This window comes from Paenibacillus kobensis NBRC 15729 (assembly GCF_004000825.1).
Lineage (GTDB): Bacteria > Bacillota > Bacilli > Paenibacillales > Paenibacillaceae > Paenibacillus_T > Paenibacillus_T kobensis.
The window spans coordinates 173,015-230,685 of the sequence record NZ_BILZ01000003.1 but is presented as its reverse complement, the minus strand read 5'-3'; the positions used below and the strand labels follow the sequence as shown (position 1 = coordinate 230,685).

At 51.2% G+C, this 57,671-nt stretch carries 54 protein-coding genes, 1 tRNA gene and 1 pseudogene (1 of these 56 cut by a window edge); 44 read left to right on the top strand and 12 right to left on the bottom strand.

Annotated features, from left to right (window positions below):
* Nucleotides 1–38 precede the first annotated feature (38 nt).
* The 8 genes from mnmE to PKO01S_RS04145 all read left to right on the top strand — a co-directional run bounded on the left by mnmE (nt 39) and on the right by PKO01S_RS04145 (nt 8,799).
* Nucleotides 39–1,418: a tRNA uridine-5-carboxymethylaminomethyl(34) synthesis GTPase MnmE gene (gene mnmE / locus PKO01S_RS04180; RefSeq protein ID WP_127530067.1), complete on the top strand. Its 1,380-nt coding sequence runs from the start codon at nt 39–41 to the stop codon at nt 1,416–1,418.
* A 76-nt stretch (nt 1,419–1,494) separates the two neighbouring features.
* Nucleotides 1,495–3,396: a tRNA uridine-5-carboxymethylaminomethyl(34) synthesis enzyme MnmG gene (gene mnmG / locus PKO01S_RS04175; RefSeq protein WP_127530036.1), complete on the top strand. Its 1,902-nt coding sequence runs from the start codon at nt 1,495–1,497 to the stop codon at nt 3,394–3,396.
* 8 nt (nt 3,397–3,404) lie between these two features.
* Complete coding sequence (rsmG, locus tag PKO01S_RS04170) at nt 3,405–4,127, top strand: 16S rRNA (guanine(527)-N(7))-methyltransferase RsmG (protein WP_127530035.1); 723 nt, start codon at nt 3,405–3,407, stop codon at nt 4,125–4,127.
* A gap of 193 nt (nt 4,128–4,320) precedes the next feature.
* Nucleotides 4,321–5,145, top strand: coding sequence for a nucleoid occlusion protein (gene noc, locus PKO01S_RS04165; protein ID WP_127530034.1), 825 nt, complete (start codon nt 4,321–4,323; stop codon nt 5,143–5,145).
* A 111-nt stretch (nt 5,146–5,256) separates the two neighbouring features.
* The gene (locus PKO01S_RS04160; protein WP_127530033.1) at nt 5,257–6,030 is read left to right on the top strand and encodes a ParA family protein; all 774 of its coding nucleotides are present in this window, start codon (nt 5,257–5,259) and stop codon (nt 6,028–6,030) included.
* Nucleotides 6,011–6,859, top strand: coding sequence for a ParB/RepB/Spo0J family partition protein (locus PKO01S_RS04155; RefSeq protein ID WP_127530032.1), 849 nt, complete (start codon nt 6,011–6,013; stop codon nt 6,857–6,859). Before PKO01S_RS04160 ends, PKO01S_RS04155 begins: the two co-directional genes overlap by 20 nt.
* 159 nt (nt 6,860–7,018) lie before the next feature.
* Nucleotides 7,019–8,188, top strand: a complete 1,170-nt coding sequence (locus tag PKO01S_RS04150; RefSeq protein ID WP_127530031.1) for an aminotransferase class V-fold PLP-dependent enzyme — start codon at nt 7,019–7,021, stop codon at nt 8,186–8,188.
* Nucleotides 8,189–8,310: 122 nt separating this feature from the next.
* Nucleotides 8,311–8,799 carry a DUF4446 family protein gene (locus PKO01S_RS04145; RefSeq protein ID WP_127530030.1) on the top strand — a complete coding sequence of 163 codons (489 nt, stop codon included), beginning with the start codon at nt 8,311–8,313 and terminating at the stop codon, nt 8,797–8,799.
* Here the strand turns inward: PKO01S_RS04145 and yyaC are convergent.
* Nucleotides 8,774–9,364 (bottom strand): spore protease YyaC, encoded by a 591-nt coding sequence (yyaC, locus tag PKO01S_RS04140; protein ID WP_127530029.1) that lies wholly within the window; start codon nt 9,362–9,364, stop codon nt 8,774–8,776. The genes PKO01S_RS04145 and yyaC overlap by 26 nt on opposite strands.
* A 165-nt stretch (nt 9,365–9,529) precedes the next feature.
* Between yyaC and PKO01S_RS04135 the strand changes: the two genes are divergently transcribed.
* The 4 genes from PKO01S_RS04135 (at nt 9,530) to PKO01S_RS04120 (ending at nt 11,179) form a co-directional block, all read left to right on the top strand.
* Nucleotides 9,530–9,769: a DUF3343 domain-containing protein gene (locus PKO01S_RS04135; protein ID WP_127530028.1), complete on the top strand. Its 240-nt coding sequence runs from the start codon at nt 9,530–9,532 to the stop codon at nt 9,767–9,769.
* A gap of 121 nt (nt 9,770–9,890) precedes the next feature.
* Nucleotides 9,891–10,742, top strand: coding sequence for a mechanosensitive ion channel family protein (locus PKO01S_RS04130; protein WP_127530027.1), 852 nt, complete (start codon nt 9,891–9,893; stop codon nt 10,740–10,742).
* A 16-nt stretch (nt 10,743–10,758) separates the two neighbouring features.
* The gene (locus PKO01S_RS04125) at nt 10,759–10,998 is read left to right on the top strand and encodes a DUF951 domain-containing protein (protein ID WP_127530026.1); all 240 of its coding nucleotides are present in this window, start codon (nt 10,759–10,761) and stop codon (nt 10,996–10,998) included.
* A gap of 90 nt (nt 10,999–11,088) precedes the next feature.
* Nucleotides 11,089–11,179 (top strand) — tRNA-Ser (locus tag PKO01S_RS04120).
* Between the two features lie 882 nt (nt 11,180–12,061).
* Here the strand turns inward: PKO01S_RS04120 and PKO01S_RS04115 are convergent.
* Nucleotides 12,062–12,247 carry a YjzC family protein gene (locus PKO01S_RS04115; RefSeq protein ID WP_127530025.1) on the bottom strand — a complete coding sequence of 62 codons (186 nt, stop codon included), beginning with the start codon at nt 12,245–12,247 and terminating at the stop codon, nt 12,062–12,064.
* Nucleotides 12,248–12,476: 229 nt separating this feature from the next.
* Here PKO01S_RS04115 and rpsF point away from each other — a divergent pair, with 229 nt between their 5' ends.
* The 3 genes from rpsF to rpsR are packed head-to-tail and all read left to right on the top strand — an operon-like array spanning nt 12,477 to nt 13,647.
* Complete coding sequence (gene rpsF, locus PKO01S_RS04110) at nt 12,477–12,764, top strand: 30S ribosomal protein S6 (protein WP_127530024.1); 288 nt, start codon at nt 12,477–12,479, stop codon at nt 12,762–12,764.
* A 38-nt stretch (nt 12,765–12,802) separates the two neighbouring features.
* On the top strand, nt 12,803–13,348 hold the full coding sequence (gene ssb / locus PKO01S_RS04105) for a single-stranded DNA-binding protein (RefSeq protein WP_127530023.1): 546 nt from the start codon (nt 12,803–12,805) through the stop codon (nt 13,346–13,348).
* A 20-nt stretch (nt 13,349–13,368) separates the two neighbouring features.
* Nucleotides 13,369–13,647 carry a 30S ribosomal protein S18 gene (gene rpsR, locus PKO01S_RS04100; RefSeq protein WP_127530022.1) on the top strand — a complete coding sequence of 93 codons (279 nt, stop codon included), beginning with the start codon at nt 13,369–13,371 and terminating at the stop codon, nt 13,645–13,647.
* 95 nt (nt 13,648–13,742) lie between these two features.
* Here the strand turns inward: rpsR and PKO01S_RS04095 are convergent, their stop codons facing one another.
* Nucleotides 13,743–14,096 carry a DUF4870 domain-containing protein gene (locus PKO01S_RS04095; protein ID WP_127530021.1) on the bottom strand — a complete coding sequence of 118 codons (354 nt, stop codon included), beginning with the start codon at nt 14,094–14,096 and terminating at the stop codon, nt 13,743–13,745.
* Between the two features lie 189 nt (nt 14,097–14,285).
* Here PKO01S_RS04095 and PKO01S_RS04090 point away from each other — a divergent pair, with 189 nt between their 5' ends.
* The 14 genes from PKO01S_RS04090 (at nt 14,286) to PKO01S_RS04025 (ending at nt 30,365) form a co-directional block, all read left to right on the top strand.
* A complete protein-coding gene (locus PKO01S_RS04090; protein ID WP_127530020.1) occupies nt 14,286–15,341 on the top strand; it encodes an LCP family protein in 1,056 nt (351 codons plus the stop codon).
* Between the two features lie 46 nt (nt 15,342–15,387).
* Nucleotides 15,388–15,816 (top strand): CBS domain-containing protein, encoded by a 429-nt coding sequence (locus PKO01S_RS04085; protein ID WP_127530019.1) that lies wholly within the window; start codon nt 15,388–15,390, stop codon nt 15,814–15,816.
* 89 nt (nt 15,817–15,905) lie between these two features.
* Nucleotides 15,906–17,957: an amidohydrolase family protein gene (locus PKO01S_RS04080; protein WP_127530018.1), complete on the top strand. Its 2,052-nt coding sequence runs from the start codon at nt 15,906–15,908 to the stop codon at nt 17,955–17,957.
* A 444-nt stretch (nt 17,958–18,401) separates the two neighbouring features.
* The gene (locus tag PKO01S_RS04075) at nt 18,402–20,063 is read left to right on the top strand and encodes a peptide ABC transporter substrate-binding protein (RefSeq protein ID WP_127530017.1); all 1,662 of its coding nucleotides are present in this window, start codon (nt 18,402–18,404) and stop codon (nt 20,061–20,063) included.
* A gap of 130 nt (nt 20,064–20,193) precedes the next feature.
* Nucleotides 20,194–21,126, top strand: coding sequence for an ABC transporter permease (locus tag PKO01S_RS04070; protein ID WP_127530016.1), 933 nt, complete (start codon nt 20,194–20,196; stop codon nt 21,124–21,126).
* A gap of 3 nt (nt 21,127–21,129) precedes the next feature.
* Nucleotides 21,130–22,089 carry an ABC transporter permease gene (locus PKO01S_RS04065; RefSeq protein WP_246070430.1) on the top strand — a complete coding sequence of 320 codons (960 nt, stop codon included), beginning with the start codon at nt 21,130–21,132 and terminating at the stop codon, nt 22,087–22,089.
* A 19-nt stretch (nt 22,090–22,108) separates the two neighbouring features.
* Complete coding sequence (locus PKO01S_RS04060) at nt 22,109–23,107, top strand: ABC transporter ATP-binding protein (protein ID WP_127530015.1); 999 nt, start codon at nt 22,109–22,111, stop codon at nt 23,105–23,107.
* On the top strand, nt 23,104–24,114 hold the full coding sequence (locus tag PKO01S_RS04055) for an ABC transporter ATP-binding protein (protein WP_127530014.1): 1,011 nt from the start codon (nt 23,104–23,106) through the stop codon (nt 24,112–24,114). The genes PKO01S_RS04060 and PKO01S_RS04055 overlap by 4 nt, the downstream gene beginning before the upstream one ends.
* A 264-nt stretch (nt 24,115–24,378) precedes the next feature.
* Nucleotides 24,379–24,666, top strand: a complete 288-nt coding sequence (locus PKO01S_RS04050; protein WP_127530013.1) for a MazG-like family protein — start codon at nt 24,379–24,381, stop codon at nt 24,664–24,666.
* A gap of 5 nt (nt 24,667–24,671) precedes the next feature.
* The gene (locus PKO01S_RS04045; protein WP_127530012.1) at nt 24,672–25,574 is read left to right on the top strand and encodes a DUF2232 domain-containing protein; all 903 of its coding nucleotides are present in this window, start codon (nt 24,672–24,674) and stop codon (nt 25,572–25,574) included.
* Between the two features lie 18 nt (nt 25,575–25,592).
* Complete coding sequence (locus PKO01S_RS04040; protein ID WP_127530011.1) at nt 25,593–27,554, top strand: DHH family phosphoesterase; 1,962 nt, start codon at nt 25,593–25,595, stop codon at nt 27,552–27,554.
* Entirely contained in the window at nt 27,551–27,997 is a 447-nt protein-coding gene (gene rplI / locus PKO01S_RS04035; protein ID WP_127530010.1) for a 50S ribosomal protein L9, read from the top strand. Before PKO01S_RS04040 ends, rplI begins: the two co-directional genes overlap by 4 nt.
* Before the next feature lie 171 nt (nt 27,998–28,168).
* Complete coding sequence (gene dnaB / locus PKO01S_RS04030) at nt 28,169–29,536, top strand: replicative DNA helicase (protein ID WP_127530009.1); 1,368 nt, start codon at nt 28,169–28,171, stop codon at nt 29,534–29,536.
* 142 nt (nt 29,537–29,678) lie between these two features.
* Nucleotides 29,679–30,365, top strand: coding sequence for a hypothetical protein (locus PKO01S_RS04025; protein WP_127530008.1), 687 nt, complete (start codon nt 29,679–29,681; stop codon nt 30,363–30,365).
* Nucleotides 30,366–30,426: 61 nt separating this feature from the next.
* On the opposite strand, the gene PKO01S_RS04020 is transcribed toward PKO01S_RS04025, so the two are convergent.
* Nucleotides 30,427–33,534, bottom strand: coding sequence for a choice-of-anchor A family protein (locus PKO01S_RS04020; protein WP_127530007.1), 3,108 nt, complete (start codon nt 33,532–33,534; stop codon nt 30,427–30,429).
* A gap of 422 nt (nt 33,535–33,956) precedes the next feature.
* On the opposite strand from PKO01S_RS04020, the gene PKO01S_RS04015 reads away from it, so the two are divergent.
* The 9 genes from PKO01S_RS04015 (at nt 33,957) to PKO01S_RS03980 (ending at nt 44,407) form a co-directional block, all read left to right on the top strand.
* Entirely contained in the window at nt 33,957–35,243 is a 1,287-nt protein-coding gene (locus PKO01S_RS04015; protein WP_127530006.1) for an adenylosuccinate synthase, read from the top strand.
* 223 nt (nt 35,244–35,466) lie between these two features.
* The gene (locus tag PKO01S_RS04010; RefSeq protein WP_164779471.1) at nt 35,467–36,336 is read left to right on the top strand and encodes an ICP22 family protein; all 870 of its coding nucleotides are present in this window, start codon (nt 35,467–35,469) and stop codon (nt 36,334–36,336) included.
* Nucleotides 36,337–36,491: 155 nt separating this feature from the next.
* The gene (locus PKO01S_RS04005; RefSeq protein WP_127530004.1) at nt 36,492–38,045 is read left to right on the top strand and encodes a peptidoglycan DD-metalloendopeptidase family protein; all 1,554 of its coding nucleotides are present in this window, start codon (nt 36,492–36,494) and stop codon (nt 38,043–38,045) included.
* 58 nt (nt 38,046–38,103) lie between these two features.
* Complete coding sequence (locus tag PKO01S_RS28660; protein ID WP_164779470.1) at nt 38,104–38,244, top strand: hypothetical protein; 141 nt, start codon at nt 38,104–38,106, stop codon at nt 38,242–38,244.
* 279 nt (nt 38,245–38,523) lie between these two features.
* Entirely contained in the window at nt 38,524–39,300 is a 777-nt protein-coding gene (yycF, locus tag PKO01S_RS04000) for a response regulator YycF (RefSeq protein ID WP_127530065.1), read from the top strand.
* A complete protein-coding gene (gene walK, locus PKO01S_RS03995) occupies nt 39,297–41,120 on the top strand; it encodes a cell wall metabolism sensor histidine kinase WalK (RefSeq protein ID WP_127530003.1) in 1,824 nt (607 codons plus the stop codon). The genes yycF and walK overlap by 4 nt, the downstream gene beginning before the upstream one ends.
* A complete protein-coding gene (locus PKO01S_RS03990) occupies nt 41,113–42,687 on the top strand; it encodes a YycH family regulatory protein (protein WP_127530002.1) in 1,575 nt (524 codons plus the stop codon). The genes walK and PKO01S_RS03990 overlap by 8 nt, the downstream gene beginning before the upstream one ends.
* Nucleotides 42,688–42,734: 47 nt before the next feature.
* Nucleotides 42,735–43,502, top strand: a complete 768-nt coding sequence (gene yycI / locus PKO01S_RS03985) for a two-component system regulatory protein YycI (protein WP_127530001.1) — start codon at nt 42,735–42,737, stop codon at nt 43,500–43,502.
* A gap of 98 nt (nt 43,503–43,600) precedes the next feature.
* Nucleotides 43,601–44,407 (top strand): MBL fold metallo-hydrolase, encoded by an 807-nt coding sequence (locus PKO01S_RS03980; RefSeq protein WP_127530000.1) that lies wholly within the window; start codon nt 43,601–43,603, stop codon nt 44,405–44,407.
* Here PKO01S_RS03980 and PKO01S_RS03975 read toward each other — a convergent pair.
* The gene (locus PKO01S_RS03975) at nt 44,376–44,597 is read right to left on the bottom strand and encodes a hypothetical protein (protein WP_127529999.1); all 222 of its coding nucleotides are present in this window, start codon (nt 44,595–44,597) and stop codon (nt 44,376–44,378) included. The genes PKO01S_RS03980 and PKO01S_RS03975 overlap by 32 nt on opposite strands.
* 134 nt (nt 44,598–44,731) lie before the next feature.
* Between PKO01S_RS03975 and PKO01S_RS03970 the strand changes: the two genes are divergently transcribed.
* Complete coding sequence (locus tag PKO01S_RS03970) at nt 44,732–46,138, top strand: S1C family serine protease (RefSeq protein ID WP_127529998.1); 1,407 nt, start codon at nt 44,732–44,734, stop codon at nt 46,136–46,138.
* A 126-nt stretch (nt 46,139–46,264) separates the two neighbouring features.
* Here PKO01S_RS03970 and PKO01S_RS03965 read toward each other — a convergent pair whose 3' ends face one another.
* Complete coding sequence (locus tag PKO01S_RS03965; protein ID WP_127529997.1) at nt 46,265–47,956, bottom strand: methyl-accepting chemotaxis protein; 1,692 nt, start codon at nt 47,954–47,956, stop codon at nt 46,265–46,267.
* A gap of 254 nt (nt 47,957–48,210) precedes the next feature.
* On the opposite strand from PKO01S_RS03965, the gene PKO01S_RS03960 reads away from it, so the two are divergent.
* The 3 genes from PKO01S_RS03960 to PKO01S_RS03950 all read left to right on the top strand — a co-directional run bounded on the left by PKO01S_RS03960 (nt 48,211) and on the right by PKO01S_RS03950 (nt 52,155).
* Nucleotides 48,211–48,378, top strand: coding sequence for a CxxH/CxxC protein (locus PKO01S_RS03960; RefSeq protein ID WP_127529996.1), 168 nt, complete (start codon nt 48,211–48,213; stop codon nt 48,376–48,378).
* 3 nt (nt 48,379–48,381) lie between these two features.
* On the top strand, nt 48,382–48,861 hold the full coding sequence (gene rlmH / locus PKO01S_RS03955; protein ID WP_127529995.1) for a 23S rRNA (pseudouridine(1915)-N(3))-methyltransferase RlmH: 480 nt from the start codon (nt 48,382–48,384) through the stop codon (nt 48,859–48,861).
* A gap of 273 nt (nt 48,862–49,134) precedes the next feature.
* Complete coding sequence (locus PKO01S_RS03950; RefSeq protein WP_164779469.1) at nt 49,135–52,155, top strand: HD domain-containing protein; 3,021 nt, start codon at nt 49,135–49,137, stop codon at nt 52,153–52,155.
* A 159-nt stretch (nt 52,156–52,314) separates the two neighbouring features.
* Here the strand turns inward: PKO01S_RS03950 and PKO01S_RS29725 are convergent.
* Nucleotides 52,315–52,815, bottom strand: a pseudogene (locus PKO01S_RS29725) (transposase); the annotation flags it as partial.
* A 243-nt stretch (nt 52,816–53,058) separates the two neighbouring features.
* On the opposite strand from PKO01S_RS29725, the gene greA reads away from it, so the two are divergent.
* Nucleotides 53,059–53,535 carry a transcription elongation factor GreA gene (greA, locus tag PKO01S_RS03940; RefSeq protein WP_127529993.1) on the top strand — a complete coding sequence of 159 codons (477 nt, stop codon included), beginning with the start codon at nt 53,059–53,061 and terminating at the stop codon, nt 53,533–53,535.
* Between the two features lie 225 nt (nt 53,536–53,760).
* Here the strand turns inward: greA and PKO01S_RS03935 are convergent, their stop codons facing one another.
* Nucleotides 53,761–54,354: a TetR family transcriptional regulator gene (locus PKO01S_RS03935; RefSeq protein ID WP_127529992.1), complete on the bottom strand. Its 594-nt coding sequence runs from the start codon at nt 54,352–54,354 to the stop codon at nt 53,761–53,763.
* A 199-nt stretch (nt 54,355–54,553) separates the two neighbouring features.
* Between PKO01S_RS03935 and PKO01S_RS03930 the strand changes: the two genes are divergently transcribed.
* A complete protein-coding gene (locus tag PKO01S_RS03930; RefSeq protein WP_127529990.1) occupies nt 54,554–55,420 on the top strand; it encodes an SDR family oxidoreductase in 867 nt (288 codons plus the stop codon).
* A gap of 238 nt (nt 55,421–55,658) precedes the next feature.
* Here PKO01S_RS03930 and PKO01S_RS03925 read toward each other — a convergent pair whose 3' ends face one another.
* The 4 genes in view from PKO01S_RS03925 to PKO01S_RS03910 are tightly spaced (at most 36 nt apart) and all read right to left on the bottom strand, a layout consistent with a single transcriptional unit that may run on beyond the window.
* Nucleotides 55,659–55,955 (bottom strand): spore coat protein, encoded by a 297-nt coding sequence (locus PKO01S_RS03925; RefSeq protein WP_127529989.1) that lies wholly within the window; start codon nt 55,953–55,955, stop codon nt 55,659–55,661.
* Nucleotides 55,956–55,968: 13 nt separating this feature from the next.
* A complete protein-coding gene (locus PKO01S_RS03920) occupies nt 55,969–56,172 on the bottom strand; it encodes a hypothetical protein (RefSeq protein ID WP_127529988.1) in 204 nt (67 codons plus the stop codon).
* A gap of 36 nt (nt 56,173–56,208) precedes the next feature.
* Complete coding sequence (locus PKO01S_RS03915) at nt 56,209–57,345, bottom strand: zinc-dependent alcohol dehydrogenase (RefSeq protein WP_127529987.1); 1,137 nt, start codon at nt 57,343–57,345, stop codon at nt 56,209–56,211.
* Nucleotides 57,342–57,671, bottom strand: partial view of a spore coat protein gene (locus PKO01S_RS03910; RefSeq protein WP_127529986.1) — the 3' portion only. 57 nt of this gene lie beyond the right edge of the window; 330 of the gene's 387 nt are visible here — the last part of the coding sequence; the start codon falls outside the window, past its right edge — the gene reads right to left on this strand; it ends in the stop codon at nt 57,342–57,344. The genes PKO01S_RS03915 and PKO01S_RS03910 overlap by 4 nt, the downstream gene beginning before the upstream one ends.

Genomic DNA, 57,671 nt, shown 5'->3' with positions numbered 1-57,671 from the left:
TCATTGCTGTTTTTTATGAGGAGCGTTTCATCATGGTCATGTCTCATGATACGATAGCGGCAATTGCAACGGCGGTCGGCGAAGGCAGTATCGCCGTCATTCGGTTAAGCGGCCCCGACGCAATTGCTCGAACGGCTGCTGTTCTACGGACGAAGGCGGATTTTGAAGCAGCCGAAACGCATACGGTCCATTATGGCCATATCGTCGATCCGTCAACAGGCGAGAAGGTAGAGGAAGTGCTTGTGACGTTAATGCGCGGTCCGCGCTCGTTCACAGGCGAAGACGTTGTCGAGATTGGTACGCACGGCGGCGTCATTGCGGCCCGCAACGTGCTGCAGCTCGTGCTTCGTCAAGAGGGAATACGGCTAGCGGAGCCAGGCGAGTTCACGAAACGCGCGTTCCTGAACGGACGAATCGATCTGACGCAGGCGGAGGCGGTCATTGATCTGATTCGCTCGAAGTCCGACCGTGCGTTCCAGGTGGCGATGAAGCAATCGGAGGGCTCGTTATCACGGCGCATTATCGAGCTGCGCCAACGTATCCTTGAAGTTATTGCGCATGTAGAGGTTAACATCGACTACCCCGAGCATGACGTCGAGGAGTTGACGAGTGCTTTCATTCGCGAGCATTGCGGAGAAGCGCTCGCAGGCGTAAATTTGCTGTTGAAGACCGCATCGGAAGGGAAAATATTGCGTGAAGGCATTGTAACAGCAATCGTCGGAAGGCCGAACGTTGGCAAGTCGTCGCTGCTGAATGCTCTGTCGCATTCGAATAAAGCGATTGTTACCGACATACCAGGTACGACACGGGACGTTATTGAAGAGTTCGTAACGGTGAATGGGATTCCGCTGCGGCTGCTGGATACGGCGGGCATCCGTGAAACATCGGACGTGGTCGAACGGATCGGGGTGGAGAGATCGCGTTCCGCGCTGGAAGATGCCGATCTTATTCTGTACGTATTGAACCGGAACGAACTACTGCATGACGATGACCGCGAGCTGATGGAGCGATTGGCAGGCCGGCAGGTCGTCGTTATTTTCAACAAAACGGATCTTCCGCAGCTGCTCGATGCGTCTGAGGTGGAGAAGGTGTTCTCAGCCGAGCGGATTGTACCAATGTCGGTGCTGGAGGACGAAGGGATCGACCGGCTGGAGAATGTAATTAGCGATCTGTTCTTCGGCGGTCGGATTGAGTCGAATGATTTGACATACGTCACGAATGTTCGACATATTTCGTTATTAGAGCGGGCGAGGCAGTCGCTGGTCGATGCAATCGAGGCGACGGATATCGGCGTGCCGATTGATATCATTCAGATCGACGTTCAGCAGGCTTGGGAACTCCTCGGCGAAGTGATTGGCGATGCAGCCGGCGAGTCGCTGCTCGATCAGATTTTCTCTCAATTCTGCCTCGGCAAGTAAGATGGTTTTAACGATTTAACGATACTCCGGTCTAATTCCGGACTTCAATATTTTAATTCTGTTAGGAGGATTCACAATGGGTTATCTCGGAGGAAACTACGACGTTGTCGTCGTAGGAGCCGGCCATGCCGGTTGTGAAGCGGCATTGGCCGCCGCCCGGATGGGCTGCGAGACGCTGCTGCTCACGATCAACCTTGACATGGTCGCCTTTATGCCATGCAATCCGTCGATCGGCGGGCCGGCCAAAGGGCATGTCGTTCGCGAGATCGATGCGCTCGGCGGCGAAATGGGCCGCAATATCGATAAAACATTTATCCAAATGCGTATGCTGAATACAGGTAAGGGGCCTGCGGTTCATGCACTCCGCGCGCAAGCCGATAAATTTGATTATCAGCATATGATGAAGAAAACGATCGAAGAAACGGATCATCTTACGCTGCGCCAAGGCATGGTGGATGAGCTGATCGTCGAAGATGGCCGCTGTGTCGGTGTCATTACGAAGACAGGGGCGGAATATCGTTCGAAGTCGGTCGTCATTACAACAGGTACGTATTTGCGCGGCAAAATCATTATGGGCGAACTGATGTATGAGAGCGGTCCGAACAATCAGCAACCGTCGGTGAAGCTGTCGCAATGCTTGAAGGAACTCGGCTTCCAACTCGCGCGCTTCAAGACGGGTACGCCTCCGCGGGTTCACGGCGACACGATTGATTTCAGCAAGACTGAAATTCAGCCGGGTGACGACAATCCGAAGTTTTTCTCTTACGAGACGGAGAGCTCGGATAATGAGCAGTTGCCTTGCTGGCTGACTTACACATCAGAGACAACGCATCAAATTATTAACGATAACCTGCACCGGGCGCCTATGTTCTCAGGGGCGATCGAAGGCACGGGGCCTCGTTATTGCCCATCTATTGAGGACAAAATTGTCCGCTTCGCGGATAAACCGAAGCATCAAATTTTCCTCGAGCCGGAAGGGAAGAATACGTCGGAGTATTACGTTCAAGGTCTGTCGACGAGTATGCCGGAAGATGTACAGTTGAACATTCTTCGTTCCATTCCAGGTCTGGAGCAAGTCGAGATGATGCGGACCGGCTACGCGATTGAGTATGATGCGGTTGTACCGACGCAGCTATGGCCGACGCTTGAGACGAAACTGATCGAGGGTCTGTTCACCGCTGGTCAGATCAACGGCACGAGCGGTTATGAAGAAGCAGGCGGGCAAGGGATTGTTGCGGGTATTAACGCGGCGCGCAAAGCGCAAGGCAGAGAGCCTGTTGTCATCGAACGTTCGCAAGGCTATATTGGCGTTATGATCGACGACTTGGTGACGAAAGGTACTTCTGAGCCGTACCGACTGCTTACTTCGCGTGCTGAGTACCGTCTTCTGCTCCGCCATGACAATGCTGATCTGCGTTTGACGCCGATTGGTTACGAGATCGGACTTATTCCACAAGAACGGTACGACCGTTTTCTGAATAAGAAAGCGCTCGTCGAACAGGAGATCGAGCGTCTTCGCTCGACGAAGATCCGTGCAGATGAGTTGGCACAGTCGCTGCTAGCCGAGATCGGATCCGCACCGATGGCGGGCGGCTCCTCGGCGCTGTTGCTGCTGCTTCGTCCAGAAGTGACCTATGCGCATATTGAACGTTTGACGCCGGCAGCTCCTTACGAATTGACGGAAGAGATGAAGGAACAGGTCGAAATACAAGTGAAATATAGCGGCTACATCGAGAAGCAGCTTCTTCAAGTCGAGCGGATGAACAAAATGGAGAAGAAGCGCATACCAGATGATATCGATTATTTCGACGTACATGGCCTTGCGAACGAAGCGAAAACGAATCTATCGCAAATTCGTCCTCTCTCGATCGGCCAAGCTTCCCGGATTGCCGGCGTAACGCCTGCTGACATTTCCATTCTGCTCGTATACTTGGAGCATTATAATCGAGTAACGGCTGCACGGGCTGCGCGGGGGTAACGGAACGAATGGATCAAACATGGGCATGGTTCAGCGAGAAGCTCGCGGCGAAAGGCATTTCTCTAACCGAGGGGCAACTGAACCAATTCGAAACGTACTACCGGCTGTTAGTCGAGTGGAACGAGAAAATGAACCTAACGGGCATTACGGAACGCGAAGCGGTATATGAGAAACATTTTTACGACTCGGTATCGCTAGCATTCTATACGAATATGAATGAAGCGGGAAGCATCGCCGACATCGGCTCAGGAGCGGGATTTCCGAGTCTGCCGCTCAAGATCTGTTTCCCGCATCTGAAGGTAACAATCGTCGATTCGCTGAACAAGCGAATTTCGTTCCTGCAGCATGTTGTACAGCAGCTCGGACTAACGAACGTTAATTGCGTGCACGGCAGGGCGGAGGACATTGCCCGTCTGCCAGAGCATCGGGACCGTTACGATCTCGTTACCGCGAGAGCAGTAGCCCGTCTCAATGTGCTGAATGAGTTCTGCCTTCCGTTCACGGTCAAAGGCGGAATATTCGCCGCGATGAAGGGCGGCGACCCGGCAGAGGAACTGCAAGAGGCAACGGCAAGCTTGCGTGAATTGAAAGGAAAGCAGCTTCGCGTAGAATCGATGTTGCTCCCGCATGAACAGTCGGAAAGGCATATCGTGTTCATAGCGAAGACAGACAACACGCCGCGCAAGTACCCGCGCAAGGCGGGAACACCATTGAAACAACCTATTATATAAGGCTAAACGTTATTGCCGTGAATGTTTCACGTGAAACATTCACGGCAAACTTTTTGTGACGGAACCGATGTCAAGCAGGAAATAAGATTCCTTGCATCGAATAATATAAGAGCAAGTTAGTATTCGGATGCACAACTAGGAATGATGGAATGAACGGACATCGGCATATTGGAATCGGGTGGTTGTTGACGTTATGAAAGAACAGTTTTCTCGGTTGTTCGGTCTAGCCGATCAACGTAACAATGCGGATTCGGACGAAGTAAAACAAATTCCGATTACCGACATCGATACGAGCCCTTATCAGCCGCGTACGGTATTCGATGATGACCGTATCGACGAGCTTTGCCAGACGATTAAGACACACGGCGTTATTCAGCCGATCGTTGTCCGTCTGCGCAATGGACGTTATGAGATTATCGCGGGGGAACGTCGTTGGCGTGCCGTTACGAAGCTTGGGCTTGAACGGATTCCGGCCATCGTGCGTGAATTCAACGATTCTCAAGCGGCATCGATCGCACTGATCGAGAACCTGCAACGCGAAGGGCTTACGGCACTGGAGGAAGCGGTCGCTTATCAGAAACTGATCGATCTTCACCAACTGACGCAGGAAAGCTTGGCGCAGCGGCTAGGCAAGAGCCAGTCGACGATTGCGAACAAGATTCGTCTGCTCGGATTGAGTGATCCGGTTAAGGGCGCATTAATGGAGCGCAAAATTACGGAACGTCATGCAAGGGCATTGTTGTCGCTCGATACGGATGAACTGCAAGAGAAGGTACTTGGCGATGTTGTTTCCAAGGAACTGAATGTGAAGCAGACAGAAGCTCGTGTTGCATTCTATAAAGAAGCGGCGAAGGTGAAGAAATCGCGTCGAATCTCGTTCACGAAGGATGTTCGTCTAGCTTTGAACACAATCCGTCAATCCATTGACATGGTAACGTCTTCCGGTCTGAAAATCGAAACCAAAGAAAATGATCGCGATGATCATTATGAAATTGTAATTCATATACCTAAGCGTTAAACTGTAATAAGGTAGCTAGTTCGATGTATTGCCTGGCGAAAGCGGCCGACACAGCCGCTTTTTCTGATTTTCGGACATTTTAGATTGCATACTTACAAGAGGTGAACCGGATTGGCTAAAATAATTGCCATCACAAATCAGAAGGGCGGTGTCGGAAAAACGACAACGTCCGTGAATTTAGGTGCTTGCCTGGCTTCGCTCGGCAAACGCGTATTACTCGTGGACATTGATCCTCAGGGTAATACGACGAGTGGTATCGGGATTAATAAAGCGGACGTTGAGAATTGTATCTATGACATATTAATTAATGAGGTTGCTCCGAAGGATGCAGTCGCGGCGACTGCGATTCCGGGGCTTCATGTCATCCCAGCGACAATTCAATTGGCAGGGGCCGAGATCGAGATGGTATCGACGATTTCGCGTGAGGTTCGTCTCAAGCGGGCGCTCCATCAATTGAAGCCGGATTATGATTATATTCTTATCGATTGCCCGCCATCTCTCGGTCTGCTGACAATTAACTCACTAACTGCAGCTGATTCGGTGTTGATTCCGATTCAGTGTGAATATTATGCATTAGAAGGCTTGAGCCAGCTTCTGAACACGGTGCGCCTTGTACAGAAGCACCTGAATACGAACCTTCAAATCGAAGGTGTACTCCTTACTATGTTTGATGCGAGAACCAACCTTGGTATACAAGTGATCGAAGAAGTGAAAAAGTATTTTCAACAGAAAGTTTACCAGACGATTATTCCTCGTAACGTCCGGTTGAGCGAAGCTCCTTCGCACGGACAAGCGATTATCACATATGATCCGCGCTCCAAGGGAGCAGAAGTGTATCTCGAGCTGGCGAAGGAAGTGATTACGTATGAGCAAGCGGCTAGGTAGAGGTCTTGATGCACTGATTCCGTCGTTGTCGGTCAAAGATGACGATAAAGTCATTGAAGTCCCATTAACGCAGCTGCGACCAAATCCTTATCAGCCGCGCAAAACGTTCGACGAAGAGTCGATCAAAGAATTGGCAGAGTCAATCAAGCAGCATGGCGTCATTCAGCCTATTATTGTCCGTACCGTTCTAAAAGGTTACGAAATTATTGCGGGCGAACGCCGTTTCCGGGCTTCCCAACTGTGCGGCAACCCATCGATTCCGGCGGTTGTCCGAACGTTCACTGATCAGCAGGTTATGGAGATTGCGCTGATCGAGAACTTACAGCGCGAGGACCTGAATGCAATTGAAACGGCTATTGCCTATCAAGCCTTGATGGATAAGTTCGAACTGACACAAGAAGAACTGTCGATGAAGGTAGGCAAATCGCGTTCCCATATTGCGAACTTTCTGCGGCTGCTGACCCTTCCGGCTAATATTAAGGAAGATGTTTCACGTGGAACATTGTCTATGGGACATGCGCGTGCTCTTGTCGGTATTAAAGATCCGAAACAGCAGATGGAGCTTGCCCGCCTGACCATTGAACAGGAATGGAGCGTTCGGGAGCTCGAAGCGGTAATCCAGAAGCAACCTGAGAAACAACCGGAGAAAGAGAAGGCACGCCAGAAGAAACGTGATCCTTACTTGGAAAGCGTGGAGGAGTCGCTCCGTGACCGGTTCAAGACGACAGTTCGTGTGAAACAACAGAAGGATAAGGGCCGTATCGAATTGTTGTATTACAACAAGCAAGACCTGGAGCGTTTGTTGGAACTTTTGCAGCAGTTGGCATAACGAGATATATCTATAGCGTTGAACACCAGCGATAGCATGCCTGAAGTTGTAATATTCCGCTAAGGAATCATTGCACGGAGGTATGCTATTGTTGGCGTTTTTGGGGTATGCAGCCGATTAATCAAATGTGAAAAAGATGCGAAAAGAGAGGGAAACCTTATGGAACAGCAACCGGTCATTTATTTGGATCATGCGGCAACATCATGGCCGAAGCCGCCGGCTGTCATTGATGCGGTGAGAGATGCGATGTTGAATGATACGGCTAATCCGGGGAGAGGCAGCCATGCAATGGCCGTTCGATCGAGCCGTCATTTGTTCCAGGCGCGCAAGCAATTGGCGAAGCTGTTCCGGATCGGCAATCCGAACGACATCGCTTTCTCGCTTAATACAACGACTGCGCTTAATTTGGCAATCAAAGGGTTTGTTAAACCCGGTGATCATGTCATTTCGACAGCAGTGGAGCATAATTCTGTTCGGCGTCCATTGGAATATTTGAAACAAGCGATTGGAATCAACGTTACATATATAGAGGCGGACTTAACGGGGCACATCGATCCCAAACAGGTTGAATCGGCCATCGTTCCTGCAACGACACTGGTCATTGTCAATCATAGCTCTAATTTGCTCGGTTCGATTACACCGGTTGCGGACATCGGTGAGATCTGTCGGAAGCATGGGGTTAAGCTGTTGGTCGATGCTGCACAAAGCGCAGGTATCCTGCCGATTGATGTAAATGCAATGGGAATCGATATGCTCGCGTTTCCGGGGCATAAAGGCTTGCTAGGTCCGCAAGGAACAGGAGGGCTGTACATTCATCCGGATCTGGATCTGACGCCGCTGCTGCATGGGGGTACGGGCAGTCAATCCGAAGCTCCGGAGCAACCGAGTGTCCGTCCGGACCGGTATGAAGCCGGAACGCCGAATACGCCGGGCTTGGCAGGCCTGGCTGCAGGAGTAAGCTATATTCTGCATGAGACCGTTGAAACGATCCATACTAAGGAATGGCGTCTGACGCAACTCATGATGGAGGGACTGTCTTCCATACCGGGAGTCGAGCTGCTCGGACCGAAACTTGGTGATCCACGCACTGGAATCGTATCCTTTAACTTATCAGGGGCGGATGCGTCAGAACTGTCGTTTATATTGGACCAGCATTATCGCATTGCTGTGCGTGCCGGATACCATTGTACGCCGTTGGCGCATGCTGCAGCAGGGACGATGGATAAAGGGGCTGTACGGGCAAGCGTAGGCTGCTTCACGACGGAGAATGATGTTCAGGCAATCGTAGACGCGATGCACGAAATTAGAGGGCATTACCCGATCAGCTAATGAGGAATAAAGCTCGGCTATACGAACATATAATGGTCGAGACGGCATGGACACATGATGGAGAGCATTAAGCTAACAAGAATAGGAATACTGCAGTAAAGCAACGGGGGAGCGGAATTGGAATGAACGAAGCATTATCACCATTGGAAATAGCGGTTGTCGCATTAACGGTTATTCTGATCGTTATGATCATATGGATGGCGGTAATTGGATCGCGGCTGAAGAAGCTAAGAAAGCAGTATGAAACGGCAATGGGTGAAACCGGTGTCGCAAATCTGGAGGACGTGCTGGTTGATATGAAACAACAGCTGGCTGATCATAAGGAGCAGTTGGCGCTGCAGAGCAAATCGCATGAAGTGCTTGTCAAAGCATTAAGCGAGACGCGGGGCAAGGTTGCGGTACACCGCTACAACGCATTCTCGGAGCAGGGCAGCGATCTGAGCTTCTCGCTTGCGATCGTTAATGATTCTCAGGATGGAATAGTGTTGAGCGGTCTTCACAGCCGCGAAGATACGTATGTGTACGCGAAGCCGCTCGAGAAAGGCAATTCACCATATCCGCTTACGCCCGAAGAGAAAAAGGCGGTTAGTCTGGCATTGCAGCAGGCCTAGTCGTCGTACGGCAGTTCACAATGGCGGAGAAGAGGCTGTGGGCGATAACGTCAGCCATTCGCATAACGAGATGAAGACGCGTATTTTGCAAAACGAAGTATTCCATGAAACCGCCGACATTCACGATGCCGGTAATGTGTATATCCCCGACAGGTGGAAGCTGCTTATTCACGCCGGCGCCGGGCCGAACAGGTCCGATGCCGACCTGGATATTGCCGACGCTTGCAACTTGTCCAAGGCAGGCATCAATACCGATAACGAACGGATGATGGTTGTGGCGATGAATGACGTTAAGCGTTTCCTCAAGATTCATCGCATGAACGGGTTCTTCCAATGTCCCATACAATTCGAAGTGAGTGCTCCGGTATTTCGCAAGCGCTGTACCGATCAGCGGACCGAGCGAGTCGCCGGTTGAACGGTCGGTGCCTACGCATACGACGATAATTCGCTGATTGCCGGACAGTCCATTCAATAGAACGGTCAGACGATTCGTGAGTATGCCGGATACATTGGGCTCTTGATAGGGCACCTTTAAGGGCGACTCATACAACGACGACAGCTTCATACTATCCCCTCCGCCTCTCGTAATGTAATACTAGTATATGGTTAGGACAACCATTTTATACTTGCGGACTTGGCGAAAATAGGCTTTTGCTTTGGAGTTGGCACACTCGGTTACATGAATAGTAGGACAAACGGGCAATCGCACAATGTACAGGAGTTGTTGGTCATGCTTATCGCATTCGATTCCACGCAGCAAGCGCTGCGGATGGAAATGCTGCTAGAATATATCGAGATAGAGATCGATCTATGTCCGACGCCGAAAGAGATTACGGCGGGATGCGCACTGTCTATCCGTTTCCCGGATGAGGATGAGGTGCGTGTGTGGGAAGTGATTGAAACGGAGAAAGTCGAGATCAGAGGTCTGTTCCGTGAACTGGACGGGGAATTCGAGCAGATCGAACGGTAGCGTACAAGGGGTATAAGCATAAGACAAGAAGAGACAACGGTAACCAAGGGAATAAAGAAGCAGTGTGCATGGAATAAGTTAGGTCATACATAGATAGGCGAAAGTGAAAGGCGGGTATATAATGGACTTACACACCATGTGGAACGACCTCAGCGATTGGATAACGAGCGGGGCGATGTGGCGGACGGTTGGTCTTGCAGTTGTACGCATTGCAGCGATACTGCTAATCGGCAGAATTGTTGAACTCGTTGTTCATAAGTCTATAGACCGCATGATGATCGAGCGGGAGATGAAGCACGCGAGCCATACCAGGCGTGTTCTAACCGTAGGTAAGCTATTGAGAAATATGACGTCCTACCTCATTTATTTCGTAGGCGCATTGCTCATTCTGGCCGAGTTTCACGTGAATCTGGCACCTCTGCTGGCAGGGGCGGGTGTCATCAGCTTAGCGATCGGTTTCGGCGCTCAAAGCTTGGTGAAGGATATTATTACGGGCTTCTTTATCATATTAGAGGACCAGTTCGCCGTAGGAGACGTTATTCAGACGGGCACCTTCAAAGGGACTGTCGAAATGATTGGTTTGCGGACGACACGGGTCAAAAGCTGGACGGGCGAACTGCATATTATTCCGAACGGTATGATTAACGAAGTGACGAACTTCTCGATGAACAATGCCGTCGCGGTTGTCGATATTGCGATCGCATATGAGGAAGACATTGATCGGGCATTAAACATTATGAAGCAGATCGTGTCGCAGGATTCGTTGCAGTTGGAACATGCGACCGCCGCACCGGAAGTGCTCGGCGTTCAGACACTCGGCCCTTCGCAAGTTACGCTGCGCGTGACGGTAGAATGTATGCCGAATACGCAGGCGCCAGTTGCGAGGGCGTTGAATGCAGTCATTAAGAAAGCGTTCGAGGAGCACAAGATCGAACTGCCGTATCCGAAGTTAGTCGCATACCAGCGGCCTTAGAGAGGAGAAGTCCGGGATGGAACGTAAAGTATTCCAGTTGGGTGACGTCGTACAGATGAAGAAGCAGCATCCGTGCGGCACGAACGAGATGGAGATCATTCGGATGGGCATGGATATCCGGATCAAATGCGTAGGCTGCAAGCACAGCGTATTGGTTCCGCGGGCCAAGTTCGAGAAAAACCTGAAAAAAGTGCTCCGCTCGAAGGAGGAAGCTGAACAGCAATTGAACGGCTTGGATGAGCAGACAGACGAGTAAATAATCGGTCAGAATTAATACAATTCTGACAATTTGAAAAGACTTGCATCGAGTTTTGTCGTGTGCTACAATAAGTCTTGTCTTCACCACGGAGAGGTACCCAAGAGGCCCAAGGGGGCTGACTCGAAATCAGCTAGGCGTGTCAAAGCGTGCGTGGGTTCGAATCCCACCTTCTCCGCCATACATAAGCGACTAACGGTTCTCGATTTGATCGAGGGCCGTTTTTATTTGTTCACCCAGATTCCCTATAAGGGATAACCAAAGGGCTGAGCCCTCTGGACACCCGTTCTTACAACCCAAACCCTTAAGGGCATTAATTCACAACCAAACCTTTAAAGGCTTTTTCTACCCACCCAAACCCTCCCTGCAAGGGAGGGCCCCAGAGAGCTCGCGCTCTCTGGACTCCGCTAAGACGCCCCCCCAATCATAACGCTCGTCCGCACGTCCTTGCCGCCTCCGTCGGCAAAACTCCCTGTTTACCGTACTTTGCTTCCCTCAGTCGTCCGCACCCCTAATTCGCTGATCTCCACCTGTCACCGCCCATTGATGAGACATCTGATTAATCGCAACAGTTAGAGTAAGGATGTTATTTAACGTTATAAGTGAGCTGATGGGCAAAGTATGTCTTAGGGCTGAGGAGTGGGGAGGCGTGGTGAGAAGACTGAGCGAAGGTGTGTAGCAAGGGCATGATGCAGGATAGTGGATAGGGTACGAAAAGTAAAAGGAGCCCTTGCGGGCTCCTCTTTGACGGCGATTTGAAGTTTGATGAAACAGACCACTACTCGTCACAGAAACTGCGGATCATCGTTACGAATTCGCGGCAGAATTCGTCGTTTACATCCGGCGCCTTGCGGCGTAATGAAACTACGATGGTGTTACAGACGGTCGTCTTTAGCACAACCCCTCGCTTCTATTCATTCGTGTCGTATTTCTTCACAATTCCCTGTACCAATTGTTCAATGGGTTCAATGGAGCTGCACCTCTCATTTCGCCGTCGATAGTATGATGCGCTGCTCCTGTCCGGTTTATGCATGAGGAGCAAAAGATTACGGAACAGTGTCTGTTACTGTTTCGGCATCTTCTTCCACTTGCGCTCGTGGTTTGACGTTTCCGGGAAACGTTGTCCTTTGTGCATCTTAATCATCTGCGGATTGTTAATGCCCATATGGAACGAGTTCACGCCGTCTTCAATGTAAGTACCGTCGTTAGGCGCTTTGTCTCCCGGCGAGAATAATGTCCATTCACCCATATCGATTCCTCCAGTATGATGATCGAATTCGTCTGAAGCGCAAACGTAATTGAACGCTTCTGCAATAGTGTGCGCCGCCCATGATGAACGCATGTCAGGCAGAATTCGGCTATGGATCCGCGCTTGCCAGAGGCAATCTGTTTTGGTATAGTAATATGGTATGCGAGTTAGCGCTCGCTCCTTGCTCCTTTAAGTAGGGGCCGTTTAGTCCAAGAGGAGGTGAATCAAAATGCGCAAATACGAAGTGATGTACATCCTTCGTTCGGATGTGGAACAAGAAGCTGTTCAAGCCATCGTTGAGAAATTCAACGCAATCATCACGAACGGCGGCGGTGAAGTTGCAAAAACTGACATCATCGGCAAGCGCCGTCTTGCGTATGAGATCAACAAGCAACGTGACGGTATCTTTGTTCTCGTACACTTCTCCGCTCCGGTAGAAGTTATCGTTGAGCTTGATCGTGTCATGAAGATTGCGGATGAAGTTATCCGTACGCTCATCGTTAAAGATGTTGCTTAATTGATTACACGCATGGGATCGATTGGGAGGTATTCACGATGTTGAACCGTGTGATTCTGATTGGCAGACTGACGCGTGATCCAGAATTGCGCTATACGCCTGCAGGTGTCGCAGTAACGCAGTTTACGCTGGCGGTCGACCGGCCATTCACAAGTGGCGGGGGCGAACGCGAAGCTGATTTTATACCGGTCGTGACGTGGCGGCAGCTTGCCGAGACGTGCGCGAATTATCTTCGCAAAGGGCGTCTGGCAGCGGTCGAAGGCCGTATCCAAGTACGCAACTACGAGAACAACGAAGGCAAACGCGTCTATGTAACAGAAGTGATTGCGGATAACGTTCGTTTCCTGGAGTCGAACCGTGAAGGCGGGGCGCAGCGCGAAGAAGGCGGATATAGCGGCGGCAGCGGCGGCGGTTATGGCGGAGGAAATAGCGGCGGTGGTGGCGGTTACGGCGGCGGCAATGCCGGCGGCGGTGGATCGAATGGCGGAGGCCGGTCCGGTCAAAACCAGCGGAACGATAGTCGCGATCCGTTCTCTGATGACGGACGCCCGATTGATATCTCGGAAGATGATTTGCCATTTTAATCGAAAGGATGGGTTCGAACATGAGCTTCAAGCCACGCGAAGAAGGACAAGATCGTCCAGAACGTAAATTCGGCGGTCGTAAAGGCCGTAACAAGCGTCGTAAAGTGTGCTACTTCACAGTTAACAAAATCAAGCACATCGATTATAAAGACACGGATCTGCTCCGTAAATTCATCAGCGAGCGCGGCAAAATTTTGCCACGCCGTGTGACGGGTACGAGCGCGAAGTATCAGCGTCTTCTGACGGTAGCGATCAAACGCTCGCGTCAAATCGCTTTGCTTCCGTACACGACGGAATAGTATCGTATAGAGAGACAGCCGGCTTCCAGCCGGCTGTTTTTTGTGTGTATGCCATTTGTTAAATTTTCCACGAACTATTTGTTCTATTAGATCGTCTAGTATTTATAGGCTTGCTGTTCGGCGAAATCACCGATTATCGGAAGCTTCACCCATTTGCCCTGAAGTGCTAGCAGCATAAGGGCCAGCCATAGAATAAAGGATGCCGGTACGAGAAGCGCTGCGGCAAACCAACCTATTAAAGGTATCATGCCCAGTATTAAATGGATGACAATCAGCGTTGCAGAGACGATAATCGACTGCATGGCATGAAACTTCACGAATCGGCTATTCTTCTCCAGGACAAGAAAGAGAAAGCCAGTTATAAAGCTGCCGAAATAACAGAGCATAGCAGCGATTTTGGCATCGATTCCGGTAGATGAGCGGTCGGGTCCGAAGGATGGAGGCAGCAATGCGGTCAGCTCCTTTCTTTCTTGCAGGGTGATGGAATGAACGGTCAGTGATGGATCTAGTTATGCCCAATATATGAGAGTCGATTGCAGCTTATGACGGATTAAGAATACAAGCTGTTGCTTCATGATGGGCGTTTCATGATGGAGCGAACAGTTTAATGAGTGATAGATGTAGAAGGAGAATCGATAATGAGACGAAAATCAAACCGTAAGGTCAAATGGATTTCCGGTATAATGGCATTCGTATTGGCGTTAGGCTTATTCGGGTATTACAATCGAACGACGCTTGCTTTGTGGGGCTTTGACATGTTTCTGTCGGATAAGGTGAAGAATGAGCTGCAGCAGTCGTATAAGCCGCTTGACGGCAGAGAGCCGCAAAATGTCAGCTACACCGATATGTCGAACAGCAAGCCGTTCTCATTGCTGCTGCTAGGCGTCGATCAACGGGAGAACGAGACGGGACGTTCGGATACGATGATGGTCGCTGTCGTGCGTCCGACGGATAGAGCAGTACTGCTGATCTCGATTCCGCGTGATACGTATACCGAGATTATCGGCAAGGACAAGAGCGACAAGATTACGCATGCTTTCGCATACGGCGGAGCGAAGATGTCGATCGAGACAGTTGAGAATTTGTTCGGCACTACCATTAACCATTACGCTACGATCAACTTTAGCGGGTTCCGTAATTTGATCGATGCTATGGGCGGTGTTGCGCTTCCAATTGGCAAAGATATTGTGAACTCGGGCAAAGACCACGAGAAGTTCGTGGTTAAGGCGAACCAACCGTCCTACAATGGTCAAGATGCGCTGAACTACGTCCGTTACCGCGAGGATGCCGGCGGCGATGTAAGCCGTACGGGACGGCAGCAAGCTTTTCTGGATGCGATCATGAAGAAAGCTTCGGGCGTTGGACAATGGAACAACATTCCGGAGTATGTCGGCATTATGGGCGAAGACTTCAGTACTGACATGACGCCAGAGATGATGGTCGGATTGGCCAAAACGATGCTGCAAAGTGATTCGCGCACGATTTACAGTCATACACTAACAGGCAGCGGTCATCGCCTTACTGCGGGAGGCACCTGGTACTACTTCGCCGATGAAGATGATGTGGCGGCGTCGGCCGATTTGATCGAAAGCTGGCTTAATCCGGCGACACCGCTGAACAGTCTGCCGCTTCCGGCTGAGTATGAACAAGAGAACGACAAATCGGTCGAGACGCTCTCGGCCAGCCATCAGTAAGAGGGATGAAGCAGCATAACTGTGACGTGAAGGAGGGCGAGAGTGCTTGAATATTGCATTTTTCTTATTGCCCAAGCAGGACGTCGTATCTGTACCGCACAATGCTACGCTAAGGCAGACGCTCGAACGTATGGAGCATCACCGGTATACGGCAGTACCGATTCTGAATAATGAGGGATTGTACGTCGGTACGGTTACGGAAGGCGATCTGCTCTGGCATATGAAAGACAAAGATCTGTCATTCGATCAGACGCATAAGATCAGTCTGGCGGACGTACCGCTCCGGATGAGCAATCATCCCGTGCATGTCGATGCCGATATCCGGGACTTGATTTCATTGGTGAAGGTGCAGAACTTCGTGCCGGTCATTGACGACCGAAGCCGCTTTATCGGCATCGTCCGAAGAAGCGATATTATCGACTATTGTGAAAAAAATATATGGGCAGGCCAATCGAAACTGCAGAGCAGCATGTGACGATTTGCGATCCGGCAATAAGAATAGTACGATGGAGCTAGCATTTTCTGGATGATGCGCTATCTTATTGCACGGGAGGCAAATCAATCATGGAGCAAAATAGACACCGCCGCCGATTCCGCACAATGAATGTTGTTGCAGCGGGATTGGCGGCGGTTGTTGTTATAGTCGCCTGGGTGTTGTGGGGAGACCGGGACGGCGGCGGGGATGCGGGATCAGACAGGACGACGAAGAGTGCGCAGACGCAGAACTCGTCCCGCGGCGGAACGGATTCCGCAGCGAATTCCGCGAATGGGAATGGCGCACCGCCGCAATCGGATTCAGAAACAGGTGAGGTTCTGTCAGCGACGGCACTCACAGGTGCAGTATTTGCGGAGTCTCAATTAAGCAAGGCCGATACAAGTCGTACATATGATATCGTCATACGTGGCGGCCGGGTAATCAATCCGGAGACGATGCTCGATGCGGTCATGAACGTCGGTATTATTGGCGGTCAGATCGGAGCCGTAACGGCCAAGCCGCTGAGCGGCAAGCGGACGATCGAAGCGAAGGGGCTCGTCGTCGCACCGGGCTTCATCGACAACTTGTCCTATGATCCGAATCCGCTCGGCGTCTGGAACAAAATCGCGGATGGGGTCACGAGCAACATTGCGATGCACGGAGGCACATCGACACCGGATAAGTGGTATTCGTATTATGAGCGCAACGAGACGCCGCTTCACTTCGGAGCGAGCTTCTTCTACTCCCAGGCGAGAAATCAGTTCAAGATAAGCCGCTATGACGGGGCGAATGAGGAGCAGATCCGCAAGCTGAGGGATCAGGCCGAGAAGGCGTTGAATGACGGGGCGCTTGGCATTTCGTTCAGTCTGGAGTATGTGCCTGGCATCGAAGCGCCTGAGATTGTGCCGCTTATGGAGCTTGCGCATGAGTATAACGTTCCGGTTTATTTCCACGCCCGGTATTCGGATATGGAGGAGCCGGGGACGAATATCGACGCATTAAAAGAATTGATCGGTTACGCCCGTCTGACGGGAGCAGCCGTACATATTGATCATATCAACAGTACGGGCGGGACGTTCTCGATGAAGCAATCGCTCGCGATGGTCGATGCCGCACGGGCGGAAGGACTTGATATAACCGCCTGTATCTATCCTTACGATTATTGGGGAACGTATTTGAACTCGGCAAGATTCGATGAGGGCTGGCAGGAGAGGTTCCGGATTACGTATCATGATCTGCAATTGGCGGGATCGACCGAGCGTCTGACGCAGGAGACGTTCACTCAATATAAGAAGGAAGGCAAGCTAGCCGTTGCCTACGCGATTCCGCCTGAAGACATTGAGGAGTCCATTAAACCGGCCTACGTGATGATCGGGAGCGATGCAATTCTGGAGCCGGGTCTGAACAATCATCCGCGCGCGTCCGGCACCTTCGCTAGAACAATTGGACTGTATGCACGCGATAAGGGCGTCATCAGCTTAATGGATGCGATTGCGAAGACGAGTCTTCTGCCCGCGCAGCGGCTGGAGAAGCAAGCTCCGGCGTTGAAGAAGAAAGGCCGGGTTGAGAAAGGAATGGATGCCGATCTCGTCGTATTCGACTACGATACGATCATTGATAAGTCGACCGTGGAGCACCCCGACCTATATTCAAGCGGAATTCAATATGTGTTTATCGCCGGCAAACCGGTCCTCGACGATGGTAAGCTGAACAAACGGATTCACGTCGGTGAGCCGGTTCGGAGCCGGTTCGAGCGAGTAGGACAAGCGAGTGACGGCGGGCAGCTTCGCTGGAAAGGGGAGACGGCGGAATATTCACTTCTTCTTTATGGCAAGCAGCGTTATATTGATTTGAATGCGCTGGCGTCTCATGGCTATAAATTGAGCTGGGATAAGGTGACCAAGGTCTATACTGTCGCTGAAGGCGTCGCCGATGTACCGGACGACCAGCTGGCACTGGCGATGCACCGGCCGGCTGAAGGCACTCTTCTATTGGAGCGGGGGTATTATGCGAAGGCCGGAGGGAATACCGCTGATGTTCTATCGGCAGGCGACCGTGCGTTCGTACCTGTGGAATGGTTGACAGATCTGGGCATGAAACTAATTAGCGAAGGTGACAAGTGGACGGTAAGACGTGAATAGACGGGAAAACACAAGAAAACCGGTAATTGCAAAAGTCAGGAAACATATTCCTGCGTGCGATTGCCGGTTTTTTTGGCTATATAAGCCGATGGCTACATATCCTAACGTCATGAAAGAAGCCGCGAAGCCGCGCCATACTTGTCGTCGCCGTCTCACCTACACTATCAGTAAATAATTAACAATAAAAAACACGTTGATTATGCTTATTCGTTAATTGTATAGTGTAGGATGCAAGGTTATAAAAGAGTTCCTGTATGATAACGCAGGTAATAATTCCCTATTAATTATTATGCATAAATATTAATAATAATTAATAGCAAATATATCCACAAATATATGGAGTGTTCCTGCACACATCAGGCATTCTCATTCAACATTCGCAGTCCGCAGCATCGCACCATCGAGCAAGGCAACAAGAGATCAATGTGGAGGGTGAAAGAAAGAATGAAATTGAAGTCCACCATGAGCACCATCGCAGCGGTATTGGCGATCATTCTTGTCGTCGTAGGCTGCACGCCGAAGAAAGAAGAGAACGGCACAACGGATACGGGCAATGCAGGAACGGCTACGAGTAAGGTGTTCCGCATGAATCTGTCCACGGAACCGCCAACGCTGGATCCGGCACAATCGCAAGACCAAGTATCGTTCACAGTGTTGAACGGATTGTACGAAGGCTTGACCCGTAAGAACGAAGCGGGCGAAGTGGTTCCGGGCATCGCGGAGAAATGGGACATCAGCGAGGATGGTAAAACGTACACGTTCCATCTGCGCGACGCAAAATGGAGCAACGGTGATCCGGTAACGGCAGGCGATTTCGAATTCTCTTGGAAGCGTGCGCTCGATCCGCAGCTCAAACCTGAGCCATCGGCTTATGCTTATCAGCTGTACTATATCGAGAATGCGGAGTCGTATAACACGGGCGGCGGCGCAACGGTTGACCAAGTCGGCGTTAAAGCGAAGGATGACAAGACGCTTGAAGTGAAGCTGAATTCTGCAACACCTTACTTCCTCAGCCTCATGTCGTTCCAAACGTACTTCCCGGTTCACAAATCGGTGAAGGACAACGAAGCGTGGGCTGCAAGCGCATCGACGATCATCTCGAACGGACCGTTCAAAATGTCCGATTGGCAGAAGAGCACGTCGATCAAGCTCGTACCGAACGACAACTACTACGCGAAAGACGAAGTGAAGCTTGCAGGCGTTCAATTCGTCATGGTTCCGGACTCGCTGACGGAGCTGAACATGTACAAGACGGACGAGCTTGACTGGGCAGGCAAACCGACAGGCGAGATCCCTGCCGATCAGATCGAAGCTCTGCGTGGCAGCAATAAGGATGAGTTTTATCAAAAAGGTATCGCAAGTATGTACTACTACTTGCTGAATACGAAAGAGAAGCCTTTCACGAACGAAAAAATCCGCAAAGCGTTCTCGATGGCGCTGACGCGTAAGGACATTACGGATAAAGTGACAAAAGCGGGCGAAATTCCGGCATACGGTCTGGTGCCTCCGGGTATCAAAGGCGAGACGGAAGAATACCGTACGGAAGTGAAGGACGACTACTTCACGGAAGACCTTGCAGAAGCGAAGAAGCTGCTTGCAGAAGGCATGCAGGAGCTTGGCGTAACGAAGCTTGATCCGATCAAGCTGACGTTCAACACAAGCGACAACCATAAGCGTGTAGCACAAGCAGTTGCAGAGATGTGGCACAAAAACCTCGGCGTCGACGTCGAGATTCAGAACCAAGAGTGGGGCGTGTTCCTCGAGAACCGCAACAAGCTGAACTATCAAGTTGCGCGCGCAGGCTGGGGCGCCGACTACAACGATCCGATGACGTATATCGACCTGTTCACGTCGAAGTCCGGCAACAACAACACGGGCTACGCGAGCAAAGAGTATGACGACCTCGTAGCGAAAGCTTACGCGGAGCAGGATACGAAGAAGCGGATGGAACTGTTCAAGCAAGCCGAGAAGCTGTTCATGGACGCACGCGCAATCGTGCCTCTGTACTACTACAGCGACGTTTATCTGGAGAAGCCGGGCTTCAAAGGCATCTTCATCGACTACAAAGGCGATATCGACTATACGCGCGGCTACTACGAAGGCTAATCACCTCGAAGCATCGCGGTCAGTCAAACGTAATCCGCCGACAAGTTCATGACGAAACGACACGGGATATATGCCACAAGCATATATCCCGTGGTTGTTTGAGGAAACATTTATGGGAGGCATTGCCAACATGATACGTTTTGTGCTGAAAAAGCTGCTCTTCATATTCGTGTCCCTGTTCGTACTGGCCTCGGCAACATTCTTCCTGATGAAGGCGATTCCTGGTAATCCGTTCATGTCGGAGAAGGAAATTCCGAGGGCGATCAAGGAGATGCTGGAAGCGAAATACGGCTTGAACGAGCCGATATGGAAGCAGTATCTCACTTATATGAACAATCTGCTCCATCTCGACTTGGGGATGTCGATGAAGCAGCAGTACACAACTGTTGCCAGCATTATTGGAACCGGTTTCTTGTATTCCCTTCAACTTGGCATCTTCGCCATTATTTTATCGATCGTGGCGGGTGTATTGCTTGGTATAATAGCTGCACTGAATCATCGTAAATTTCTCGACACGTTTACGATTCTTCTCGCGGTGCTCGGTGTATCGATTCCGAACTTCGTCGTCGCTGCGGGATTACAGTACTTCTTAGGCGTAAAGCTGCGCTGGTTCGACGTTGCGGGCTTGAACGATCCTACCGACTATGTGCTGCCGATGATCGCGCTTGCGGTTCTGCCGGCGGCTTTCATCGCCCGTCTGACGCGTTCGAGCATGCTCGAAGTGTTAACGGCCGACTATATCAAGACAGCGCGCGCCAAAGGCTTGAGCGGCCGCGTCATTCTCGTGCGGCATGCGCTGCGCAATGCAATTCTGCCGGTTGTCACTTACATCGGACCGATGACTGCGAATATCATTACCGGCTCGGTCGTTGTAGAGCAAGTATTCGGCATCGGCGGTCTCGGCAAGTTTTTCGTCAACAGCATTACGAACCGGGACTACACGCTCATTATGGGCCTGACGCTGTTCTATGCAGTTATTCTGATGGCGGCACGCTTCTTGACGGATCTCGCTTATGCGTTCATTGATCCGCGCATTAAGCTGAGCAGCAGGAAGGAGGGTTAGCCGATGGCAGGAAATACAGAAACGTCGAATCCGCTGCCCCTGAGCGACGTGAAGCTGACGAAAGCGGATTTCGCGAAGCTGGATAAGTCAGAGAAGAAAGGCGAGCTGGTCGTCCGCGAAAGCATCTCGGCATGGAAAGACGCGTGGCTTCGGCTGCGTTCGAATAAATATGCAATGGTCAGTCTAGTCATTCTGCTGCTGATTGTCCTGATGGCCATTATTGGCCAATCGATTGCCGGCTATGACTATCGTTCGCAGGATCTGATGGGAACGAACCTAAAGCCGAACACGGACCACTGGTTCGGCACGGATGATCTGGGCCGCGACATGTTCGCCAGAACGTGGATGGGCGCGGGCATCTCGCTGCAGGTCGGTCTCTATGCGGCGCTTGTGGACTTGATCATTGGTGTCATTATGGGTGGTATTATGGGTTACTTCGGCGGCAAGGTCGATGAGATCTTGAACCGGTTCTGCGAAATCATGTATTCGATTCCGAACATGCTCATCGTCATTCTGCTTATCGTCGTTATGGAACCAAGCATGTTCACAATCGTTCTGGCGCTTAGTATTACGGGTTGGATCAGTATGGCGTGGATTGTGCGGGGCCAAATTATGCAGCTCAAAAATCAAGAGTACGTGCTCGCGTCCCGCTCGCTCGGAGCAGGCGCAGGACGCATTCTGTTCCGCCATTTGATTCCGAACGCGATGGGTCCGATTATCGTCACACTGACGATGACGGTTCCGAATGCGATTTTTGCCGAGGCGTTCTTAAGCTTCCTTGGCCTTGGCGTACAGTCGCCGGCTGCATCGCTCGGTACGATGATCAACGATGCGCTTAAGGCGATGACGATCTATCCGTGGCGGATGCTGTTCCCGGCGGTGCTGATCAGCTTAACAATGCTTTGCTTCAATATTTTCGGCGACGGTCTGCGCGATGCGCTCGATCCGAAGATGAAAAAATAAGAAATAGGAGGTGGCGGCGATGGAACGTATACTCGAAGTCAAAGATTTGCGCGTTAATTTCAAAGTCCGCGGCGGTATCGTCCAAGCGGTTCGCGGCGTGAACTTCCATGTCAATAAAGGCGAGACGGTCGCCATTGTCGGCGAATCCGGCTGCGGCAAGTCCGTAACGGCACAATCGCTGATGCGGCTCATTCCTTCCCCTCCCGCCGTGACGACCGGTTCGATCCGGTTCAAAGGCGAAGAAATATTAACGAAATCGCTTCGTCAGATGGAGACCATTCGGGGCAAAGAGATGGGGATGATCTTCCAAGATCCGATGACCTCGCTCAATCCGACGCTATCCATCGGCAAGCAAATTACGGAAGGGCTCGTTAAGCATCAAGGCATGAGCTCGGAAGCGGCTAAGACGCGTGCAGTCGAAATGCTGAAGCTCGTCGGCATACCGAACCCGGAATCCCGCGTGAGCCAGTATCCGCACGAGTTCTCCGGCGGCATGCGCCAGCGGGCGATGATCGCGATCGCACTTGCGTGCAATCCGTCGCTGCTTATCGCGGATGAGCCAACGACGGCGCTCGACGTGACGGTGCAAGCTCAAATTATGAGCGTGCTTAAGGATTTGCAGACGAAGCTCGGCACGTCGATCATTCTGATCACGCATGATCTCGGCGTCGTAGCCGACTCGGCGGATCGGGTAATCGTCATGTATGCAGGCAAAGTCGTGGAGTCCGGCAAGACACGCGATATTTTCAAAAATCCGAAGCATCCTTATACCCGCGGTCTGCTGCGTTCGGTGCCGCGTCTCGACCAGAAGAAGGACGAGCCGCTCATCCCGATCTTCGGCACGCCGCCGGATCTCATTAAGCCGCCTGCGGGCTGCGCGTTCTGCGCGCGGTGCGACGAAGCGATGCGAGTATGCGTGAACAACGACCCGGCGCTTGTACCGGTCGAGGGCGAAGGGCATACGGCGGCATGCTGGCTCAATCATCCGCTGGCTGGCGAAGGAGGAGAAAGCGCATGAGCAACTCGAATGCAAGCACGGCGCACTCTATCATAAAGCCGTCGCATGGCGATCCGCTGATCCAGATTCGCGATCTGAACAAGCACTTCAACCTTGGCGGCGGTCAAATCCTGAAAGCCGTGAACGACGTTAATCTGACGATTGGACGCGGCGAGACGCTTGGCGTCGTCGGCGAATCCGGCTGCGGCAAGTCGACGCTCGGCCGAACAGTCATGCGGCTCTATGAGCCGACGAGCGGACAAGTCGTGTTCGACGGCAAGCCCTTGTATGACTTGAAGGGGTCGGCGATGAAGACGATCCGCCGCGACATGCAGATGATTTTCCAAGATCCGTACGCCTCGCTGAACCCGCGGATGACGATCACCGATGTCATTGGGGAAGCGCTCGATATTCATAAGCTGGCGGGAAGCCGGGCGGAGCGGAAGAAGAAGGTGGAATCGCTGCTTGATGTCGTCGGCCTGAACCCGGATCATGCGACGCGTTATCCGCATGAGTTCTCCGGCGGACAACGGCAGCGGATTGGCATTGCCCGTGCGCTCGCGGTCGAGCCGAAGTTTATTATCGCGGATGAGCCGATCTCGGCGCTCGATGTGTCGATTCAAGCGCAGGTCGTCAATCTGATGCAGGATCTGCAGCGTAAAATGGGTCTGACGTATATGTTCATCGCCCATGACCTGTCGATGGTTAAGCATATTAGCGACCGTGTCGCGGTTATGTATCTCGGACGCGTCGTGGAGCTGGCTGACAGCGATGAGCTGTATGCGAACCCTGCGCATCCGTATACGCAAGCCTTGCTGTCCGCGATTCCGATTCCGGATCCGGACGTGGAATTGGAGCGGGAGCGTATTACGCTGAAGGGCGAGCTTCCGAGCCCGATCAACCCGCCGAGCGGCTGTCCTTTCCGGACGCGCTGCCCGCTCGCAACGGAGAAGTGCGCCAAGGATACGCCGGCGCTCGCAGAAGTGAAGAAAGGGCATTTTGCTGCTTGCCATTATGCATCGGTCTAAAACCGAATGATTGAACTAACCCCCGTCTTATTGCTGAATCAGCGTAGGCGGGGGTTTGTTGTCGAGTTGGAGTTGAGGGAACGCAACCCCTTTCACTCCAGTCCCCGCGTTCCCACCACATCCCGTGTGTACGATTTCGGATTTATGCTATAATGAGCTGTAAAGCTTTAGTGAAAGTTTCTTACGAAGCGCGCTGCGCACCAGCCTGCATCCATGAATCTTATGCTTCCGCAGAAGCGTATTATGGTACAAAGGAGGAGCCGTATGCGCGGAGCGGATCGCGAATTCGATGTGGCTAGACGAGTGCAAACGATCGAATGGCTCAAGACGGAAATCGTCGACCACGTATCCCGCTTATTCAAGTCGCTGCTCGAGGGCAGTGATCCGAAGATTGCTGACAGCCTGGCAGGCTTGGCGGCTAGCAGCTATATGCTTGGCCAGCGGCTCGGCGTTTCTTACCGGCAGCTTGATCAGGCAATGATAGAGAAACTGCGCCAGCTGGCTCGGGATGGTCATGCACTGGAAGACGCTTATCAAATTCGCAAGAGGTGAACGGGTTGAACACCGGCAAACAATCGCTAATCTGGAGCGTCGTGCTTCTGCTGCTCATGCTCTCGATGGCAGTGCCCTTACTTAATATTATTACCGTCATATTCATGATGGTCCCTTATGTCATTATGTACGCCACAAGGACGCGTAAGGCGTTCGCACTGCAAGTCGCGATCGTATGGGTCATCGCCTACTTGCTGGTCGGACCGTTAGCGCCGATTATCGGACTATTCTTTCTTGTCCCGTCGATTATTATGGCTCACCTGATCGTCAAGCAGTCGCCGCCAGGCCGCGTGCTTGTATCAGGGATCCTGTCCTTGCTAGGCATTATGCTGCTCGAGTTGTTGTTGTTCAATCTCATCTTCGATTTGTCGTTGATTAATGAACTTGGCAATTCGATTCGAGAAACGACCGATACCTTGATGCAGCAAGGGATGCTGCCGGCGGAATGGTCGGCTGATGTGACCGATTCGCTGGTGAAAGTGATGACGCAGTCCGTACCAGTCGCCATCATGATGATCGCGTTTCTGTACGCTGCCGTTACGCAATATTTCAGCCGCAAGGTGCTCGTCCGCAATGGCGTATTCATGCCGGCTATGCCGAAAGCGCATGAATGGAAGCTTCCGCGTATTATGGTATTCTACTACTTGGTATCGCTCGTACTCGATATGATCCTGCCGGCAGATGATTCGTTCCTGTCGGTCGCACTGCTGAACCTGGTTCCGCTGTTGCAGTCGGCGTTCAAGATTCAGACGATCGGCTTCTTCTACTACATCGCTCATCAACGCGGCTGGTCGAAGGTTGTGCCGATGCTGATCGCGATTGTCGTCGTGGTGCTGCCGCCGCTAAGCTTGATCGGCGTGCTGGATACGGCCTTCCCGATTCGGAAGGCATTCGAGAAGAAACGTTAACACGGGAGCGGAATAGGAATGCCTAAGTTTCTTATCAAGCGATGGCACGGGATGCACCAGTTATGGGCATTCGTGCTGCTGCTATGCTTGTCGGCGGGTCTTGCCTGGTACAATTGGGCGGTCGGTCTGGCCGGGCTGCTTCTGACGATATCGGCCGGCATCTATTCGGTATATGCCGAGCGAGCGTTCAGACGCGATCTTAAAACTTATCTCGGTACGTTATCCTACCGGGTGAAAAAAGCGGGCAGCGAGGTCATTACCGAGCTGCCGTTCGGTATTATTGTCTATGACGACGAGCGTACGGTAGAGTGGAGCAATATCTATGCCGCACGGCTGTTCGGGCAAGAATCGGTCGTCGGCATGCCGCTTAACGAGCTGTTCCCTTCGATGAAGGAAAGCAAGAAGAGCGAAGGCGTCTATGAAGTGACGATTGGTTCGCGGGTGCTGGAGCTTAACTTCAAGAGCAAGGAACGTCTCGTCTACATTCATGACATTACGCTGATGTGGCAGCTCGGCCGCAAGTATGAAGATGAGAAGCCGGCGCTCGGCGTCGTGCTGATGGATAACCTTGAGGAAGTGACGCAGGGGATGGATGACCATCAGCGGACGACGATGCTGTCGAAGGTTACGGCCGAGATTACGGATTGGGCGCAGAAGTATCAAACCTATCTGAAACGGCTTAGTTCGGACCGGTTCCTCATTATGACCGATCAGAAGACGCTGAGGCTTCTGGAGCAGAGCAAGTTCGAGCTGCTGGACGAAGTCCGGGAGATGACCGCCGAGCACAAAATACCGGTTACGCTCAGCATTGGCTTCGCCGCCGGCGCTGATTCAATTCCGGAGCTTGGCCAATGGGCGCAGACGAGCCTTGATATTGCGCTTGGACGCGGCGGCGACCAAGCAGCGGTCAAAGTAGGAGAGCGTCAGTCGTTCTACGGCGGCAAGTCGAATGCAGTGGAGAAGCGCACACGTGTGCGTGCGCGCGTCATTGCTCACGCGCTGAGGGACATGATTCGCGAGAGCGATAATGTCGTCATTATGGGGCATCGGATGCCCGATATGGATGCGGTCGGCGCTGCAATAGGCGTCTTGAAGGCGGCGAAGCTGTTCGGCAAGGAAGGCTACATCGTGCTGGAGGGCGTGAATCCTGCAATCCAGAAGATGATGGAGATGCTGAAGGAAGATGAGCGTGTTGCCAAGCGGTTCGTCACGCCGGACCAAGCGCTCCATCTCGTCAACTCGAAGACGCTTGCTGTCGTTGTCGATACGCATAAGGCTTCGATGGTGAAGGAGCCTAAGCTGCTGCAGTTGACGGACCGGATCGTTGTCGTGGATCATCACCGGCGCAGCGAGGAGTTCATTAACAAGTCGGTGCTCGTATACATGGAGCCATATGCTTCATCGACTTGCGAGCTTGTAACGGAGCTGCTTCAATATATCCATGAGCGGGTGTCGCTCGATATTCATGAAGCGACAGCGCTGCTGGCCGGCATTGCGGTCGATACGAAGAGCTTCTCGCTTCGGACGGGAGCCCGGACATTCGAGGCGGCTTCGTTCCTCAGACGCAATGGAGCAGATTCGACGCTGATTCAGCGGATGCTGAAAGAGGATCTGGAAGAGTACGTCCTGAAGGCCGAAATCATTAAACATGCCGAAGTGCTGTACGAGCATGTCGCGATCGCGGTGACAGAGCCGGGCCGCAAGCACTCCCAGCTGCACATCGCGCAATCGGCGGACACGCTGCTGAATATGACGGGCATTTACGCATCGTTCGTTGTCAGCGAGCGTCCGGACGGCTTGATCGGCGTCAGTGCCCGTTCGCTCGGAGCTATGAATGTGCAGGTCGTGATGGAACGTCTCGGAGGCGGAGGCCACTTGACGAATGCGGCAGCCCAGCTGGAGTGCAGCGTGCAGGAAGCGGCTGCGAGACTGCGGATTATTTTGGATGAAATCGAGAAGGAAGAGGGGTTATTCGAATGAAAGTCATCTTTCTGCAAGACGTAAAGGGACAAGGCAAGAAAGGCGAAGTGAAGGAGTTGTCGGAAGGCTATGTACGCAACTTCCTTCTGCCGAAGGGACTCGTGAAAGAGGCTTCGTCCGGTAACATTAATACGCTGAAGGCACAGCAGAATTCGGAAACGAAGCGCAAGGAGAAAGAGAAAGAAGACGCGCAGGCGCTCGGCGCTCGACTTGCGGAACTGACGTTCGTCATTAAGACGAAGGCAGGCGAAGGCGGACGGCTGTTCGGGGCGATTACGAGCAAGCAGATCGCGGAAGCGATCGAGGTGCAAGCCGGCGTGAAGATCGACAAGCGCAAAATCGAGCTCGACGATCCGATTCGGACGCTCGGCGTGACACAGATTCCAGTGAAGCTTCACCCGGAAGTGAAGACGACGATTAAAGTTCAAGCTTCGGAAGATTAGAAGCCGGCTGCCGGTTGGCAGACGGATCGTATATGGATTGGATTCCGCTCGCGGTGAAGGGTCTTCGGTAACGGTAGACGCCTCCTGCGGGCGGCTGTTCGTTAAAGGGACGGAACAGGTAATTTTTACACGGCAATCTCGCAATATAACTCGCAAGGAGGACTTCATTCCATGAGCATGAGCCCGGATCAGTTGATGACGTTCGACCGTATTCCGCCGCAGAACCTGGAGGCAGAGCAAGCGATACTTGGCGCAGTACTGCTGCAGGCCGAGGCATTGATTACGGCGATGGAGCGGGTGAAGAGCGACGACTTCTACAGCACGCCGCATCAGCGGATTTTCGAAGCGATGGTGGAGCTTGGGGAGAACAACCAGCCGATCGATCTCGTGACGCTGACGGCGTACCTGCAAGACCGGCAGATGCTGGAGGAAGCAGGCGGTATTACGTATCTCGCGAAGCTGGCCAATGCGGTTCCGACAGCGGCGAACGTCGAATACTACGCGCAGATCGTCGAAGAGAAATCGATGCTTCGCCGCCTCATCCGTACGGCTACGAATATCGTGTCGAGCGGCTATGCAGCTGAAGATGACGTCGGCGCACTGCTGGGCGAGGCGGAGGCGAAAATTCTCGAGATTTCGAACCGCCGTTCCAGCACCGGCTTCATCTCGATCCGCGACGTGCTTATGGAAGTGTTCGAGCGGGTAGAGATGCTGTATTCGAATAAGGGCGGCTCTTCGGGTATTCCGTCGGGCTTCTCTGATCTCGATAAAATGACGTCGGGCTTTCAACGAAGCGACTTGATCATCGTGGCGGCCCGTCCTTCCGTAGGTAAGACGGCATTCGCGCTTAACATCGCGCAGAACGTCGGCGTCCGTGCGAAGGAAACGGTCGCGATCTTCAGTCTCGAGATGAGCGCGGCGCAGCTCGTGCAACGTATGATTTGCGCCGAGTCGAACGTCGATGCGGGACGGATGCGGACCGGCTTCCTCGAAGGGGACGACTGGGAGAAGCTGACGATGGCGATCGGCTCGCTGTCGGAGGCGGAGATTTACATTGACGATACGCCTGGCATTACGGTCGCCGATATTCGCGCGAAGTGCCGGCGGCTGAAGAAAGAGCGCAACCTGGGCATGATTCTGATCGACTACCTTCAGCTCATCCAAGGCCGCGGCAAAGCCGGCGAGAACCGGCAGCAGGAAGTATCAGAGATTTCCCGTACGCTGAAGCAGATCGCCCGTGAGTTGGAAGTGCCCGTTATCGCACTGTCGCAGCTGTCCCGCGGCGTAGAGCAGCGGCAGGACAAGCGCCCGATGATGTCTGACCTTCGGGAATCGGGCTCGATCGAGCAGGATGCTGATATCGTTGCGTTCTTGTACCGGGACGACTACTATGACAAGGAGTCGGAGAAGAAGAACATTATCGAGATCATTATCGCCAAGCAGCGGAATGGCCCGGTAGGCACCGTTGAGCTTGCTTTCTTGAAGCAGTTCAACAAGTTCGTCGGGCTCGACCGGACGCATCAGGAATCGGCCTCATAAGTTAGAGAAGCAATTATATATAATCCCAAAACACTCATCCTTTGATGGGTGTTTTTTTTTTGATTATACCAAAATTTATAAATTAACCAAACTTAGGAAAAGGAATGTAGTACAATGTACACAGACTACTAGGGGGTATTAAATGATAATTCTTAAAATTATTGGATGGATATTTGTCCCGTTCGTCATGCTTATGGGGGAGTGGAAGCGAAGCAGCGTACTATTCCGGATAGGTATCATTATATGGTCGATTATTTGGTCGCCCTTCTTATTCCTGATTATATTCGGCGTGCTTTTGGGTTTGTTTCTTCCGGATTCTCAGAATCAAGCCAGTACGTCGACACAACCGACGAAGCCGGCAGTATCCGTTGATGAGGCTGCTCTAAAAGTGGCAATAAAGAATAATCAGTCGTCCGTATCTAATGGCGGGAGCGTCACAGATCGGACAGTGATTGAGGATAAGAATGATACCAATGCGAATGATGATCCGAATGATGATGCGAATATGAATGATGACGACGATGACGATGATGACGACGATTTTAAATGGGGAAAAAAGAAAAAGTCGACTAAGCCTAGCAAGTCTTCGTCCTCTTCAAAGAAAAGTGTAACGTCGAAAAAAAGCAGTACGCCGAGTAAATCAGCGACTAATCAAAAAATCACCACTCCGAGTAAGTCATCATCATCATCTACATCTTCATCTTCGTCCTCGTCTTCTTCTAAGAAGAGCTCGACGACGAAACAAAGCAGTTCGTGGGAGAAATCATTCAGCAGTAATAAAAGCATGACTTCGAGCAAATCATCATCTTCATCATCTAAAAAGAAGTAAGATAAACAAAGCTCCCCTCCTACCAAGGGGAGCTTTGCGTTTTTAGCCGATGCCGCTAGTACTACTCTTCATGCTCTTCTACTACAACCTGAACGGAATTCGATAATGATGTGCCTCTAAGTCGGCGGGCGGTGGACGGGAACATAAAATCCGCTTCCGCCCGATTGACGATAGCGCCGTTCTCCGGATCGCCGACTACCGTCAAGGAGAAGGTGACGCTCGATACCGCGTTCGGATTAAGCGGCGGCAGAGCGAATCCTGCTGCCAGCAGAGCGTCCGGAACGGCAGTGCCGTTAAGTCTCACCGAGCCAGATACAACCGCCGTATGGTCAGGGATAGGATCGCGGAATACGATACCCGCCGCCTGTACCGGCATCGGATTGCGGATGATGACCGAGTAGTCGACCGTATTGCCGACGGTGACGAGCGAGGTACTGGCTTGCTTGTGCAGCTGCAGTCCGAATACCGTGTAGCAATCGACGGACGATAGGGTACCAATCTCATTAGCCGTGACAATCGCTTCATTACAGAACGTGGTGCCCGGCTCTTCGGATACAGGCTTGATGAAGAGTGTCCGAATAAACCCGCCGGGAGAGAATGTCCGGAATTCCGCCTGCTGGTTTAAGGCCGGGTCCGAGAACAAAATATTTGTAATCGGTACATTGCCTGTATTTTCGCCGATAATGGTGAAAATAACGAAATCGCCTCGCACAACTTCAGTTTCATTCGCCGCTTTGGCTAATAGGAGTCCTGCCTGAGAAATCACGACGAACGAAGCGGACGCCTCCTGTAGTTCAATTGCAATAGAAGCGGCAGATAAAGTAGCGGTTATGACCGTGCCGGGAGCGGTATGGGGCGGGACGGTGAAATCGGCATTCAGTACGAGTGTCGATCCGGGCTCTAGCAATACCAAGACGGAAGCGTAGCTGAAGAATGGAGACCGCAAAATTAAATTGCGTACGGCTACGGCTGAAACGTTCGTGACCGTCCCCGTGAAGGTAACGGTGTCGCCTGGGCGGGCTGTCGGCATACTAACGCTTCCGGTTAATACGATGGCCTGCGTCGCCGGTGGAACCGGCGGAATCGGCGGAATCGGAATGGCGGTTACGACTGCGGATACTTGCGCGCTTACAGGAGCGACACCGTCTGCAAGAGCTACGACGATATTGGTGACGATTGACCCGGCAGGCGCGTCGGGAGAAACAACGAGGGATGTGTTGAAGTCTTGCGACTGGCCTGCAGGCAGAAAGGGGATAACGGTCTGAAATCCTGTCGCTGCATCATTGATTTGCACATTGGTAAGTTCAACGTTGCCAGTGTTAAGTACTCTCAGTGTGTAGTTAATGGTACTGCCCGGATTGACGATTGCTGAATCTTCGTCCTTGGCTATGATTAGAGAGAGCTGCGCATCGACGGTGATTGAGGCGGTGGACGTTAACGTACCGAATGAGCCGGACAATGTGGCCACGTTCACGATGCGTGTACCCGCCAGAGTGTCGGGAGGTATCGTGAAAGGTACTTCGAGAACGATAGTGCTTCTTGGGCTGAGCACATCAATCGTTCGATTAATATTTAAGAAAGGATCATTCAATACGAGTGATTGTAGAGCGATATCGGACTCGTTCTGAACGATATAGGAATATTGGATGGTTGTATTGGGGAACGCGGAAGAAACATTGGCCATCTTGCTGAAGCTGACGGTTGGAGGCGACGAGATCGCAATGCTGGCGCTGCTGTCGAGAAATCCTGGGCCGGGCAGATTGTCTGCGGTTAACCGGGCGGTATTCGTAAATGTAGATCCCGGAGCAGCATTGGACGGTATGGTGAAAGTCTGCTGGGTAATTTGGCCGCTGAAGAAGGTTGGGAGCGTGAAATCGAGATTTATAGAAGGATCGACCAAGCGGACATTTGTTAAATCGGTGTTACCCAGATTGGTTACGCTGAATTGATAAATGACCGTATCCCCGGGCATTGCGGTTGACTGAATAGCGGTTTTCATGAACTGAACGTTTACGGGCAGTGCGGCAATAATGATGGTTGCTGTAGTGCTGACGGAAGGGGCTTCGTTGCTTGTAACAGTCACGGTGTTCGTATACTGCGTGCCCGCCTTGCCGAATTGCACCTCTGAATTGACCGTAAACGGGAAGCTCTCTCCCGGATTAAGCATCGGAACGGTCTGGTCGATTCCAAGGAAATCGTCTTTGATCAATATATTATTTACAGGGATTGCGGAATTGTTGGTAACGAGCACGTTGAAGGTAATTGGCGTTCCTGGGACGCCGCTGAACACTGCTGATCCGTTCGCAGTCTTGGTTAATGTTAAAGCAGCTGCCCCGCACGCTTGAATTTCCGGAAGGCAGCCGGCGAATAAGACGAGTTGTGTCGTGATCGATCCCGTAGTTCCATTGTAGGAGCCCGTTATGAGCTGTCCGATCAACTGGGAGAAGCCATTTGCCGTCATATTCGCGAAAGGAGCGAGGACGGAGCCGGCAATGACTCCGTTATTGTTGCGCAGCGCAGTCGCCTGCGGGAAATTCCACAAAATCGTTGCCCCGACGGCAGGCCCCGGCGGCGAAGCGCCGTTAACCAGCATCGTATAATTTCCGAAACCGACGTTTGTCCCTAATACGTTAATGAGTACAGTCGCACCGGCAGGAAAGTCGAGTATGACTTGCGAGGCCCCCTCCAGCGATAATCCGGTTCCATCCACGTCGTTCCCGTCGAAAGTAATAATGGTGAGTACAGGATCAGAGCCGGTGAGCTGCAGGTTGCCGAAGGTGTTAGCGGCGGTGCCATTGGAAGCTAGAGCCCCCCAGCCTTGCGACAAGCACTGCAGGTTGGTCCGGGCGGAGGTGAAGTCGATGAGCGAATCAATGATGGGTTGAGGAGATACGCCGTTATTGTTCGCCATGGTATAGGTATTAACGGTCGAGGTTGGGCTTACTACGGTATTCCCATTATTGAAGCCGCGCGTAATGTTGCAGTCGCCGCCGATTATAAGATCGGCCCGGGTTGTCGATAAGGGCAATTCGCTGCCTATGTTCTGGTCGGTGAAGATAACAGAGCCCCCGGCTGCAACCCTGCCTGGAATTGTTGTGTTAACCGCATTGTAATCCCCGAAGAGGAAGATGCTGAAGTTGCTTGCAGAGCCGAATGTTGCACAGGCCATGACGGACACCTCCGAATATTGTCTCGAGTCTATAAAATTTATGCTCGCACGCGAGGTTCATGTATGGAGGAATCATTATTATAAACAATTCATATGCTGGTTGCCGTTCGGATGCAATTGAGGATTTATTAATATTCCTGTAATGAAAATCAAGATCGTTGCGAATAATGAAACAGATGCAGGCGTACGGGTAGGACATTTGGACGATTTCCGAACGTTCGAATAGGCGGCAGTTCAATTGTTCGCGTTTTAATTGACTTATGTTTAGGGGACTGATACACTATTCATGCTGCCTTCAATGCGATGGCGGTCGGATTTCGCTTGCCCGCAGGCACAGTTGCCTACGGACTGGAGTCTGGCGGCGTGGCTTGTAATGGCAATCATTTTCGGTGCAAAGTTCAGCATCGGGCGGGGGTATGATCATGTCTACGGTTGTTGTTGTCGGAACGCAGTGGGGAGACGAAGGGAAAGGCAAGATTACCGATTATTTGGCGGAAGGCGCCGACGTCGTAGCCCGTTACCAAGGCGGTAACAATGCGGGTCACACGATCATGATCGGCAACAAGAAATATAAACTGACGATGGTTCCTTCGGGTATCTTCAATGAGAATAAAACTTGCGTCATCGGCAACGGGATGGTAATCAATCCATCGGCCCTGATCGACGAAATTAACTATATCCATGAGAATGGCTTCAAAACGGACAACTTGAAAATCAGCGATCGCGCGCACGTCATTATGCCGTACCACCTCGTGCTCGACGGCTTGGAAGAAGAGCGCAAGGGCGACAATAAGATCGGCACGACGCGCAAAGGCATTGGCCCTGCTTACATGGACAAAGCTGCGCGCAACGGCATTCGCATCGCCGATCTGATGGACGCGGAAGAGTTCACGCAGAAGGCGCGCCGCCTTGTTGCGGAGAAGAACCAAGTAATCGAGCAAGTGTACGGCGGCGAGCCGCTTGACGCGGAAGCGATCATTGCGGAATATCTCGGCCATGCGGAGACGCTTCGTCCTTATATAACGGATACGTCGGTCGTTCTGAACGATGCGATTGATTCGAATCAAAACGTATTGTTCGAAGGCGCGCAAGGCGTCATGCTCGACATCGACCAAGGCACGTATCCGTACGTAACGTCGTCGAACCCGTCGGCAGGCGGTGTCTGCATCGGTTCCGGCGTAGGCCCTTCGAAAATTCAACAAGTCATCGGCGTAGCGAAAGCCTACACGACGCGCGTCGGCGACGGTCCTTTCCCTACGGAGCAGGACAATGAGACGGGCGCTTGGATCCGCGACCGCGGACACGAATACGGCACGGTAACGGGCCGTCCGCGCCGCGTCGGCTGGTTCGATACGGTTGTTGTCCGCCACGCACGCCGCGTCAGCGGCATTACGGGCCTGTCGCTCAACTCGCTGGACGTTCTGTCCGGTCTTGAGACGGTCAAAATCTGCGTCGCATACAAATTCCGCGGCGAAATTATTGAGCACTATCCGGCTAGCCTGAAGCAAATCTCCGAGTGCGAAGCGGTATACGAGGAGCTGCCGGGCTGGAGCGAAGACATCTCGAACGCGAAGACGCTCGAGGATCTGCCGGAGAATACGCGCCGTTATGTAGAGCGCGTATCCGAGCTCACGGGCATTCCGATCGCGATCTTCTCGGTCGGCCGCAACCGCGAGCAGACGAACATCGTTCGTCCGATCTACGTATAGTCCATAGAATGAGGAAGGCAATCGAAGCTGCGGCTTCGGTTGCCTTTTTTGGCGTATAAGGGCTGTAGAGATGTTGGCGCAGCAGACTAGACGGACGGATTCCGTCGCCGGCACTCTATTTTCCCCATATCGGTTATACCTTCCCCTCTAGCTGCCTATACTGGAAAGTAGACGAGAGATCAGGAGATTCCGCTGGGACGGGGCACACGGCGGGGTGGAGGGAATGACTATGTGGAAAATGTTCGGCTGGATCGGCCGCGCCATTGCGGTCGGATTAATCGCCAGCTTTCTATCAATCTGGACGACGGGCTACATCGTAAACAGCTACTTGGAATCCATATTGAAGCAGTATAATTTGCCGCTGGAAGTTCAGCCTTTTGCGCTGTCCGGTGTATGGGGCAAGATGTGGGGCGCTGATCCGGTTGAACAAGGGACGAGCATCGCGGAAGCGGGCCAGGCAGGGAAGACAGCAGACGGAGCGGACAAAGGGACGGATAATAACGCCAGCGGCAGCGGGAAATCGGATGGAACGGGCGAGGGAGATACGATAGACGGGGCCGGCGCCAATGAGGATGCGTCATCGGCGGGAGCGGGCAAATCTGGAGGCTCTGCGGACGGCAAGTCGAATGGCGAAGGTTCGACGGCAACCGGGGGAGCCGAAGGCGGCGGAAGCGCAGCAGGCGTGACCAGCGGCACAGGCAGCGGAACGGCTGGGACGAACGGTACAGAGAGCGGGAGCAAAGCGGAGGATGAAACGACCGGAGAGCCGGTCGCGATCGACGCGTTCGGTCAAGAAGAGGAGGGCGCGATTACGGGCTCCGGCAGCGGCACGGGACCGAAGGCGGGGGCCGGAGGAACCGGGGCCTCAACGGAGGAAATAAGCGGATCGTCCGGGCAATTGACCGATGCAGAACGGGACGAAATGTTCGATTTGCTCGCGACTAAGCTGCCTCAACAGGCGTGGCAATCGATCTCAGAGTATATGGAGAGCGGGCTGACGGAGCAGGAAGTGACAAACATACAGCAAATTGTCGCCCAGTATCTAAGCGAGGAGCAATATAGGACATTTATGAGCATTCTGAAAAAATATTAATGGTTTTGTCGAACCGAATTATTTGCTTCCAACTTTTTTACTATGGTAAAGTAAAGAGCGTAAACATTCATGTGCGGATGTTACGCTTTTTTTGTGTGATATTACAAATATATCCACCCTATTGTCGAGATGAGAGGGAAGAGAAGGAGATTGTCATGACCGTTAGCAAGGATCCCAATCCGAAGCGCACCCAGTGGCAAGACGTGCTTCGGGCGTTCCGGCCTGTCCGGAAATATGCATCCGCAGCATGGGGTGCAATGGCGCAGCTCGTCCGTCCGTCGGGCGAAGCGGCAGGTAAACGACGATTCCGCAAAGCTGCAGTGATTGTTGTCGCTGTTGCTCTAATCGGCCTTATTGCTGGAATAGGTGGCAAACAATATGTCGAGGCCAATACAGTTGATTACTATAATGTGATGATGAACGGGCAATTGGTCGGCTCGGTGGACAAGCCGGAGTCGGTCGAGAATATGCTGCTCGCCAAAGCAGACGAAGTGAAGAAAGCCCATCCGGAAGTGAACATGGTACTGGATACGGGCAAAGTAGCGTATGAGCCAGCAAGCGGCTATAAGGCGGCGCCAGAGACGGAGGCGACGCTCACGAAGCTGGACGGCATGCTCACGTCTTACGCGACAGGCGTAGAAGTGAAGATTGACGGCAAAGTCGTTGGGGTGGTCAAGGACCGCGATACGGCAGATAAGATTATACAGCGCGTAAAGAATAAGTTTGCGCCGGAGCTGACTTCGGGGAGCAAGGAGAAAGTAACAGCGCTCTCGTATTCGCCCAAGAGCACAAGTGCATCGGGAACGCAGCGCAAGGTAAAGAAAGCGGACATCGTGGAGAAGGTGACGACGGCGGCTGTAGAAGTCGATCCATCGAAAGTGATGGACGAGACGGCGCTGTATAAGAAGCTCGTCACCGGCGATACGGCGGCCAACACGAAGTATACGGTTAAGGAAGGCGACTGTGTCGGCTGTATCGCAGAGCGGTTCGATATTCCGAAACAAGTCATTTATCAGAACAACCCTTGGATCAATGACGATTTCATCAAAGTCGGGGATGTGCTCGATCTGACGATCTTGAAGCCGGCCGTAACGGTGCGGACGGTTGAGAGCGTGTCTGAGATTGTGAACACCGATCCGCAGGTTGTGATCCGCACGAGCGCCAATATGCGCAAGGGCGAGTCGAAAGTCATGCAGCAAGGAAGCGGCGGCCAGAAGCGTCTGACGTACCGTCTGACGAAGGATAACGGCTACCTGATGAGCGAGGAACTGATCGGTTACGAGGTATTGAAGAAGGGGACGCCGAAGATCGTCGTTCAAGGCACGAAGGTTATTCTCGGCGAAGGCTCCGGCAATTTCTCATGGCCAGTCAGCGGACATTCGATGACCAGCAGCTTCGGCAGACGTTGGGGCAAGCTGCACGAAGGTCTAGATCTCGTCGGCGGCAGCACGATCAAATCGGCGGACGACGGCGTCGTCGAATTCGCAGGCGTGAAGAACGGGTACGGCAATTGCGTAATCGTGAACCATAAGAATGGCTATAAGACGCTGTACGGACATATGAAGTCGATTTCGGTGAAGAAGGGGCAGGTCGTGGAGACGGGCGATAAGCTCGGCGTCATGGGCAATACGGGCCATTCGACCGGCACGCACTTGCACTTCGAGATTCAGAAGAACGGCGTTCCGCAGAACCCGCTGAAATATTTATAAGTCATACAGGACAAGCATCGCTTGCCGGTTAACCGACCGGTAAGCGGTGCTTTTATCTTTGCGTGAAGACGGTGACGTGGATCAGGGCCGGCTGCTGGCTGCGTTCATGAGGCAAGGAAGGATTGACAGAGGGACGGTTCGGATCAGCTTTCGGGTCAGTAACGGGGGCAGAGCTGTTGTGGCTGAGCGCGGCGGCTAACACGATCGCTGCTGCCGCAGTGTGTGCGAGACGGTTCATGCGGCGCCGTTGTTTCATATTCAAGGGGAACACTCGCTTTCGTTGTGAACATTATTTACTTCGATGTTTACATTATGGACCGGGAACATAAACGGAGTATGATCGGAATGTTAACCGTGTATTAGAATTGGCAGTAATCTTTCTTCCATATGAAAGAGTTTTCATTGGGACAGCTATGCGGTGTATGTTAAAATAAGTACGATAGCGTATGTGACCATACTACGGGCGGGCGGTGAAGCCATGCACGGCAAAATATTAGTCGTAGACGATGAGCAGCCGATTGCAGATATTCTGAAATTCAATCTGGAGAAGGAAGGCTATGAGGTCATCTGTGCCTTTGACGGCGGCGAGGCGGTAAGGCTCGCTTATGAGGAGCGTCCTGATCTGATGCTGCTGGATCTGATGCTGCCGGTGAAAGACGGAATGGACGTGTGCCGCGAAGTGCGGACTGGGCTTCAGATGCCGATTATTATGCTGACCGCGAAAGATACCGAGCTGGACAAGGTGCTTGGACTGGAGCTAGGCGCTGACGATTACGTCACGAAGCCGTTCAGCACGCGCGAATTGCTCGCTAGAGTGAAGGCGCATCTGCGCAGACAGAAGAAGACAAGCGAAGCGGTGCAGGAAGCACAGTCTGCGGCTGCAGACGCAGCGGCGAATGTCGGTGCGGACGAAGCCAATCATGGCAAGAATGGACTTCAAATTTTTAATTTGTTTATCGATACCGACATGTATGTCATTTATAAAGATAACGACCCGCTTGATCTGACTCATCGGGAGTATGAATTAGTCTATTATCTTGCGCGCAACAGCGGCAAGGTGATGACACGGGAGCATTTGCTCCAGGCGGTATGGGGCTTCGAATACTTCGGCGATGTGCGGACGGTCGACGTGACCGTGCGGCGCATTCGCGAGAAGATCGAGGATGATCCGAGCCGTCCGGAATATATTTTAACTCGGCGCGGGCTTGGTTATATGATGAGAAATCCGAAAAGCGGCGGCTTCGGGTTCGCATGAGCGGCATCCGGCTGTTCCGCACGGTTCAAGTTAAGCTGATCGTTATTTATGTGCTGCTCATTCTCATTGCGATGCAGCTGATCGGCGTATATTTCATCAGTACCGTTAAGAACTCGCTGACGGAGAGCTTCACCAGCAATTTGAAAGATCAAGCAAATTTGCTGTCAGAGATGGCAGCGCCGATGCTGGCAGGCCGAACCGTCGAGCCGGAGGGCGATCAGCAGGACTCGGCGGAAGGCATCAGCAACGTCGTACGCAACTTGTTCAGCATTAGCGAAGCGGAGATTCAGGTGCTGGACAGCAGCGGCAAAGTCATTGCGACATCGATGGCGTCCAATCAGTCGATCGTCGGGAAGAAGAATCCGTCGCTGCTCGTAACCCGCGCCCTGCAATCGATCCGGGACAATGAAGAGGAAATTATCGACGAGGATAATATCCGGAAGAAAATTATTGCGCAGCCGGTTACCTATGAGGGCGGCCGCGTCGTTGGCGCGGTCTACATCGTTGCGTCGATGAACGATCTGTACGCGACGATGGACCGGGTGAACAAAATATTCGTCTCGGGTACGTTGATCGCGCTCGGACTGACCGGTGTGCTCGGCATCCTGCTGGCGCATACCATCACGAATCCGATCAAGGTGTTGACCCGATCTGCGGCGGCAGTGGCGGAAGGGCGTTTCGACCAGCAGGTGCCTGTACTCGGCGATGACGAGATCGGACGGCTGAGCGAGGCGTTCAACGATATGACGAGCCGGCTGAGCGAAGCTTTATCGGTGAACGAGGAGGAGCGGGACAAGCTTGCTTCCGTCCTTGCGAACATGAGCGACGGCGTCGTCGCAGCCGACCAGAGCGGCTGCGTCATTGTCTCGAACCGACGTGCGCTGGAATTGCTCGACGTGCGCGAATGTGAGGGAGTGAAGCTGTCGGATCTGCTGGATCTGCCGCCTGACGATATGACCGAGCTTCAGCTGGAAGGCGGCTCTAAGCTGCTGCGCAAAGAGACCGAAGAAGCCGAATGGCTGCTGCGCGTCACATTCACACCGGTGCATCGCCGGGATAAGGGCACGACAAGCACCATTGCGATTCTGGAGGACGTAACAGAGCAAGAGAAGCTGGAGCAATCGCGCCGGGAGTTCGTTGCGAACGTCTCGCATGAGCTGCGTACGCCTCTGACGACGATTAAGAGTTATGCGGAAGCGCTCGATGACGGTGCACTTGATGAGCGCCAGCTTGCTGACCGGTTCGTCAACGTCATTCGCAACGAGACGGAACGGATGATTCGTCTTGTATCGGATCTGCTGCATTTGTCCCGGTTCGATTCGAATCAGGCATCGCTGCGCCGGAGCCAGACAAGCTTGCCAGAGCTGCTGGAGGAGGCGGCGGACCGGTTCGCGTTCCAGATGAATCAGAAGGACATTGAGTCGGAAGTGATCATTGAAGACAGCGTCGGCGCTATATGGCTCGATCGTGACGGCATTGACCAAGTGCTCGATAACTTGCTGTCCAATGCGATTAAATATACGCAAGGCGGCGGGCGGATCGTGCTGACAGCCCGCAAGCCGGATGCCCATACGGTAGCGGTGAGCGTCAAGGACGCAGGAATCGGTATCCCGAAGAAAGATTTGGGCCGAATATTTGACCGGTTCTACCGCGTTGATAAGGCGCGTTCCCGCAATATGGGCGGCACTGGACTCGGCCTGTCTATTGCCCGGGAAATTGTCCGGGCGCACGGCGGGACGATCTACCTGGAGTCCGAGCTGAATGTAGGTACGACCGTTACGTTCGTCCTGCCGGCGAAGGAGGCGAGCCTGCATGATTGAGCGGTTGAAGACAGCGATTCTAACCGTCCTGATCGTGCTCAGCCTGCTGCAAAGCTACTGGCTTGCTTACAGCATGCCGGGGTTGAAGGCGGTACGGACAGAGATTGATTATGTGAATACGGAACCGATGGGATTGGCGCAGCAGATCGAGAACGTTATTTTCCCGGATTCGATTGTGCTGCATCTAGGGGATGAACAGCATACGGTGCTGTACCCGCCGTCCAATTTCTACGATCTCGTGTTTCACAAGATACAAGCTGTTGGCTTCAAAGGGTTTACCCGGTATCCGGTCAGCAGCTATGACTGGTACCAAATCCGGGAGAAGAAGCGTGGTGTCGAGCTTCGGTTTGGCGGCGGCGTTCCAGTCGCTTTGCTCGAGAAGCTGATGAAGCTGGAGGGCGACCTTCAGTTTATGGGTGATCGAATTGAGCGAATCTGGATCTACACCGACGAAGATACCGGTCTTGTACATGCGTTCTTGTTCAGCAGCGACGGCCGCGCCGTCTATGAAGCGGTCCGGACCGATCTGACGGAGCATGATGTAGAGGAATATGTTGGCTTCGGAGAATTCGGAACACCTTATAAGGCTGTCGGCAACATCTACGTGCCGGAGCTGTCGATCGAGGCGGTACAAGCGGTCGTCGGCTATGAGACGTATACGCCAGAGCAGATGCAGCGCAGCTTGTTCTTCGATCCGGGCACGACGCTTGCGATGAAGACGCTCAGCGGCGCCGAGATCGTGACCGACGGCAAGCGCGGTCTGCAGATTGAGCAAAGCGGCAATTGGGTCAGCTATACGAATCCGGCCGCTCCGCAGACGACGGAGAACAATACGACGGACAATGTGCTTGCGTCGATGCAATTCATTAATGATCATGGCGGATGGGATGGATTGAACCGTTACGTACCGGTGAAGCCGGCAGACGATCCGTCAGGGGAAGAGAGCCGGACGGTGCTGTTCCAGCAATATTACGGTGCGTATCCGATCGTGTCGGATCAGGTGTATAAGTTTGGTTATATGCGGCTGCTGCTTCAGCAGGGCGTCGTGACGGAGTACGAGCGATCGCTTATGACGCTTAAGGGCGACGCGGTATCCAAGTCAACGCGCTGGCTGCCGGGTGGAGACCGGCTGCGGTCGGCGCTCGACAACATGGACCGCAGCACCGATATTGTGGCGTTGTATCCTGCGGTGCAAGTGGTGCCGATAACGAAGGATTCGCAGCTGAGTCTGGTGCCGGTATGGGCTGTCCGTTATGCGGACGGTTCCCAGAGCGTCGTCGCAGGCGCGATGCCCGAAGGGTATGATGGTTCCGCGGAACGCCGCGCCTGGCAGGAGCAAGCGAGCGCGCAGAAACAGCAAAAACAACAGCAACAGCATCAGCAACAACAACAGGGAAGTCCGGTTAATCCGCTGAGCGGAACGGTTGGAAGCGGCGTTGGCCAAACGTCCGGAGTCACCTATTCGTCCGGGGAAATCGGTGATTCCGGCGAGAACAAGACCGATAATCCGAATAAAGCGCCGGTCAGCGGCATCATGTCGTTCGCAAGCCAGACGAAAGTGCAGTAACAGGTCGCGGGGCGCGGAGTTTCGCGCCTTGCCGGGGGTGAGTGCGCATGGATTGGAGCCGCGCGAAGAGCGTGCTCATATTAGCTTTTCTCGTGTTGAACGTGGTGCTAGGCTATCAGTTATGGCAGAACGTCAGCGAGCGGTTGAACGCGGACCAGAAGCTGGGCGACTTGGGAACCGATACGCTCCGCATTATGAAGGAGCGGGGCATCGGACTCGCGACCTCCGCGAGCATTCCGTCGGAGACGCCTAAGATGCGCGACCTGACCTACCGGTTCACGACGCCGCCGGGCTTAGCCAAGCGGGTGGAGCTGAAGACACCGGTCGACAGCCGGATCGTGTTCGAAGAGAAGGAACTGCAAGAACAGCTGGGCGGCATTATCCCGGATCTGAAGCTGTACCGCTTCGATCAGCTGTCGAGTACGGACGGCGTGTTCGTCCTATACCGGATGGCAGGCGGGCGGCCGATGTTCGATGTGAAGCTGGAGTTGTACTACAGCAACCAGAATCAGAAAATAACGGCCTACAGCCAGACGCAGGTGGAGCTGCAGCAGTCGGATGTAACCGAGGCGCGCGAAGTATTGTCGGCTTCGAAGGCGGTTATGCCGCTGATCGATAAGTATTTGGAGGAAGGCTCGGTCATTAAGGAAATATCGCTCGGCTATCATGGCCAACTGTTCGAATCGGAGACGCAGTATGCGGCACCGTCATGGCGAGTCATATTGGAGAACGGCAAGCCGTTCTACGTGCATGCGATAAGTGCTGAGGTTGTACAAGAGAAAAGCGATGATGAAGTGACGAGCAGTCATCCTTAGGGGAACGAAACATCAGAGGATGAGTGCGGCGGAACAGGCAGGCATTCGGTTGAGTGCTTGCTTCGCGAGCAAGTGGGGAGAAGGGACGAAAGGCTGTTATGGGATTACGGTTTACCAATCTATCCAGCGGATCGACGGGCAACGCGACGATCGTGCAGAACGATGAGCACACGGTGCTTATCGATGCCGGCCTTAGCGCCAAGCGGATCGATCAACTGATGGCGGAGCGCGGGGTGTCAGGACATGAGATTGATGCCCTGTTCGTGACGCATGAGCATTCCGATCATATTAAGGGACTGGGCGCAATCGCCCGCAAATATAATATTGCGATCTACGCCAACGAGGCGACCTGGGGTGCAATGGAGAAGCATGTCGGCACGATCGCACCGGAGAAGCGGACGATTATGCAGACGGGCGAGACGCTCTCGTTCGGCAACATGCGGGTGACGTCTTACCCGATCTCCCATGACGCGGAGGAGCCGGTCGGCTATACGTTCGCCGAGGACGGGTACAAGCTGAGTCTGGCGACCGACCTTGGTTATGTGAGCGACAAAGTGAGGCAGTCTATCATCGATTCGGACGTGCTCGTCCTGGAATCGAATCACGATACGGAGATGCTCCGAATGGGGCGGTATCCATGGAATATTAAACGGCGCATCCTAAGCGATGTCGGACACTTGTCCAATGTGGCGGCGGGCGAGGCACTATGCGAGCTGATGACGGACCGGACGAAGCGGGTGTATCTCGCCCACTTAAGTCTTGATCATAATGTAATGGATCTGGCCAAGTTAACGATTAATAGTATATTCGAGAACAACGGCATATTCTTTAAAAGGGATGAGAATCCGTTGCGGGATACGTACTGCGACCGCGCTACCCCATGGGACGAAGTGAGGCGTCGATAAGCAGCTCGAGCTCTTCATCGAGTGATGCGGTACGCTGTTCCAGCTCTTCGCGGGTCACAATTCCGCGGTCGACGAGCAGGTCGACGAGCACGCTCACCGTCAGAAGCGTACGGTAGTGATCGCGTTTCAGGTCAGCTACAGTTCCGGCCAGCTGGATGAAATCCCAAGCGGGCGAAGATTTTTTGCTCATAATGGCATTCGCTCCTTTATTATCTATCTTTTCGTCTCGTAATCTATTATTATTGTAGTCGTAATTGCCGAAAACATTCCTATAACTGAATGATAATCTTGATGTCTCGCAAGGCATTGAGAGGAGAGATAGATATGAGCCTATTCGATGACGATTTCTATTCGAGTCGTGTTTCCAAGCGGAGAAGCCGCTGGGTGCAAGAGGATGCAGGCAAGCAGTCGATGGTGCTGCGAAGCCGGTCCACATGGTCGCGGGTTCGGCTTGCCGTATTGTCATCGGCTATCAGCGTCGTAGGGGCCGCGCTTCTGTTCGGAGCGGTGACCCAATTCGGCGGCGGCAGCGGGGGCAAGGCCGGGGGCCAGAAGGCGGCTGCTTCAGTGTCGGCGACGCAGACGCAGACGGCGGACCCTTATGAGAAGACGATTACAGCGGCGGCTAAAGTAAGACCGACGGTCGTCAGCGTTATTAATGAACAATACGGTCCGGCGAATGATGAGAACGGCTATAGCGAGGATGACTTGCAGGATGCGGGCATCGGTTCGGGCGTTATTTTCGAGAAGAAGGACGGCAAGGCGCTTATCGTAACCAACTCTCACGTCATCGCAGGCGCTGAGCGGGTGAAGATCGCGATGATCGACGGCAGCGCACGCGTGGCGGAAGTCGTCGGCGACGATCCAATTACCGATCTCGCGGTGCTGCAGATGGATGGAGAAGGCATCAAAGAGGTGGCGAAGTTCGGCGATTCGAGCAAGCTGCGCAATGGCGAATGGGTTATGGCGATCGGCAGTCCGCTCGGATTAGACGACTCGCTGACGATGGGCATTATAAGCAAGACGACGCGCGTCATTCCGGTGTCGCTGAATCAGGACGGCAACTACGACTGGGAGCAGGAGGTCATTCAGATCGATGCCTCCATTAACCAGGGCAACAGCGGCGGTCCGCTCATCGATCTGGACGGCAACGTCGTGGGCATTAACAGTATGAAGATTGCCGACTTAGGCGTTGAAGGCGTCGGATTCGCGATTCCGATCGACAATGCGCGTCCGGTAATCGACAGCTTGATCGAGTTCGGCATCGTGAAACGTCCGTATCTCGGCGTCTACACGTTCGATCTGGATCAATATCTTGCGCAGCAAGCGCTGACGCAGCAGCAGGGTCAAGGTCCGAAGGACAGCTTGGACCCGGGTGCTCAGGCGGAGGAAGCTGCTCCAGGCGCAGGCGATAAGGCGCCGGCTGCCGGTGAAGACGCGGAGGCTATGCTGGAAGGCGAGGAGAACGGTACTGGTCTCGTTCTGCCGGAAGGCGTAGAGGATGGAGTCATCGTGCTCGAGGCGGTCGGCCCGGCGAAGGAAGCGGGACTGCAGTTCAACGACTTGATCGTGAAGTTCGACAAGACGCCGATCGGCAGCACGATGGAGCTTCGCAAATATTTGTACAACAAGAAGGAAATTGGCGACACGATCGAAATTACGTTCTACCGCGACGGTAAGCTGATGACGACGAAAGTGAAGCTGACCCAGAAGAGCAAGGACGACGAATAGTCGATGTCGAGAGCAGGCCGCCTGGGGCGGTCTGCTCTTTTGGCACTTGGATGATGAAATAAGTAATAACGCCGCTGGAGGGATGGCCTCTGGCGGCGTTATTTTGTCGGAATGGCTATATGATTATTATTGCAGCTTGAAGCGGGATAACGTTTCTCGAAGCTCCTCCGCCATCTGTGCGAGCGTATCGGAGTAGGAGGTGATCTCTTCCATCGTCGCGAGCTGCTCCTCTGTGGAAGCCGAATTATGCTGGCATGCGGCCGCCACTTCGTGGCTCGCATCGGAAACCACGCTCGTCATCTCTACAATCTGGCGGCTCGAGGCTGCGAGCTCGGCTGTCGTCGAGGCGGCTTGCGTCGCTTGCCCGTCCACGGCAGCTACATGTTCTTCAATCTCGCGGAACAGTTCATTTAATTGCTCTGTCTTCTGAAGGCCTTGCTGCGTCTGGTCGGCAACGGCGTTCATCGAGTCGACGGCTCGTCTCGTCTCCTGAACGACCTCTTGGATAAGCTCGCCGATCTGCTGGGCGGATTGTCCGGATTGTTCGGCCAGCTTGCGAATTTCTTGCGCGACGACGGCGAAGCCTCGGCCATGCTCCCCGGCACGGGAAGCTTCGATCGAAGCGTTGAGCGCCAGCAGGTTCGTACGAGTCGCGATATCGGTGATGACGCTCGTAATGCTGTCGATCTGCTGCGAACGGTTGCCGAGCGACTGCACGACCGACGAGGTCTGAGATACGGTCGTCTGCATCTGTTCCATCGTCTGCAGAACGTCATTCGCCGCTTCGGCCCCGGTCGTAGAGGCCTCTCTCGCGGAATGCGCATTCATCCGCATCTGTTCGTTGTTGCCCGACACTTGCTCGATGCCTGCGGACATGCTGCCGATAGCCTGCGATGCTTCCTCCATGTGACGTTGTTCCGTTTCCGCATTAGTCGCAATCTGCTGGGTCGTCTCGACGATATGCTCCGTTGCCCGCGTCGTCTGCTCGGCACTAGCGCTCAATTGCTGGGACGAGGAAGCAACCTGAACAGCTGTATCCATCGCTTGGGACAGGATGGTGCGGAGCTTGCCTGACATCTTGTTGAACGATTGGGCTAATTGGCCGATTTCGTCCTTCGAACGAATATCCAGGTCACGGCTTAAATCGCCGTTGCCTTCGGCAATGGATTCAAGCTGCCGGTTAATGCTGCGGATCGGCCGCGTAATCGACGCGGTCAGGAAGAAATTTACGATCAGAGTGATGATAATGGCGGCAATGGAAATGGTCAGCATAATGATAGATTGCTGATCCGAATCGTCTTCGCGATTGGCTTTATCGCTATTTATCTCGGCTTCCAGCTTCTTCACCGCGTCGTCTATTACCGCATCGAGCTGTTTGCGGGCTGTGCGCTCATCGCCTAAGTGGGCCATGAGAGCGCCTTGCTTATTGTTGAGGTCCATCTGATCCAATGTTTTGTTGCTCCAGGTGGAGTAAGTCTCATAGTCCGCTTTGATCTGAATCAGCAATTTGCGGTCGCTGTCATCAAGGGAGGGATTAGCTTCAATGCGGGCGAAGCTGTCCGCCACGTCTAAGTTCTTCTGCTGTATACCTTCTCGGAAGCTCGGGTCACCATTCAGCAGATACCCGCGTTCGTCGTTGGACATGCCAGCCAAACGGTATTGCAGATAGCGCAGCTCATTATGGTAGTTGTCGTCCTGCAGCATCTCTTCGATCGCTTTATCCGTCCGGTCGATGTGCATGTAACTCGTTCCCGCCATCCCGATCATAAGCGCAATAATGATCATGAATGCGGATGGAAGCTTGTACTTAATCTTCATCGCTAGTCCCCCCGTGGTGAATAATGCCTTATGATTTGATTCTCACCCGGAGTGAACCGACAGTCAATCGGATTAATTTGATAATGAAGCAACAATTCAAAGCTGGCTGTAGAATTGCAGGCTTTTGGAGGCATTGTCGTGAAGCGGGTGCGATTCGGCAATATTTTGCCAAGGGGAGAGGTAGTTAGGGGGGCGGGGCATTTGGTATAATAACCAGTAACCAACTTATGAAGAAATCGGGGTAATGGACAAGTATGTATTGTGTATGTAAACAGCATGTGGAATTAGCACTCGATAAATTCGTTGATGAATATGAAGACGCACCGGATATGGTGAACTTGAAGGATACGGAGTTCTCCGACTGGGATCCGCCGCGCCAATGCGATATGTGCGAAGAACCAGCCGAGTTCCTGGTGGTGTAGCCGATGTTGATCCAGATTGCGACGATCGGGAAGCTGAAGGAGAAATACCTCGTAGCAGGCATTGCCGAATATGCGAAGCGTCTCGGCCCTTACGTCAAGCTGCTGCTGACGGAGGTGCCCGACGAGAAGGCGCCGGAGACGATGAGTCCGGCGGAAGAAGCGCAGGTGCGCGACCGCGAAGGCGAGCGGCTGCTCGCGCAGATCAAGCCGGACGCGCACGTTATCGCGCTCGCGCTGGACGGCGAGCTGTGGTCGAGCGAGGACCTGGCGGTGCAGCTCGATAAGTTAGCCACGTACGGCAAGAGCCACGTGGCTTTTGTGATTGGCGGCAGCACCGGCCTGTCCCCGGCCGTGCTGCGCCGCGCCCAGCAGAAGCTGAGCTTCGGGCGCATGACGCTGCCACATCAGCTCATGCGGCTGGTGCTCATTGAGCAGGTGTACCGAGCGGTGAAGATTAACCGGGGGGAACCATACCACAAGTAGGGCGAAAACATGGCTCTAGTTATCTGAATTACGGAAACAATACTTGATACACTTTGGTACATTTATATTAAAGAGAAAAAAATTAAGTAGGTATACCGATATTAGTATGTTTGAGATTAAAAAATTCGATCTCCTATTTTACATAAAATAATAAATATTTATAGAAATATATACAACGTATTATTATACTTAACTTTATACCTTGAATCTAAAAAATCCATTTTATATATAAAAGGACTATTTAAATAAGGAGAGGATAATATGGGGTCTTATATGAATCATTTAGTAGATACTGATTTATTTAAACAGTTACTGAAAGTTGAAAGTAGCTTAAATAAAATTTCTGAGGTAGTTCTGAAAATTGTAAACCATGCTATACCACTTTTAGCGCGTATTCCAGAAAATATGCCAGAATATACTCTCCATGATGAATCACATAGTTTGAAAATTATTAAAATTATGGAGTGTATTATTCCACAAGAGACCCTTGAAAAACTTAATGAAATTGAAATAACATTACTAATCCTTTCAGCATATTTACATGATATCGGAATGACCTGCTCTGCGGCTGAGAGGGAAGATATTATCAGGAACTCGAAGGATTATGAAGTGCTTCTAACTACAGATCCACTGTATAAAGATTATATTCAGTATAAGCACGAAGGTGATCATCGAGCTTCAACTAGAATTGAGGATAAGGTTTTTACAGAATATCTGAGAAGGCAACATGTTAAACGTAGTGCGGAATTCATCGAAAGGGAATTAAGTCATGGGGAACTGAGGTTAAGTTTCAATGATATTCCATTGCATAAGCATCTGATAGATGTATGTAATAGTCATGGATCGTCTGTTAAGGTGTTACAGGACACAATAAAATACTCTAGAAATAGACTGATAGGTTATAAATATGTTAATTTACAGTATGTATCAATAATTTTGAGGCTAGCTGATATTTTAGACTTAGATCCTGAAAGAACACCTCGTGTAATCTTTGAATTTGTAAATCCACAAGATTCGACAAGTGTTCAGGAGTGGAGAAAACATAGATCAATAATTGGTTGGGATATAAATGCAGAAAGAATAATTTTTGAAGCAGAGTGCAACTCTCCTGAAATAGAGAGAGCATTGAGATTGTTTATGAATTGGATTGAGATAGAAAGAAAAGAAAGCATGGATTTACTAAACAAGTATACAGATACTATATCTAGAAGATATAAACTATCCTTAAATGAACCACTTAATATGGATAGAATTAGATCAGACGGATCATATGTATATAGCGAGGTAAAGTTTGAATTACACTATGAAAAAGTAATGGAGTTACTTATGGGGCAGCGATTATATCGTAACCCTATAACGGCTTTACGGGAGTTACTTCAGAACTCTATAGATGCAATTAAGGCTAGACAACATTTATATAATGAGCGAGAAGAATTATTTGTTCCAAAAATTGAAATTAACTATAGTGATGGTGAACTAGTAGTTAAAGATAATGGTATTGGAATGGATGATAGAGTGTTCAGTGAATACTTTCTTCAGGTTGGCAAGAGTTATTATAATCACCCTAAATTTTATGGAACTGAACTCGATTTAACTAGTGAATTTGGTATTGGTGTGCTTTCTGTTTTTATGGTAGCTGACTCCATGATAGTAGAAAGTCGAATGGAACCAGAGAATCCATTATTCCCGCCTAAACCAATACTTTATGAAATTCCGACTGCCCATCATTATTGTATTAAGAGAAATAGTAATAGAATTGAAATTGGCACTCAAATTTCTTTGAAGTTAAAGAAAGACAATCCTTTCCAATCGCAACATATATTAAAATTAGTACAAGAAATAATTCCAAATCCTCCGTTCCCAATTAAAATATTTTCCAACAACGAGATAGTTATTCATGAAAAGGCTTCGCTATATGATATTCCACAAATTACAGAAGATATGAATACGGATACGGATTTAATAATAAACAAAGATTTTATTTATAGTAACAAAAGCACCCATTTCTTATTAAAAATTAATCTCGATGATGTTGAGGATATTGATGTAAAAGGACAAATTCTAATAGTTAATACAGGTACAATGAATTATGAAGGGACACTATCCGGTCATATTTCACAACGATTTTTTAATTTGGGTACTCCGAATAGTGGTGATATGGAATTCAGACTTACTCCTTCGAAGTCATTAGAAGGATTATTTCCAAAGTGGATAAGCGTCTATGCCGATATGAATATTTACGGTAATAATGTTTTGACAATTACACCAGATAGAACTGAAGTCATTATCGATCAAAAGTATAAGGTATTAAAAGTTGCAATTGAAAGGGTTATTATTTCCTCATTTAAGGAGCATCTAAATGACTATAAGATGCGACATTCTCTAGATGAATATCATCTGTATTTGGATTTCCTGTTTGATAAGGGATTCGTTGGGATTCCAAATAGAATTAGTGAGGAAATTTTATCTGAAGAAGCAAGGGACTTCTTTTTAGAATATTTCTCTTTTCCAGTAATCTCAATTAATGCAAGTATTATTAGGATATTTGGATGCGAACTAGTAAAGACAAGATATATAGGGGTAATTGACCGACGTTGGTCAAGTAGCCACTTGCCAACTATGGCTGACTTCATTCAAAATCTAGGAAATATAAAAATTATTGTTGTTAGGGAATATCAGGTGAGAGCTGCATATAATATGGAGAAATTAATCCATGCACTTTTTGGTGGTAAAAATTATTATAACCTTGCGACCGAATACTTATTAACTCCAATTCCTGCTCTTCATGTAGAGATTTTAGACTTGGAAAAACCTGAGGCAACAATTGCTAATAGATACGAAATTGCAGATCAAATATATACAGATTTTAAGAATGAAAGAGAACGTATTTTATGTATGCCTAGTTCAACTGGAGGGTATTATCATATATTCAATAAGAACCACCCAGCAATAGCTCCAATAGTTAAAAGTGGAGGAATAATTGACAAGGATACTCAAAGTATATTTGAAGACCTTAGGGACTCGTTAAATGCTATTATGTATAATTACTTGAAATCAAAGGATGACCCGAATGATGCCAAGTGGCAGCGAATTCTACGTAATTCAGATCATCAATTTATATCAATAGGAGTGTTTCATGAATCGGATCAAGTATTTACAGATTTCAAGGAAGCTATCTTACTGTATTGGAATAGATTAAAGTCAAAAGAAGCCATTAATGCTAATGAGCCTGATTTAACAATAACAAAACAGGACTTTCCATGGTATTTCAACACAAAAAGAGTAGATTTATAATAAATGATTCTCCCAAATAGGATAGCGTTAAGAAGTTTGTGCAGATAGGTTGATATTCCAACGCAATGCAAAAAAGTTTTCATGCGAATATTCTGATGGTTTTGGATGTGGCGAATCCTTCTGTAGGGATTTTATTGGATACCTATCCTTACACCTACGCTACGGGTAACGATCTTCATACAGTTTCAGTTTGCTTCCTTTTGACGTATGGATCAGCGAACCCTCTAAGTAGGCGGTCAGCGAAACGACCGTTGTAAGAGATTTGATCCGAGTAGACGATCTTCTCTACAGCATCCACGTTCGGCAGAATCTTCATCGGTCGTAGACGCTTTTGAATTTTTTATTCATACGCTCAATGGGATTCACTGTATAGATAGCCCCCTTAATCTTTGCTGAGTACTTGAAAAACGTCAGCAAAGTAGGCAGTTGGTCTTCCCAAGACTTGATCTCCTTCGAATAGAGCTTGTCCCATCTTGCTTTCGTTGTATCGAAAGAAGCCAACGAAAGGTCATGATTAAGAGCGGTGTGAACCGTCTTCAAATCAGTAGGGAAATCTGTTTTATGCTGTACGCAGATCTTCGAAAATTTCGTACGAGCCTTGTGCACAAGGCAGTGCTGAACGTCTGCATTCGGGTATTTCTCTCTAGAGGCGTCATCCAACAGCAGCTTTTTATAAATCACAGGTATATTCGGATGAGAGCTTTCTTGAAAGTCCCTATCCGAGCTATGAGGGCACCTTCTTGGGTGCCTTTTTGATTCGCTCTATAGATGTTACGGGGAACCGTATCATAAGTAGGGTGACCCAATTTTCTTCCTTCCCAATACAACCCAATAACTATTTGAGCTATTTCAGTTCGAAATAGGGTAAAATGGTACAGACTATAGGGAATGAGGAATGAAACCATGGATAAAGATGAAGTAATATTGACGCAAGAGGGCTTGGAGCAGATTGAGGAAGAGCTCCGCGAGCTCAAGACGGTCAAGCGTAAGGAGTTAGCGGAGCGGTTGAAAGTGGCGATCAGTTATGGCGATCTTAAAGAAAACAGTGAGTACCATTCTGCCAAGGATGATCAGGCGCACATGGAAACCCGAATTCTGGCTCTGGAGCGGATATTAAAGCGGGCACGAGTCGTGAATGCGGACAGTGTGGACTTGAATGAAGTCAGCGTAGGTTCTTATGTAATCTTGAATGATATTGAATTCGCCGAGAGGATCGAATACCGCATTGTCGGTCCGGCTGAAGCCAATGTAGCGGAGAACAAAATTTCTTACGAAAGCCCACTCGGAAAGGGTCTTATTGGAAAAAAGGTAGGGGATATAATTAACGTAGACGCGCCAATGGGCAACCTTCAATATGAGCTGCTCGAAATTAAAATTTGAAAAGTGTCTCATTTCATGACATGAAAGCAATATTAAACTATCCGAGGAATGATAGTTCATGCATTTTGGAGCAGTTGCACTCAGCAGCAGCTCCATTTTTCATTACGCTAAGCTAAGGGTAGGATAGTTGGGGGCTATTTGATATTCAAGTACGGATTAAACTTCGACAAGTGACTCTTCTCTGGAGAGTTCCGAATTTGCTAGGTGCGAGAACTTAGATGAACTTTATCGGGTTCTTTGGTCGAAAAAAGAAGCTAGATCAGCCCAAATGACCTCATTGATTTCTTCTACCATCCATTCCACCGAGCGGCTTTGAGGGTTCCGGCTCCACTGCAAGGCCGACCCGAATACACCCCAACTTACAACGAGTGCCTTAGTCTCCACTTTATCAGGAGTAAAGCTCTGCTGATTCTCCCCATGTAACCATTTAAGCAGGAGTCGATGAAGCTCCTTTTGAATGGCATTTTCGAATATGGCTTCGAACTGCTTGTCTCCTGGTGTACTGTACTGTCGGGCCTGCAACAGGAAATCGAAGACAGTTTGAATAAGAGTTCGCAAACTGTCTGCATTGAAGCTTGCATCCTCTGGTAGTCTGCCATTTACAAAAATTTTAAACTTTTCTGTTTTCCAATATTCAAGAAAATGATATTTATCCTGAAAATGCGCATAGAAGGTTGTTCGGTTTACAGCTGCTTGAGCTGCGATATCATGTACAGAAATGGAATAGAAATTTCTCTTTTCCCCAACCAACTCGTTAAACGCCTGCACGAGCTGTTGACGGGTTTTTATTACACGCGGATCATCAGGATTGACTGACATAGGGGCCCCCTCTTTCCCTTGAACTTAAATAAACGGACAAAAGGATCAATATGTAGGTAACACAACAAAAACAGCTTTTTGCAGGTTGTTCGCACAATGTAATCCTTTTATATTCTACGTATACGATTATGATTCCACAAACCAAATCGTATGGCAAGAAATCCGCTCTGCCAGACGTAACGAAAGGATGTATGCAGAAATGATTGTTGTTACCGGGGCCAACGGAAATTTAGGAAGAAGGATCGTTGAGGAGCTTCTCGGGCGGATTCCTGCGGAGGAAATTGGTGTGAGTGTCCGGGATGCGAACAAGGCACTGGATCTAAAAGAACGCGGAGTTCGTGTTCGACAAGGAAATTTCGACGATTCCGAAAGTCTCCTTCACGCCTTTGAACAAGCGTCGCAAGTACTCATTGTCTCTTCCAACGCTTTGGAGATAGAAGAGGCTGTTCGCCATCATCAAACCGCCATTGAAATGGCTAAGATGGCTGGGGTGGGCCGAGTGCTGTACACAAGCCATATGGGTTCATCTGCGACATCACATTTCCCTCCCATGCTCACCAATGCGGCTACAGAAGAGATTCTGAAATCTTCAGGGATGGCTTTCACATCGCTTCGATGCGGCTTTTTTGCCACTTCAGCGTTATTGATGATCAGCGATGCCTTGAAAACAGGGGAATTAATAGTCCCGGAAAGCGGTCCGATTGCCTGGACGACTCACTCGGATTTGGCAGCAGTTACAGCGGCTATCTTGACAGAGGGGAAGCTCGACGGGATTACCTCTCCTCTTACGGCCTCCGAGGCGATTGACATGGAAGGGATCGCATCGATTGCTTCCAAGATCTTAGGCCAGCCGATTCGGCATATTGTTGTGTCCGATGAAGAATATCGGAAACGCTTGGCGATTCATGGAATGCCGGAAGCGGTCATCAACTTGCTTACGGGTATCTTTAAAGCAAGCCGGCAGGGAGATTTCTCGCAAATTGATCCGGCTTTGGAAAACCTAATCGGTCGTCCTCCGATCATATTCCAAGATTTTTTAAAAGAATCGACTCCCGAATCATCGTAACACTGACTAATTTAGAGCATCGGAAGGAGGCATCCACTATGGATGTCTCCTGAATCCAATTGTGAAGGACATCTAATAAGGATGTCCTTCATTTCGCCGTTAAATCAGATATGCTGAACCGTATCACAAGGATGGCAAGACGAAGCCCAAATAAGTGAGGAGTGTCTTCTGCTAATTTCAAAAAATAACGCGCCAGAACCATGGTGGTTCTGCGCGTTTTGTCGGGACGATTATGGTGTTAGGACGGAATGTTCATAGCGGTCTGAATATTTTTCAGATCAAGCTGAATTTGTTCCGGAATATGGTAGGGATGGTATAGGCCCCGCTGCATCATGTAGTTTGTTATCTTTTCATGGGAGTCTATAGCTTCATCGAGCTGCTTCATCAAAATTTGCTTGATCTCGGGGCTGGCACATTCGGTTACGGCCATGGCGCAGTTCCTGACTCCGCTCTTGGCGTTCATCAAAAAATCCATTGCGATCACGTCATCGGTCAGCGTATGAAGCCCTGTCAAGTGTTCAAATAGGGTGTTCATGTATCTGTCTCCTTTAGGTTAGGGTCACTTTAGACAGCACTCCACCGAGTTCCTGAAGCTGCTGCTGTGATAAATGCACGTCTTGCTGCAAAATTTGCTTGAGCTCCGGGTCGGTTACCAGAGCTTGCATGGTTTTGGATTTGGTCATGCAAACGGTCTTGAACGCAGCCATTTCATGAACTTCCAGCATCTCATGCAAAGCATAATTGGAAATCATTCGAATTATCCTCTCCTCTATCAACGCTACCTATATTCAGGGCTTTAAGATGACTTTGATGCAATTGTCGGTTTTCGTATCGAAAACTTCATAGCCGTGCTTGGCTTCGCTAAGCGGAATGACGTGCGTAACAATATCTCCAGGGTCTATTTTGCCTGACGCAACCAGCTCGTACATATACGGCATGTAGTGAATGACCGGGGCTTGTCCGGAACGGATATTCACGTTGCGCTGCATGATGTCGCCGAGCGGGAATCCGTTATAGCGTCCGCCGTATACCCCAGTGACTTGGATGGTCCCGCCTTTGCGGACAGCCTGAGACGCAATGATAAATGCGCTCATGGTGCCGCCTTGCAGTTTCAAACCGCTGGCTAGAAACTCGAGATCGCTCATCTTGCCGTCCATACCGACCGCATCAATCACGACATCGGCGCCGCCTTTGGTCATTTCCTTGAGATTGTTGCCGATATTCTTATCTTGTTCGAAGTTTACGATTTCTACATTGTTTGTTCGTTTCGCATGCTGTAAGCGGTAATCGACATAGTCAACGGCGATGACGCGCTTTGCTCCCTTCAGCCAGCAGAATTTCTGGGCTAGAAGTCCGATCGGACCGCAGCCGAGCACGATGACCGTATCTCCATTCTTGACGCCGGCGTTATCTACGCTCCAGAATGCCGTCGTCATGGTATCGGCTATCAAGCTTAGCTTTTCGTCCGGTTGCTCGCAGTTTTCAGGAATCTTGAAGTGGGTGAAATTAGCAAATGGAACTCGTAAATACTCGGCTTGCCCGCCAGGGTAACCGCCGGTCGTTCCGGAGTAGCCGAAATATGCGCCCATATCGCCGTGTTCGTTTGAATTGTCGCATTGGCTTTCCAGTTGATTCTTACAATAAAAGCATTCTCCGCATGCGATGTTGAAAGGGATGATCACCCGGTCGCCTTTCTTTACCTTGGTCACTCCAGGGCCTACTTCTTCTACGATCCCCATAGGTTCATGACCGATGACATAGTTCTCCTGAAGGTTAGGGATCATTCCGTGAATCAGGTGAAGGTCCGAACCGCAAATGGCGGAACTGGTGACTCTTACGATCATATCGTCCGGTTTCTCAATCTTCGGATCCAGCACCTCTTTGACCACGACATTTTTAATCCCTTGATACGTTACCGCCTTCATGCATAATGTCCTCCAATATGTTCATCTGGGGTCCGATCAAACATCCCTTTACGCGACGTATCATCCGGGAACAAATTCATCTGCCCGATCATAACCGTATTGTTCGCCGAAAGCTGATCGAGTTGGTACTGTTCGTTCAACTCGTAAGGATGGAACCATTTTTTGCGAATCATAAGCTCCGTTATTTCTTGGTGCAGTGCAATCCCCTGCATAAGATGATTGCGAAGCAGCGCCCTTACATCGGGAGAAGCCGTTTCCGTCAGGGCGATGGACAAATTCCGCACACCTTCCTTAGCCCGAATAAGGAAGTCCATTGCAAATGTCAT

Coding starts and splice junctions, on each gene's coding strand:
- mnmE (WP_127530067.1), top strand. CDS start 39: ATGTCTCATGATACGATAGCGGCAATTGCAACGGCGGTCGGCGAAGGC.
- mnmG (WP_127530036.1), top strand. CDS start 1,495: ATGGGTTATCTCGGAGGAAACTACGACGTTGTCGTCGTAGGAGCCGGC.
- rsmG (WP_127530035.1), top strand. CDS start 3,405: ATGGATCAAACATGGGCATGGTTCAGCGAGAAGCTCGCGGCGAAAGGC.
- noc (WP_127530034.1), top strand. CDS start 4,321: ATGAAAGAACAGTTTTCTCGGTTGTTCGGTCTAGCCGATCAACGTAAC.
- PKO01S_RS04155 (WP_127530032.1), top strand. CDS start 6,011: ATGAGCAAGCGGCTAGGTAGAGGTCTTGATGCACTGATTCCGTCGTTG.
- PKO01S_RS04150 (WP_127530031.1), top strand. CDS start 7,019: ATGGAACAGCAACCGGTCATTTATTTGGATCATGCGGCAACATCATGG.
- PKO01S_RS04145 (WP_127530030.1), top strand. CDS start 8,311: ATGAACGAAGCATTATCACCATTGGAAATAGCGGTTGTCGCATTAACG.
- yyaC (WP_127530029.1), bottom strand. CDS start 9,364: ATGAAGCTGTCGTCGTTGTATGAGTCGCCCTTAAAGGTGCCCTATCAA.
- PKO01S_RS04135 (WP_127530028.1), top strand. CDS start 9,530: ATGCTTATCGCATTCGATTCCACGCAGCAAGCGCTGCGGATGGAAATG.
- PKO01S_RS04130 (WP_127530027.1), top strand. CDS start 9,891: ATGGACTTACACACCATGTGGAACGACCTCAGCGATTGGATAACGAGC.
- PKO01S_RS04125 (WP_127530026.1), top strand. CDS start 10,759: ATGGAACGTAAAGTATTCCAGTTGGGTGACGTCGTACAGATGAAGAAG.
- PKO01S_RS04115 (WP_127530025.1), bottom strand. CDS start 12,247: ATGGGTGAATGGACATTATTCTCGCCGGGAGACAAAGCGCCTAACGAC.
- rpsF (WP_127530024.1), top strand. CDS start 12,477: ATGCGCAAATACGAAGTGATGTACATCCTTCGTTCGGATGTGGAACAA.
- ssb (WP_127530023.1), top strand. CDS start 12,803: ATGTTGAACCGTGTGATTCTGATTGGCAGACTGACGCGTGATCCAGAA.
- rpsR (WP_127530022.1), top strand. CDS start 13,369: ATGAGCTTCAAGCCACGCGAAGAAGGACAAGATCGTCCAGAACGTAAA.
- PKO01S_RS04090 (WP_127530020.1), top strand. CDS start 14,286: ATGAGACGAAAATCAAACCGTAAGGTCAAATGGATTTCCGGTATAATG.
- PKO01S_RS04080 (WP_127530018.1), top strand. CDS start 15,906: ATGGAGCAAAATAGACACCGCCGCCGATTCCGCACAATGAATGTTGTT.
- PKO01S_RS04075 (WP_127530017.1), top strand. CDS start 18,402: ATGAAATTGAAGTCCACCATGAGCACCATCGCAGCGGTATTGGCGATC.
- PKO01S_RS04070 (WP_127530016.1), top strand. CDS start 20,194: ATGATACGTTTTGTGCTGAAAAAGCTGCTCTTCATATTCGTGTCCCTG.
- PKO01S_RS04065 (WP_246070430.1), top strand. CDS start 21,130: ATGGCAGGAAATACAGAAACGTCGAATCCGCTGCCCCTGAGCGACGTG.
- PKO01S_RS04060 (WP_127530015.1), top strand. CDS start 22,109: ATGGAACGTATACTCGAAGTCAAAGATTTGCGCGTTAATTTCAAAGTC.
- PKO01S_RS04055 (WP_127530014.1), top strand. CDS start 23,104: ATGAGCAACTCGAATGCAAGCACGGCGCACTCTATCATAAAGCCGTCG.
- PKO01S_RS04050 (WP_127530013.1), top strand. CDS start 24,379: ATGCGCGGAGCGGATCGCGAATTCGATGTGGCTAGACGAGTGCAAACG.
- PKO01S_RS04040 (WP_127530011.1), top strand. CDS start 25,593: ATGCCTAAGTTTCTTATCAAGCGATGGCACGGGATGCACCAGTTATGG.
- rplI (WP_127530010.1), top strand. CDS start 27,551: ATGAAAGTCATCTTTCTGCAAGACGTAAAGGGACAAGGCAAGAAAGGC.
- dnaB (WP_127530009.1), top strand. CDS start 28,169: ATGAGCATGAGCCCGGATCAGTTGATGACGTTCGACCGTATTCCGCCG.
- PKO01S_RS04025 (WP_127530008.1), top strand. CDS start 29,679: ATGATAATTCTTAAAATTATTGGATGGATATTTGTCCCGTTCGTCATG.
- PKO01S_RS04020 (WP_127530007.1), bottom strand. CDS start 33,534: ATGGCCTGTGCAACATTCGGCTCTGCAAGCAACTTCAGCATCTTCCTC.
- PKO01S_RS04015 (WP_127530006.1), top strand. CDS start 33,957: ATGTCTACGGTTGTTGTTGTCGGAACGCAGTGGGGAGACGAAGGGAAA.
- PKO01S_RS04010 (WP_164779471.1), top strand. CDS start 35,467: ATGACTATGTGGAAAATGTTCGGCTGGATCGGCCGCGCCATTGCGGTC.
- PKO01S_RS04005 (WP_127530004.1), top strand. CDS start 36,492: ATGACCGTTAGCAAGGATCCCAATCCGAAGCGCACCCAGTGGCAAGAC.
- yycF (WP_127530065.1), top strand. CDS start 38,524: ATGCACGGCAAAATATTAGTCGTAGACGATGAGCAGCCGATTGCAGAT.
- walK (WP_127530003.1), top strand. CDS start 39,297: ATGAGCGGCATCCGGCTGTTCCGCACGGTTCAAGTTAAGCTGATCGTT.
- PKO01S_RS03990 (WP_127530002.1), top strand. CDS start 41,113: ATGATTGAGCGGTTGAAGACAGCGATTCTAACCGTCCTGATCGTGCTC.
- yycI (WP_127530001.1), top strand. CDS start 42,735: ATGGATTGGAGCCGCGCGAAGAGCGTGCTCATATTAGCTTTTCTCGTG.
- PKO01S_RS03980 (WP_127530000.1), top strand. CDS start 43,601: ATGGGATTACGGTTTACCAATCTATCCAGCGGATCGACGGGCAACGCG.
- PKO01S_RS03975 (WP_127529999.1), bottom strand. CDS start 44,597: ATGAGCAAAAAATCTTCGCCCGCTTGGGATTTCATCCAGCTGGCCGGA.
- PKO01S_RS03970 (WP_127529998.1), top strand. CDS start 44,732: ATGAGCCTATTCGATGACGATTTCTATTCGAGTCGTGTTTCCAAGCGG.
- PKO01S_RS03965 (WP_127529997.1), bottom strand. CDS start 47,956: ATGAAGATTAAGTACAAGCTTCCATCCGCATTCATGATCATTATTGCG.
- PKO01S_RS03960 (WP_127529996.1), top strand. CDS start 48,211: ATGTATTGTGTATGTAAACAGCATGTGGAATTAGCACTCGATAAATTC.
- rlmH (WP_127529995.1), top strand. CDS start 48,382: ATGTTGATCCAGATTGCGACGATCGGGAAGCTGAAGGAGAAATACCTC.
- PKO01S_RS03950 (WP_164779469.1), top strand. CDS start 49,135: ATGAATCATTTAGTAGATACTGATTTATTTAAACAGTTACTGAAAGTT.
- greA (WP_127529993.1), top strand. CDS start 53,059: ATGGATAAAGATGAAGTAATATTGACGCAAGAGGGCTTGGAGCAGATT.
- PKO01S_RS03935 (WP_127529992.1), bottom strand. CDS start 54,354: ATGTCAGTCAATCCTGATGATCCGCGTGTAATAAAAACCCGTCAACAG.
- PKO01S_RS03930 (WP_127529990.1), top strand. CDS start 54,554: ATGATTGTTGTTACCGGGGCCAACGGAAATTTAGGAAGAAGGATCGTT.
- PKO01S_RS03925 (WP_127529989.1), bottom strand. CDS start 55,955: ATGAACACCCTATTTGAACACTTGACAGGGCTTCATACGCTGACCGAT.
- PKO01S_RS03920 (WP_127529988.1), bottom strand. CDS start 56,172: ATGATTTCCAATTATGCTTTGCATGAGATGCTGGAAGTTCATGAAATG.
- PKO01S_RS03915 (WP_127529987.1), bottom strand. CDS start 57,345: ATGAAGGCGGTAACGTATCAAGGGATTAAAAATGTCGTGGTCAAAGAG.